We start from the raw sequence: 51,195 nt of genomic DNA, 5'->3' as shown, positions 1-51,195 counted from the left end.
CTGGGTTTTACGTAACGATGGGTTACGTCTGAATTAAAGCCTAACAGGCAATCTCACTTTCAGAGAAGTGGTGGGTCGTGAAGGATTCGAACCTTCGACCAATTGGTTAAAAGCCAACTGCTCTACCAACTGAGCTAACGACCCATCTTAAAGCTTTCAGAATAATTGAAGCCTATAAATAGTATTCAATCAATCTGCCATCAAAATAAGTTAATCTAACTCATTCAAATGACCCCAGAACGTCGCTCCGTTCTGAGGGCGCCTATAATACCTTTTTCATTTGCTCATGCAAGCGCAATTTAGCGTTTTTTTGCCGTTTGCACTAAAAACAAACTAAGAGGCTGTTTTTAGGTTAAATTAGGGTTACAACGCAGACAATTGTTGCTGTGCTAAACGTGCCGATGCACTATTTGTGTATTCTTTAAGCACTCGATTGTAAAAAGCAGTTGCGGTAGCTTTATCACCTTCTTTTTCAGCAATCATGCCTAACTTAACTAAACTATCACCACGCTTATTAGAATTAGGATATTTAGTGACCACTGCATCAAAAGCTTGCTTCGCTTCAGTAAAGGTACCTTTATTAAACAACAGTTGCCCTAACCAATAATTTGCATTTGCTGCATAAGTGGAATCAGGGTATTGCTTAATAAAATCACTAAAAGCAGGAATAGCCTCATCGTACTTACGCTCTTTAAGCACTAAATTCACCGCTTGCTCGTAACTTGCAGTTTCACCTAAGCTAGATGGGCCTGCTGAAGCGGCATTATTTTCAGCAACGGTAACCGTAGTCGCCGCGGCACTAGCTGATAAATTAGCAATTTCTTCATACAACTGACGTTGACGCTGTAACATTTGACTAATTTGATAGTCTTGCTGCTCAGTAATGCCTCGCAAATCTAACACTTCACGTTGCAAAGTATCTAAACGCTGCTGCGCTTCAAATTCCGTTTGTTGTTTTGCTTTAATGATACGCTCGAGACGAGATATACGATCGTCATTTGAACCACCAGCAAGATCTTGCACCGGCGCTGGCGCAGCAGTGGCACCAGCAGCAAAAAACATTGCAGCAAATAAAACAGCATGTTTCATCAATAAACTCCTAAACTGGCCAACAAGTGCTGGCCTTCCTATTACGAAAGTTCAACCGCGATGATTAGTAAACTAAAACACCACGACGGTTTTTAGCAAAACCACTCTCGCTTCGAGAGAAATCTAATGGCTTTTCTTCACCATAACTAACAACACTCATTTGACTTGGTTGTACACCCATACTTTGAAGGTATTTCGCAATAGCTTTAGCGCGTCTTTCACCTAAAGCAATATTGTATTCAGGTGTACCACGCTCATCAGCATGACCTTCAATTAATACACGAACATTTGGATGCTCAACTAAGTAATTGCCATGAGCTTGAATAATGGCAGCGTTTTCGCTTTGTACTTCACTGCGGTCAAAATCAAAATAAATGATATTTTGAGCGCGTAATTCTTCTTGCTCTACGCGTTGTTGCTCTTCAGGCGTTAAGATTGGTGCAACGCCTCCTGTTTCAACACCACCAGAACCGTATTCACCGCCAGTAGTTGTGGTTGAGCCACTTGTAGAACCACTTGCATCGGTTTCAGATTCTGAAGTTGTGCTACATGCACCTAATGCCATAACAGGTACAACAACTAACATAGCTTTAAACAACTTATTCAGATTCATTGGAAATCCTTATTAATATTATAAAAATGGTGACCAGGCTGGTGATTTAACTTCACCTTGACCTGCGGGTAATCTTGCTTTAAATCGTCCATCCATAGACACCGCAGCGAGCACTTGCTTGCCTTGGTGTGTAGTACCATAAATAACCATGGTGCCATTTGGTGCAATACTTGGCGACTCATCAAGGGTCGTTGATGTCAGCACTTGCATAAAACGGGTTTGCAAGTCCATTCGTGCAATATTGTATTTTCCGTTAGTACGGTTTACAAAAATCATACTGCGACCATCTGGAGTGATCGTGCCACCTAAGTTCCACTCGCCTTCAAAGGTCATACGTGAAATTTTACCTGTGCTGAGTTTCACTTGGTAAATTTGCGGTTTTCCGCCGCGCTCAGAGGTAAAAATAAGTGACTCTCCATCTGGCATCCACGATGCTTCAGTATCGATAGCATAATGATTAGTAATGCGCTTTATCGCTTTACTGGCAATATCGATTACGTAAATTTCAGGCTGACCATCCTTAGATAGTGTCACAGCAAGCTTTTTACCATCTGGTGAGAAACTCGGTGCGCCATTAATACCCTGATGAGAACTGACTTTAGTACGCTCTTGGGTATAAATATCTTGCACAAAGATTTCCGCTTTACGGTTTTCAAAGCTCACATAAGCTAAACGTCTGCCATCTGGTGACCAACTTGGTGACATTAACGGCTCTGGCGAGCGAAGTAACATTTGCTCGTTATAACCATCATAGTCGGCAATCATCAAATGGTAAGGAGATTTTTCACCTTGTTTAACGACAACATAAGCGACTCGACTTAAAAACGCCCCACGAATACCGGTTAGTTTTTCATAAACAATGTCACTAATGCGGTGACCATATTGTCTAAACTGTGCTTCACTGATAACAGTTTCACGGCTCTCAAGCAGTAGTTCACTGTTTTTCATTGGGCCTTTATCAGTTTGTAGCTGGGCTTTGACTAAATCAATCAGATCAAAACTCACCAAATATTGATTATTGCCATAAGGCTTAATTGAGCCCACTAATAACGCTTCAGATGCCGTTGAATTCCACACTTGAGAGGTAAATTCTTTCACAGTGCTGATATTTGCTTGCGGTAAACTGCGCGCATCAAGCGGACTAAATGTGCCACTGCGAGCTAAGTCACTGGTCACCACATCACTGATACGCTCAGGTGCTGGCCCTGTACCTTGCCATACAAACGGCATAACCGCGATAGGTCTTGCAGCATCAACACCTTCAGTAATAACGATATCTAATGCGGCATTCGCACTGCTACTTACAAGAACTACAAATAGTGTTAACCATTTTGCCAAAATCTTCATGTGACCCCTTTAATTAAATTCCGGTGATACGGTTAAATTAATTTCTTTCATTTTGTTATACACATCAGCTTCAGAAGAAACCGGTAACCGCCCTGCTTTATTTATCGCAGCTTTCGCTGCACGACAAACAACTTGATCGCCACTTAATGTTTGACTCGCGGTAACAAAGCCATCTGGCGCTAATCGAATTAACACGCGGCAACTTTTACCACGCATTGACTCATCAACAACCAAATTACGTTGGATAGTTGATTTAATCATCGCGGTATACTTGTTTACCTCAGATACAACCTGTTTATTACGGGTTGCAGATAAGGCAACTTGCTCAGCAGCCATTGCATCTGCCATTTCTTTTTCCTGGCGAGCACGCTCAGCCTCTTCGGCTTTACGTTTACGTTCAGCTTCTTCTTTACGTTTTCTGTCTTCTTCACGCTTTTTAGCAGCTGCAGCTTCTTCACGCTGGCGCTTTTCTTCAGCTTTTATCTCTGCAGCTATACGCTGCGCTTCTTGCTGTTTACGAAGTTCAGCGGCCTTTTCTGCTTTGGCTTTTTCTGCAGCTTCTTTTTGCTGCGCAGCCTTAGCGGCATTATTGGCTTTTATGGTTTCTTGCTCTTTTTGCTTACGTTGAATTTCAAGCTGCTTAATACGTTCTTGTTCTTTTCGCACTTCTTCTCTAGCTTTGCGCGCTTGCCTATCGATTTCAGCTTGACGTTGTTTTTCTTTTCGCTCGGCATCGCTTCGTTGTTGTTTAAGTTTTTCAGCATGGTCATTAATACGCTGCTGATCAACCACAACGGCCTGAACGATGGGTTCAGATTGAGTTTGTGGTAAATGTTTAGGTTTATCTTCAAAACTAATGCCTAAAGCAAGCACCACGATTACCCCAATATGAATGCCGGCAGAAATAACAACGGGTAAAGTTAATTCAGATTTAACAGCCACCAAACTACTCCTCAGGCGAATCAGTCATTAAGCCCACCGCAGGCACACCCGCACCTTGTAAGCTGACCATGAGTTGAATCACGTTTTCATATGCTATGCGACGATCGGCTTTTACAACTACAGGTCTTTCTGGCTCAAGCTGGATCATTGCACCCACTTGCACTGAAATTTCATCCAATGAGAGTGGATCGTTATTTGATCCGCTGCCCACATTCAGAAAGTATTCACCAAACTCATCAATTGAGGCAACGATAGGCGGTTTGCTTTCTGCCGATAATGGTTCAGCTTTACCTTGAGGTAGTTCCACCTTTACGCCTTGTGAAACAATTGGCGCTGTCACCATAAAAATAATAAGCAGCACCAACATTACGTCGATATAGGGTACAACATTAATTTCGGCAACTGGACGGCGGCGCTTGCGTTGATACATTACACCGATTCCTTCTCGCTGTAGGCTTGGCGTTGTAATATGTTAGAAAATTCTTCCATAAAGTTAACGTGGGCCATTTCAAGTTTTTCTACTTGTGTCGAGAAACGGTTATAGGCAATAACAGCTGGAATAGCAGCAAATAACCCCATAGCTGTCGCGATCAAAGCTTCAGCAATACCCGGCGCTACCATAGTTAAAGTGGCATTTTCTACTGTGCCCAATGCAATAAATGAATTCATAATGCCCCATACTGTACCGAACAGGCCGATATAAGGGCTGGTTGAACCGATTGTGGCTAATAAAGGTAAATGAGTATCAAGTTTTTCAACTTCACGGGATAAACTGACTCGCATAGCCCTTGATGTGCCGTCCATAACAGCTTCAGGAGACTTACTGTTTGCTGAACTCAAGCGAGAGTACTCTTTAAAGCCTGCGACAAATAATGCTTCAAGGCCTGTCAATGATTCACCACGAATTGACAACTCTTTGTAAAGTTTATTCAAATCCACACCAGACCAAAAAGTATCTTCAAATTTTATTGATTTAGCGCGGGCTGAATTGAGCAATTTACGGCGCTGAATGATTACCGCCCACGAGGCAATAGATAAACATAATAAGGTTAGCATCACTAACTTAACGAGAAGACTTGCCTCTAAAAAAAGACCGATAAAAGAAATTTCAGCTTGCACGATTAAACTCCTGCACAATATTGGATGGAATAGCCCTAGGTCTCATTCGAGATAAAGCAATACAAGCGACAACAATAGTGGCTTCACAATAGCTAACACCATTATCATCTAGCAATCGCTGTTTAAATATCAGCGAAGCTTTTTTTAATTCTGTCAGCTCAGATTCAACAATTAAGTTCTGCTCGAATCTTGCTGCAACTTTAAAGTCTAGCTCAGCATGTTTCACCACAAAAGCAATGTCATTAGCTAACAATTCAGTTTGCTTTATTCCCATAGCTTTTAACCACTCTGTGCGAGCACGTTCGAAAAAGTTTAAATAATTCGAATGATAAACAACACCACCAGCATCGGTGTCTTCATAATAAATAGAAATAGGCCATGTAAACATAATTAGCGATTGTGAATTTTGCGTAATAAAAGATGGCTTACTATACCGAGTACCACCACGCTTGTGAACAAAGCGACCTAGCAAAACGGGGATTATTTTAGGGTTTAAGACTTAATTTGGCATTAAAATATGGCTTTTGCAGAGATATTAGCGGCAAATGAATAAAGTTTAATGTTAGCGCCTTTTGCAGTTACATTTAGGTAACATAAAAATTGAGATTAACATCACGAATAGGCTGTAAATCTAGGCCTTTCAAGATAGTAATCTCAACATAAATTATCACTAATGAATTTTAGCGGGAATGGCTAAACCAAAACTGTGCCACAAGAAACTGTATATATCTGCAGCTTCATCAATTTTCATGGCAGTAGGTTTACCAGAGCCATGACCAGCATTGGACTCAATACGCATAATCACCGGCTTGTTTGCTTGTTGATGTTTTTGCATCATAGCTGCAAATTTAAAGCTATGCAGTGGCACAACGCGGTCATCATGATCTGCTGTCATCACCATAGTGGCAGGATAATTCCCAGGTTTGACATTATGATACGGAGAGTAAGCTAATAATGCAGGGAATTGCTCAGCCACATCCGCGCTGCCATATTCACTGACCCAGGCCCAACCTATGGTGAACTTCTGAAACCGTAGCATATCTAGCACACCGACCGCTGGCAGTACTGCGGCAAATAAATCAGGTCGCTGTGTTAATACCGCGCCCATCAATAAACCACCATTACTGCGACCATAAGCGCCTAACTTTGATTTGTTGGTGTAACCATTATCAATCAGGTATTCCGCAGCAGCATAATAGTCATCAAACACATTCTGCTTTTTATCGAACATGCCTGCTTGATGCCAACTTTCGCCATATTCTGCCCCGCCGCGGATATTGGGAACGGCATATATTCCGCCCATATCGAGCCAAGCAATATTTGCAGGGCTAAAACGTGGTGTCATCGAAATCGAAAAGCCACCATAGGCATAGAGCAGTGTTGGGTTGTTGCCATTAAGGGTTACCCCTTTTTTATAAGACACCATCATTGGAATACGGGTGCCATCTTTACTGGTATAAAACACTTGCTCAGAAACGTAGTCATCGGGATTAAACGAAACTTTAGGCTGATTATATAAACTGGTTTCACCGCTTCTAAAATCAAATTTATAAATCGTTTGCGGTTGCACATAGCTATTGAAGGCAAAATAGAAATAATCTTTACTGCGTTTTCCGTATGGTCCTAAAACACGGCCTTTACCTGGAAGCGCAACATCTTGCCTTTTGGTGCCATTTAAACCGTATATCGATACTTTACCTAATACATCATGTAGATAACTCACTACAAAATGATCATGGACAATCGCAATATCGTTAATGGGATCGCTAGACTCAGGGATAATGGTTTGCCAATGGGCTTTTTCTGGACGATTAATATTTATCTCAATGACTTTTCCATTTGGCGCATCTAAATCTGTCTTAAAATAGAAATGCTCTTCATCATTACCAAGGAAAACATATTGAGCTTCTAAATCGGTGATTAACTCAACCACTTCAGCATCAGCAGATTGCAGTGACTTATAGAAGAACCGATTGCGGCTATCAGTGCCTTGAGAGACAGTTAATAATAAGTAGTCGCCCTTTTCGGTTATTTCAGCCCCAAAGCCCCAATCTTTGTTTTGTGGGCGCTCATAAATAAGTATATCTTCAGCTTGCTGGGTACCAATTTTGTGGTAATACACTTTTTGATTAAAATTGACATCAGCAAGTGCATCGCCACCGGCTGGTGCATCATAGCGAGAATAATAAACACCTTGGTTATTGGCGTCCCACGTGGCGGTTGAAAACTTAATCCACTGCAGTTTATCGGCCAGCGCTGCGCCTGAGGCAATATCAATGAACTGCCACTGCTGCCAGTCAGATCCAGATTTTGAAACGCCGTAGGCCAGTGTTTTACCGTCATTACTGACCGAAACACCAGATAGCGCAACGGTACCGTTTTCAGAAAGTGTATTGGGGTTAAGTAATTCTTTGGTATTGCCGGCTTTATCAGTTACATACAACACAGACTGTGACTGCAACCCGTCATTTTGATAGAAAAAAGTATTTGAGCCATTTTCAAATGGCGCTGACACTTTCTCAAAATTCCATAATGCTGTAATGCGATCAACCACAGCTTGCTTGTTGTTAATGTTATTTAAATACTGGCTACCAAAATCTTGTTGTTGTTTAACCCACTGTTCAGTTTCTGGTGTATTTTGCTCTAAATGTCTGAAAGGATCGGCAACACTCACACCGTGTAGTGTTTCAACCAAATCTTGTTCGACTGTATTTGGATAAGAATATTTAGTGGTACTTGTGACTTGTTCTACCGTAGAGTCTGGTGCGTGTTGACAAGCAGTAAGTGCAGTTCCAAGGACAATGGAGAGTAGTGAACCCTGTAATAAGGGCATTTTTATTATCATTTTAAGCAACCTTCTTTTGCATTGTGGCTTCATGCCTGAAAGTAATATACCTCAAAATATAATTATTGCGAAAATCTGTATTTATTTAGGGATTACAAGACTATTTCATAGGCTTATCACAAGATAATTTCGAATAAAAATAATTAGCCAGGTACTTTAATTGAATAACTTAACAATTGATTATCATCCAATACCGCACACTTTCGACTAAATATGCACGCCAGATGATTATTCATTTACTAATAGCGCTATTACTTCATAAATGGGTGCTTAAACGCTAAAGCTCAACCTAAAGTCACATTAGTTTTTTTAATGCGAAGTCGAAATTTTTCTAGTTTGTCAGCTTAGAGCAAAGTCTCTAATATACGCCTTGTTTTCAGGACATAGCTTATTAAGTTGACATAGCTTACTGAGTTATAGAAAACCAAGAACTTCTAGTTGATGTATCCCAATACCTCAACTTATCCCTGGTTCTTATGCTTGACTTCCTTCCTTGAATTTGTGAATACAAATTGTTTGCCCGCTTACTTTAAGCGGGTATTTTTTTGCCTATTTTTCGAGAATAATACAGAAATAGTAGAGACAAAAAAGGCCTAATCACCCGACTAAGCCAATTAGAAAATTTATCATCTGTAGGTTAAATCGTTTTAGAAATTTTAATCACTACTCGACGGTTACGATCTCTTTCTTCAGAGAGTTGATTCGATGCAACATGGCGTCTTTCACCGTGACCGGTTTTATGGATTCTGCTTTGCTCAATGCCACTGGCAACTAATAAATCAGCCACAGAATCGGCCCGTCTATCCGATACCCTTTGGTTAACCGAACGCCCACCATAACTATCGGTATAAGCGTCAACAAACACTAGCTCAACATCAGAGTCATAAGATAAGTATTCCTGCACTCGGTTTAATTGAAGCTTAGAGAAACGGGTTAATGCGGTGCCGCCTGCTTCATAGTTAAGTACAGTAAATGCGATATCGTCGAAACTATAAGGTAATAGCGTAGCCAAACAAGAACGGAATTGACGATATTCACCACCAAAATTAGCTGCTGATAACCCTACCGCGACTTTATCAGTGCGGTTATACCAATCAGCATAATAAAAAGTCGGCTGCATGCCTTTACTTAATTCAGTCAGCATCGACCAAGCTGCTTTACGTGGCACTTCACCGTTAAACTGCTTATGGTAAGTTAAGGTGGTGATCTCTTTTGCATTAACGCCTGGGCGCCATTGGGGCGCTTTACTTATCAGTTGCGCCTCGGTGATTTGATCGGGTTTATTCCACATATCAAGACTAAAGTTCAAATTTAAGTCTTTACCAGCACGACTAGTGAAAATAGCTTTGCCGTATGCAGGGATGTCATGTTCAAGCCGACACTCTATCGGGCTATTTTCGCTTAGGCGCCACATAGAGTCATCAAGAGACGCAACATATTGTTGTAAATCAGCTTGTGCTGAAGATACAAAACAAAAACTGCTTACTAAAAGTAATTTACGCCACATAAAAACATCCCGATTGCTGATCACATATTTTTTATCGGCAGTATTTAATTTTCCTTTAGCAGAATTATTCGCCGATCAAACATGACACCGAGGCGCACTTTTAGCATAATAGCCGCCAGAATGAAGAATGAGGTTTTTAATGAGCGATATCTGCGACGCAAACAAATTCAAACACCGCTTTAGAGGTTACTTCCCTGTAGTTATCGATGTCGAGACTGCGGGATTTAATGCTGCAACTGATGCGTTGCTAGAAATAGCTGTCACCACCCTTAAAATGAATGATGATGGCGTAATCGAATTGGATAAAACCATTCACTTTCATATCGAGCCTTTTGAAGGTGCCAATCTTGAACCAGAAGCCTTAGCATTTAATGGGATTGATCCAACCAATCCATTACGTGGTGCTATTGACGAAAAACAAGCATTTCTAGAAATATTCAAGATGGTTAAAAAAGCGCAAAAAGCTGCTGACTGTCATCGCTGTATTATCGTTGCCCATAATGCAGCATTTGATATTGGCTTTGTAAATAAAGCCATTGAGCGAAATGATTTAAAACGGTCGCCATTCCACCCTTTTGCGACCTTTGACACCGCAACTCTTGCAGGTCTTGCTATTGGTCATACGGTATTAGCCAAAGCCTGTAAAATGGCCGGCATTGATTTTGATAATAAAGAAGCGCATTCCGCCTTATATGATACTGAACGTACTGCTGAACTTTTTTGCTATATCGTCAATCGATGGAAAGCGTTAGGTGGCTGGCCTATGCCAGTTGCAGAAGACACTGAAGATTCTTCTGCAGAGCTTGATACCAGTGCTGTGACTGCGATAACACCTACAGCTCAGTAGTCATGCATGTTAGCTGTTTGCAAAAATATAACAGCTTTAAAAAAGAGAAACTGTGGACTAATTAAGTCCCAATAACAAAAAAGCTGCCATTGGCAGCTTTTTTAGATCTAACTAGCTAATAACTTAAAGCTGGTCAGAATTATCTTTTAAGTAAGAAGCAACACCTTCAGTGGTTGCAGTCATACCCTTGTCGCCTTTTTCCCAACCAGCAGGACAAACTTCACCGTGCTCTTCGTGGAATTGTAATGCATCGATCATACGTAGCATTTCATCAACGTTACGACCTAGTGGCAGATCGTTAACAACTTGATGGCGGACTTGACCTTCTTTGTCGATTAAGAAAGACGCACGGAAAGCAACACCAGCTTCTGGATGCTCAACATCGTAAGCTTTACAGATTTCGTGTTTAACGTCAGCAACTAACGTGTAGTTAACTTCACCAATACCGCCTTTATCTACTGAAGTATTTCTCCAAGCGTTGTGTGAGAACTGAGAGTCAATTGAAACACCAATAACTTCAACACCGCGTTTAGTGAATTCTTCAATACGGTGATCAAATGCGATCAACTCAGAAGGACACACGAAAGTGAAATCAAGTGGGTAAAAGAAAACAACAGCTTGCTTACCTTTAATAGCAGTCGCTAGGTTGAAGCTATCAACGATTTCACCAGTACCAAGAACCGCAGCGGCAGTAAAATCTGGGGCCGGACGGCCTACTAATACGCTCATTTTATATCTCCATCTATGGATTGAAAAAATTTAAAACAATGCCTGTTAATCTGGATGGCATTATACCCGAACTGCAGCAATATGCGAGATAGCTCGCATAAATGCATACCTAAATAGATATATTGTTCTCATATTTGAGCTATACCTTACCCGTTATTGATAAAAGAGATAAGCCCTTTATGCTGAAAAGTATTTCAGCTGCTGATAAATGCTCCATATTAAAAAGATTCTGTGACATGAAGAATAAAAATAACATCCTCACAAGCCTTGTTACAAGAATCACAAACCCCAATCACAAGCAGGCAAAACATTTAAACTCGTTAGAGATAAACTGGACATGTATACCTATACAGATAAGAATAAGCTCAGAATAATTATCTAAAACACAACTCAATAAGAATTAATTAATATGAATGCCGTCGTAATTGCTGTCACCTTAATGCTCGCATTAAGTCTTATGCGTGTGAATGTTGTCATCGCGCTCACCATTAGTGCCCTCGCGGCTGGCCTATTTGGTGGATTAGATATACATCAAACCATCACCGCTTTTAATAATGGTCTCGGTGGCGGAGCGCAAATTGCGTTAAGTTATGCACTTTTAGGTGCCTTTGCTGCTGCGCTATCACACTCAGGTTTAACCACGCTCATTTCCCACAACATCATTAAAAAAGTGGGAAAAGAACCAAACAGCACCAATACCTTAGTGGTTCGTTGGTTGATCTTAGCGTCAATATTAATCATGGCCATTAGCTCGCAAAATATTTTACCTATTCATATCGCCTTTATTCCCATTTTAATTCCGCCACTATTACATGTATTAAGTAAGCTCAACATTGATCGCCGCTTAGTGGCTTGTATCATCACTTTTGGCTTAGTAACCACCTACATGATTTTACCCATTGGTTTTGGTGGTATTTTCTTAAATGACATCTTGTTAGCTAATTTAAACAATAACGGCCTTGGCGCTGTTAAAGAGCAAATTCCAATGGCAATGATGCTACCCGCTCTTGGAATGATCACTGGCTTATTAATAGCGGTATTTATCACTTACCGTAAACCACGCCAGTATGAAATTAAAGATGTCGAGTCCACTGAAAAAACAGTGAGTATCAACAAAAAAACTATCGTGATTTCTTTGTTCGCCATTTTTGCAACCTTAGTGGTGCAGCTACAAACTGATTCAATGATTTTTGGCGCCTTGACGGGCTTTCTCATTTTCCGCTTCTCAGGCATTATCAAAGCGGATGTGAGGCAAGATATGTTTAACCAAGGCGTGCTAATGATGGCCAATATCGGCTTCATCATGATTGCAGCTGCAGGTTTTGCTGCTGTGGTAAAATCAACAGGTGAAGTCAGCACCCTAGTGACTTCATTAGGCGACATCATTGGCGATAATAAAGCGCTTGCCGCACTATTGATGCTTGTTGTCGGCTTATTAATTACCATGGGGATTGGCTCTTCTTTCTCTACCATCCCAATTATTGCTACGATTTATGTTCCATTAGCAATGACATTTGGCTTTTCAGTGGCGGCTACAATCGCCTTGGTGGGCACAGCCGCTGCATTAGGTGATGCGGGCTCTCCTGCATCGGACTCAACCTTAGGCCCAACAGCAGGCTTGAATGCTGATGGCCAGCACGATCATATTCGTGACAGTGTTATCCCAACCTTTATTCATTACAACATTCCGTTAATCGCATTTGGTTGGATTGCTGCGATGGTTTTGTAGTTAATAAAATAAGCAATAAAAAGGGAGCCAATTGGCTCCCTTTTTATTGCTTAACAATGTTAGTAACAGAGGTTAGTTACTTAGTACCAAATATCTTATCACCAGCATCACCTAAACCAGGTAAAATATAACCTTGCTCATTTAGGCAGTCATCAATAGCGGCAGTGTATAATTCAATATCAGGATGGGCAGCTTCTAGTGCTTTAATACCTTCAGGGGCCGCCACAAGCACTAATGCTTTAATAGACACACAGCCACGGCTTTTTAGTAAATCGATAGTCGCAATCATTGAGCCACCAGTAGCAAGCATTGGATCAACCACAATGGCAACACGCTCATCAACATTACTGACTAACTTGTCAAAATATGGCACTGGCTCAAGTGTTTCTTCATCACGGTAAATACCCACAACTGAAATTTTAGCGCTAGGCATATGCTCTAAGACACCATCCATCATGCCAAGACCAGCACGCAGAATAGGTACCACTGTCACCTTTTTACCTTTTATTTGCTCAATTTCAACAGGGCCGTTCCAGCCAGGGATGGTTACTTTTTCAGTTTCAAAATCAGAAGTGGCTTCATAAGTTAATAAACTACCGACTTCAGTAGCAAGCTCACGAAATCTTTTAGTACTAATATCAGCTTCACGCATTAAACCCACTTTATGGCGGATTAGCGGGTGTTTAACTTCAACGACTTTCATTTTTGCACTCCTATTGATGAGATATTTTTCGCAAATTCTTCAAATCTTAGTTTATTTATCCTCATTAGAAAACATAAAGTTTCATATTTGCAAACAATCTCACGCTAAAACAATAAAACTATTACAGAAAACTGTTTTCATGGGCGCATAAATCCAAATGATGGCTTTCGACGACGATCACAAGCTGTTAGAATATCGCCGCATAAAATCCCATAAAACGATGTACCCTAGAGGATCCTCCGTGACTACTCCTACACCACTTAGTTACAAAGACGCTGGCGTTGATATCGATGCTGGTAATGCATTAGTAGATAACATTAAAACTGCAGTAAAACGCACTCATCGTCCTGAAGTTATGGGCAATTTAGGTGGTTTTGGCGCGCTATGCGAGCTACCAACTAAATATAAACACCCTGTATTAGTTTCTGGTACTGACGGTGTTGGTACAAAACTGCGTTTAGCCATTGATTACAAAAAGCATGACACTGTCGGTGTTGATTTAGTTGCTATGTGTGTTAATGACCTAATCGTATCTGGTGCAGAGCCTTTATTCTTCCTTGATTACTACGCAACAGGCAAGCTTGATGTCGAAACAGCAACTTCAGTTGTTAATGGCATTGCAGAAGGCTGTTTTCAGTCTGGTTGTGCCTTAATTGGCGGCGAAACCGCTGAGATGCCAGGCATGTACGAAGGTGAAGATTACGACTTAGCAGGCTTTTGTGTAGGTGTTGCTGAAAAAGAAAACCTTATCGATGGTACTAAAGTAAAATCTGGCGATGCGTTAATTGCACTAGGTTCTACTGGTCCTCATTCAAATGGTTATTCTTTAATTCGTAAAGTACTTGAAGTAAGCAAAGCGGATCCTAAGCAAGATTTAGCCGGTAAGCCGCTAATCGATCATCTGTTAGAACCAACAAGAATTTATGTTAAGCCGCTTTTAAAGCTGCTTGAACAAACAGAAGTGCATGCCATGGCTCATATCACTGGCGGTGGCTTCTGGGAAAATATTCCTCGTGTACTGCCAAACGATTGCAAAGCAGTTGTCAAAGGTGATTCTTGGCAGTGGCCTGTGGTTTTCGATTGGTTAATGGAAAACGGCAACATTGAACAATTTGAAATGTACCGCACCTTTAACTGCGGTGTAGGCATGATAATCGCCTTACCAGCAGAGCAAGTTGATGCCGCATTAACCTTGCTACAAGCTGAAGGTGAAAACGCTTGGTTAATCGGTGAAATTGCTACTCGCCAAGGTGACGAAGAGCAAGTGGAGATTAACTAGATGACTGATTGCTGTCGTGTTCTAGTACTCATCTCTGGTAATGGTAGTAATTTACAAGCCATTATTGATGGTTGCGATGACAATGTCAGTGCTGAGGTAGTCGGCGTAATTAGTAACAAGCCTGATGCCTATGGATTAATCCGTGCGCATCAGAGTGAAATTGATACTAGCTGCGTTATTGCACGCAAAGATGAAACTCGAGTCCAATATGATCAACGCCTGAAGCAAGCCATCGAGAAATATCAACCTGACTTAATTGTACTTGCTGGCTTTATGCGGATTTTATCTGATGAATTTGTTAGCCAATATCTGGGAAAGATAATCAACATCCATCCTTCTTTATTGCCTAAATACACTGGATTAAATACCCATCAAAGAGCCATAGATGCCAAAGATGCTGAACATGGCGCCAGTGTGCACTTTGTTATTCCGCAGCTTGACGCTGGGCCTGTGATTTTGCAGGCTAAAGTACCGGTTTATGAAGAAGATGATGTTGATACGCTTGCAGCACGTGTACATGAACAAGAGCATGCTATTTACCCACTGGTCGTTAAGTGGTTCAGCTTACAGCGTTTAAAAATGGTGGATAACATCGCCTATTTAGATGATAAAGCGATTGGCGTGCATGGTTACGCACCAGACTAAATCACGTTAACTTGTTGTCAGCTTCAAATAAAAAATCTCGCATTCGCGAGATTTTTTTGTTTGAACACAGCTTATGCCCCCTTCAAGTTCAAAACTAGCGAACAGGTAACGTCATGCCTGCAAACATTTCATCAATCAATTGCTGATCACGTAACGCAACCGCTTTTTCTACCACATCACGGGTGAGATGCGGGGCGAAGTTATACATAAAGTCATACATGTAACTTCTTAAAAAGCTGCCACGTCTAAAGCCTATTTTAGTGGTGCTGTGGGCAAATAAATGACTTGCGTCAATGGCAACCAAGTCTTTATCAATAATTGGGTCAATGGCCATAGAAGCAATAACACCCACACCTAGGCCTAATCTGACATAGGTTTTTAGCACGTCAGCGCTCGTGGCACTAAATACCACTCTGGGCTCAAGTTCGGCTTTATTAAATGATTTTTCTATTTCTGAGGCTTTATCAAAGCCAAACACATAAGTCACTAACGGAAATTCAGCTAAATCTTCAATGGTTAATGTTTTACGATTGGCCAACGGATGATCTTTGGTCACCACCACAGAACGGTTCCAATGGTAACAAGGCAACATAATTAAGTCTGAATACAGATGCATAGCTTCAGTTGCAATGGCAAAGTCGGCATCACCGCGAGCAGCTTGTTCACTAATTTGCGATGGCGTACCTTGGTGCATATGTAAGTTAACTTTCGGATAGCGCTTAATAAAAGGCTTAATCACTTGCGGTAAAGCGTAACGGGCCTGAGTATCTGTAGTTGCGATATTCAGCTCGCCTTGGTTAGGCTGGGTATATTCTTCTGATACTTTTTTAATGCTTTCAACTTTACCCAAAATGTCATTAGAAATATCAATGACCATTTGGCCTGCTGGGGTCACATGTGTAAGATGTTTACCACTGCGACCAAAGATTTGGATCCCTAACTCATCTTCTAGCATCCGTACTTGTTTGCTGATCCCCGGCTGAGAAGTATAAAGGTCTTCAGCGGTAGCCGAGACATTTAAATTATGTTTTACCACTTCGGCAATATATCTTAGTTGCTGTAATTTCATGTTACGACCTTCACCCTTGCCAATCACATATTATTTTAACCTTATAGCTAAATGTTATAGAACATCTAAAATATTAATGCAAACAGTAATAACAACATTGAGAGTTTTGCATGTTATTGCTCTGTAATGCTAATCTTGACCACTGTGTCACTATTTCCACAATTTTTCGTCACAATGTAAGACTTTTTTACGACACACACTTTTTCATAAGCTAGAATACCAGCTTAGATATTTATAAAAGTGGCAGTTAAGCCACTGTCCAATTTTATTATTGAATGGAAACCACATGACCTTTACTTTGGTACTGATCCTTATAGGTGCACTTTTTCTCCTCATCATTGGTATCAGTCTGATACAACAACAAAAAGAGCGTGCTGAAGCCGAACGCCGAATGGAATTAAAACGTCAGCGAGCCATCATAGATGAAACTGAGTCAGTACTTTCCAGCACCGGCTTAGCTTCTTTTCCTAGCAGTATTATTTTGGTGTTATATAAACGCATCAATGAAGCCCTACAGGTGTCGGTTTCCTATTTAGTAAATCAGCCTCAGCAGGCGGATTACCAACGCAGACAAATTGATATTCAAGCGCAAATAACCAATTTAAATAACAATGCAATGCAAGCCTTAGCCATAGAAAACTTTCGTTTACCTGACAATGACAAGCAAATTCTAGAATTAGTACAAATGCTTAAAAAATTAAAAGCCATTGTTCGGGCAGAAAATAATAAAGGTAAAATAGAGCCGCAGGTGTTTGCTGAAGCAGAAAGTCGTATCGACAGTTACCAGTTACGCATCAATGTTGAATCCATGCTTTCAAGAGCAAGAGCGTCTAATTCGCTAAAACAATTTGGCTCTTCTAAGCAAATGGTGTCGAAGGCGCTAGCCACACTGCAAGCGATTAAAGCGAAAACCCCGGATGACCCATTTATTTCCCGCAAAGTTGACGAAGCAAAGGAGTTACTCAGTGAGATTAACTCACAGCAAAAACAAGTGATCCCAGATGCAGTAAAACCGAATAAAAATGAAGGTGATGATATTGATATGTTGTTTCAACCTAAAAAGAAGTGGTAACGGGTTAACTTATTTAATTTACAGATTTTAAAGCCTCTTCGGAGGTTTTTTTATTGAGTGAAATATAATCGCCCCCTAATAATCAAAACAGCAATGCTAATTATCCTATAGCTGTTTATTTAGATGATTAAAAAACATGAAAATTGAGCAATAAAAATGGGACCCTATGGTCCCATTTTTTTCAATCGCTAATTTGTTAGAGAAAGAAGATTAATCTTCCTTTTTCTTTACTGTTTTTTTCGCTGCTGGCTTTTTGGCCGCCGCTTTCTTAGCTGGCTTTTTCTTAGTTGATTCGCTCACCCATTTGCCACCAATGAATTTTGATGACCAACCAGTGGCTTTTCCGTCAACTTCAGTAGCAACATATTGCTCTTTGGTTTTACGACTAAATTTAACTGCGGCTTTATTACCATCATCATCGGTAACTGGCGCATCGGCAAGGTACTGATATTTTGGCCAAAGTTGCTCACGATAATGAACCAGTTCTTCAACCAAAGGCGCTCGTGTTTCACGAGATTTAGGGAACGTACTTGCTGCAAGGAAAATACCTGCCGCGCCGTCACGCAATACAAAATGTGCATCAGACTTAGTACATTTCAAATCAGGTAAGAAGATAGGATCTTCTTTAGGTGGCGCCGCTTCGCCGCTTTTTAGTAACTTGCGGGTATTTTTACATTCGGTGTTGGTACAACCAAAGTATTTACCAAAGCGGCCATTTTTAAGTTCCATATCATTGCCGCACTTATCGCATTCAATGATTGGTCCTTCATAACCTTTAATCTTAAATTGACCAGCTTCGATTTCGTAACCTTCACAGGTTGGGTTATTACCACAAACATGTAATTTACGTTCTTCATCGATGAGATAACTGTCCATTGCGGTGCCACATTTACCACAACGATGTTTAGCACGCAGTGCATCAGTTTCAGCATCTTCATTGTCGCTGACAGCTTCTTCACCTGGTGTTAAGTTCATGGTGGTTTTACAGCGCTCTTTTGGCGGTAAAGCATAACCAGAACAGCCTAAGAACACACCGGTGGTGCCGGTACGAATACCCATTGGGCGACCACAGGTTGGACACTTAATGTCTTCAGCCAGCACCATCTCATTAAGACGCATGCCGCCTTCTTCCGGATCTAACTCTGCATGTTTAAGTTGCTTAGTTAAATCGCCATAGAAACCATCAAGGACTTTTTTCCACTCAAGTTTACCTTGAGCGACATCATCAAGGGTTTGCTCCATGCTAGCTGTAAAGTCAAAGTTCATAATGTCACTGAAGCTTTCAACTAAACGGTCACTAACAATTTCACCCATCTTTTCAGCGAAGAATCGACGGTTTTCTACTTTTACATAACCGCGGTCTTGAATAGTTGAAATAATCGTTGCATAGGTTGATGGACGACCGATACCGCGCTTTTCAAGCTCTTTAACTAATGACGCTTCACTAAAACGTGCAGGCGGCTTAGTAAAATGTTGTTTAGGTAACAATTCATTTAGATCTAACACATCGCCTTTATTAACCACTGGCAAAGTCTTGTCTTCTTCGTTCTTCTTACCCATTGGCGGTTGCACTTTAGTCCAACCGTCAAAGCGCAGTGTACGACCACTGGCTTTAAGTTCGTAATCACCTGCAGTCACAGTCAAACGAGTCGCATCATATTTAGCTGGATTCATTTGACATGCAACGAATTGGCGCCAAATAAGCTCATAAAGGCGCTGAGCGTCTCTTTCCATGTCAGTCATTGTAGCTGATAGGATTTTAACGTTAGACGGTCTGATAGCCTCATGCGCCTCTTGAGCGCCCTCTTTACTACCATATCGAATTGGGTTTTCTGGTAAATAGTCGTTGCCGTACTCAGAAGCGATCATTTCCCGTACACCATCTACCGCTTCTTGACTTAAATTAGTCGAGTCGGTACGCATATAGGTAATATGCCCTGCTTCATAAAGACGCTGCGCCATCATCATGGTCTTTTTAACACCAAAACCAAGACGAGTACTCGCTGCTTGTTGTAATGTTGAGGTGATATAAGGCGCTGATGGTTTACTTGATGTCGCTTTATCATCACGACCGGTAACCACAAACTTTGAATCTTTTAACGCATCTAACGCTACTTGAGCTTGAGTTTCATTAATTGGACTAAAGGCCGCCGACTGATATTTTGCCACTTGCATTTTTAGCTTTTGAGCTTGCGAAGTTGCTAAATCAGCATGCACATCCCAAAATTCTTCAGGGACAAATGCCTTAATCTCACCTTCACGCTCAACTACCAGTCTAACGGCTACCGATTGAACACGGCCTGCAGATAAACCGCGAGCTACTTTTTTCCAAAGTAATGGCGACACCATGAAACCCACAACTCGGTCTAAAAAGCGACGCGCTTGTTGTGCGTTAACCATGTTGGTATCAAGTACAGATGGTTTGCTAAATGCATCTTGAATGGCTGTTTTGGTAATTTCGTTGAACACAACGCGCTGATAACGAGATTCGTCACCACCAATAATTTCCTGCAAATGCCATGCAATTGCCTCACCCTCTCTATCCAAATCGGTTGCGAGATAGATGTGGTCAGCAGTTTCAGCTAATGCTTGCAGCTCTTTAACGACTTTTTCTTTACCTGGTAGGATTTGATACTTAGCCGCCCAGCCTTTTTCTGGGTTAATCCCCATACGGGCAACTAAAGCACGTTTATCCCGCGCAAGTTTGTATTTAGCTTTTTCTTCAGGCGCCATTTTTCTAACTTCAGCCGGCGTTTTAGTCGCTACCGTGCTGTCTGGCGATGATGATGTAGGCAAATCACGGATGTGACCTACACTCGATTTAACGATGAATTCTTTACCAAGGTACTTATTAATAGTCTTGGCTTTGGCCGGCGATTCGACAATAACTAGTGATTTACCCATAGTTTAATTTGCGCCAAAAAGTCTCTAACAGATATAAATTGGTTCCATATATAGAGTGTTGAGACGAATGTTTCAAGTAAATACCTCTAATATGTGTCCAGCGAGCCATTTTTTAATCAATTATAAAAAAGGAGAAAAAATAATATTGCGTTAATAAAAAGTAATATTTCATTATTTAGGGTCTAGCAAGTAAAACTTGTGCATGTTTAGTCACTTTTTCAATATTTGCGACCCGAGTCACCGCTTGTTAACCCTTATATCATCAGTATACTGACGGTAATTTCACAAAATTAAATCGTAAAAAACCTATTTAAATAACAATAAGAATGACTATTAAGGAAAATAAATGAAGCACTTTGAAGCGAACTTCGATGGTCTAGTCGGGCCAACGCACAACTATGCAGGGCTCTCTTTTGGTAACGTTGCTTCATACAGTAACGCGGCCCAAGCATCAAACCCTAAGGCTGCCGCTAAGCAAGGGCTTCAAAAAGCAAAGTCACTCGCAGATCTTGGCATGATTCAAGGTGTATTAGCCCCTCAAGAGCGTCCAGACCTTTATTCGCTACGCCGTATGGGTTTTGCTGGCTCTGACGCTGAAGTGTTAACACAAGCCGCCAAGCAAGCTCCTGCATTACTCAATGCCTGCTGTAGTGCTTCATCTATGTGGACCGCTAATGCTGCAACTGTGTCACCCAGTGCTGACAGTCGAGATGGCAAGGTTCATTTTACGCCAGCAAATTTGGTAGATAAGTTACACCGTAGTATAGAACCGATAACTACGGCGAATATTTTAAAGGCCACATTTAAAGACGAACGTTTTTTTAAACATCATCAACATTTACCAGAACATGCAAGCTTTGGCGATGAAGGCGCAGCTAATCACACCCGTTTGTGTGGTGATTATGGTCATGCTGGGGTTGAGTTATTTGTCTACGGTCAAGAAGCGACTAACCCAAATGCAGTTAAACCGACTAAATATCCAGCAAGGCAAACATTAGAGGCATCGCAAGCGGTAGCGCGGTTACATCAAATCGATGACGAAAGCTGCGTTTTCATACAGCAAAACCCTGATGTGATTGACCAGGGGGTTTTCCATAATGATGTTATTTCTGTCGGTAACCAAAATGTGTTGTTCTATCATGAACAAGCATTTTTAAATACTGATGCAAAATTCGAAGAAATTCGCCATAAGATGAATACAGAAGTGCACTTTATCAAAGTTGCCACCTCGCAAGTGTCCATCAATGACGCCGTTAAAAGCTATTTGTTTAACACGCAAATTATCACCTTGCCAAACGGTGAAATGGCGATAATCGCCCCAACAAATTGCCAAGAAAACCCGGCAGTCCGTGCTTATTTAAATGAGCTTGTGACTTTAGGAACGCCGATAAAACACGTTAAATATTTTGATGTAAAACAAAGTATGCAAAATGGCGGCGGCCCTGCTTGTTTGCGTTTACGTGTTGCCATGAGTGAATTAGAAATCTCCGCAGTCAATCAAAACACCTTGATGAATGACGCTTTATTTAGCCGCTTAAATCTATGGGTAGACAAGCATTACCGTGACAGCTTAGTTGTGGCTGATTTAGCCGATCCGCAGTTAATTATAGAATCGCGCACTGCATTGGATGAGTTAACTCAGATATTAAAGCTTGGCAGTGTTTATCAATTTCAGAAATAAATCATAAACTTAAAATAACCCAAAGCGCCTAACTAGGCGCTTTTTTATTGAAGTGACATCCACTTTCAAAGATAAAAAAACCGCTCTATGAGCGGTTTTTGTTAAAGTTTATACTAATCAATTAACCATTATCTTTAACGTTAACTGTATACGTTGCAGGGTCACCATATAAGGTTTGCACCGTGATAGTTAAGTTACCATTGGTTTTCTGGTTAGCGCTACTCTCACGGCCCACAGTAAAGGCAAATAGCAATGGTCTCATTGAGGTGTTATTGCCAATCGTGTAAGAACTGGTAGCAGATGATAATTCACCGTTTTCAGTTGTTGCCGTAATCGTGGTTCCACTTGCCAATGTATTATTATTTAAATCAGACAAGAATAGATATACAGTTTTAGTCGATAAACCTATATCGTTTGGCGGTACATTACCATCAAGTACTGTTCTAATATCAATTTCTGCAACATCAGTAATATTGCCAGCATCATCAATATCGACAAAACGCCCGTATGGAGTTGAACCCGACATAACAACTGTCATATTTCTAAACACGTTTAACTGTGCTTTAAAATTACCACTACCAGTATCGGTACATGCTGCCTCTGAACCTGCCGCGCATAATAAGCCAGTATAAAAACCATCAGCAACGTCAAATGAACTGTTGGTATTATAATCAATAAATTCCTCATTAATCGCACCTGCTGGAGTATTGCCAGCTGAGTTTTGATCGCGATAGAAGCCATCATTGTTATGGTCAATAAATGCCTCAGTTAAATCAGTAAATGGCTCACCTGCATCAAATAATCCATTACCATTTAAATCAACAAAACTTTCTTCACCAATTGCATAAGCCAGGATAGTTGAACGCCCAGGTCTTGGCTCTGCAATAACCGAGTTACTGCCATCAGCAAAACCTGCCACAGTTGTACCTGTACAAGGTGGCGTTGTAATACCATTGAACCCACCATTTGGACAAATAACCGTGGTACCTGAAAATGGTCTTGGGTCTTGGCTGCGCCAATCTAAACTACAGCCACCATTTGGCTTATCAGTACCATCTTGCAAGCCTGTTTCACAAGTCGCATCAATTGCACCGCCTTCCGTTCTGAAATTAATCACTGTGCCAGCAGGAACAAGGTTATTGAAATGATCAGCTGCTAGAATGTTTACCGTAGATTTCTCGTTATCATGCTCCCAACCTTCAACATTTAATACAGTTGCAGATAGTGAGAAACTATTATTATCGGCAAGACCTGTTGAAATGACTAATTGATCTGAAATATTTGAAACTATCGCATTATGACCTGACTCGGTACTGCCATCCCATAAAGCAAATACTTTAACTGCTGTTGGTACATCTCCAGAATGCACAGTAACCTGAACATCACCATTAGCATCAGTATAAGCGACTGCATATTTATTAGGTGACGTTATATCACTAGGATACTCAGCATCACCTGCTTTAGGCATATTGCTACATACATCATAGTCTTGAGCTAAAGGAGAAGGGCTTAATGTCATGCCACCTAATTCAGTACTCAGCTCAAAACAAACACGCTCTGACGCTGCCGCTTGTCCTATTTCATTAATAACCCTAAATGACACTACAGAGGTTTCACTTCTAGAACCAACTTGTGAAATACCACCAGTGCCACGTAAAGCAAGTTGCGTCGGTGTCGCTGACACATATTCAATTGCGCCGACAGTAATAGTGTCAATACTTATAGCTGTAGAAGCTGTAACAGCACTACCACCAGTGATAGCAGAAACGGTAATTGTGTCATCACCTTCACACCCCGTTGACCGATAAGTAGCATAACCCTTACCACCATTAGTCACCACAGGAGTATCAATAACAGCTTTACCTGCTGCAACGCATTCTGAAGTGAACTCTAATGAAAATGGTTGACCTGTAGATAACGATCCATCGGGATTGAAGACCGTAACAGTAACGATAGTCGAACCACCAGCAGGAATAACATCTGAGCCAGCCGCAGTCTCAATTTCGAGGCTAATATCAACACGGCCTATTTCAAATGCTTTTGTGGCTGTCACATCTTGTACTTTAAGTGACACTTCACCTGCGCCCACATCACCATTTGAATATAAATCTAGTATAGCTTTACCATCACTGTTAGTAATAGCAGTGCCAGAATTAGGACTGATTGCACCAATTGTTGTACCAGCTGTTACTAAAACTTGCTCTAAAACCTGGGTGCTGCCCGAGCGGGTGATTGTAGCGCCTAGGATACCTGGTCTGTCGTTAGTTATATTGTCAGTAACAGTACAAACTTCAAAATTCTTAAGGTTTTTATCCCATGTAGTCGCATCATTACAATCATATAATTCGAACGCTATTGCAGGGCTAGCTTCTACTGGGTCAATATCATCACCAGCAGTCACAAAACCAACAACAGCAGAGGTATCACCGTAAGTTGCGGTCACTTCACCAGCACCTTCAATGGTGCCAGCTGTTAATGTGATAAATGCTTCACCTGTTGAAGAGTCCGTTAAAGCTGTGCCGTTAGTGGGTAGAAAACTACCTAAAGTACTGCTGAATGTAATCACTTTACCCGTTAAAGGTAAGCCATCTTTATCAACTAGGTTTACAACTACTTTACCTGGATTAGACTGGGAAACATTAGTTGTGATAGCCCCTGATTGAGCGTCCTGCAAACTAATCCTTAACTCATTAGCTTCACCATCTCCACCTGGAGCATCACCAGCTACATTTACATTGAAGTCTTCTGAGATAGAATCACTGTCTAAATTAAATTGAGCAGTAACAGTTCCAGCTCCTGCAGAGTTACCAGTATTAAGAGCAATAATAGCTTCACCATTGTTATCAGTTAGCGCGGTACCAGTCGTAGGGTTTAATACTCCTTCCCCCTCTAAAGTAAAGGTAATTGTTTCAAAAGCCGCCGGTAAGTTATCTTTAAGTAAAGTCGCAACGACTACGCCAGGTTTTGACTGAGAAATATCTCTATTTTCATTACCAAGAGTATCGTTAACAACAATTTCTAGAGTGTAAGAGTCAATAGGCTTAATTTCTACTTCATCGCCTAATGTTGTAAACCCAATAACTGTTTCATTTTCTTCAACTATTATTAATATCTCAGAAGAACCAGCAATTGCCCCTGCAGATATAGCAATGCTTGCTACACCAGAAGAATCAGTTAAAGCTGTACCTGATGTGGGAGTAAATACGCCATAATCAGAGGTGAATGAAACCACCTTGCTCTCTAATCCATTACCATCGGAGTCCGTGTAAGTGACCTTTACAACACCTGAAACAGCAGCACTAATTTGACTGATAGTAGCTCCAGAGTCATCTACAAGTACTGCGGTAACTAAATTTCCGCCAGCTTCAGCGCCATCACCAACCATAGTGACATTTAAAGTTGCACTTTCACCCGTTGAAGTTGTAGCTGTAACAGTCGCGCCCGTTGCTATTTGGGCAGTATTTAATTGAATCGTAGCAACACCATCAGAATTAGTCGTCACTTCACCAGTTAAAGGTGTAAAAGTTCCGTAAGTATCATTATTTAAACTAAATGTGACCAGTGTTTCTATAGCATTTCCTTCTGAATCCTTAACTGTTGCAGTTAAAGTCGCAGGTTCTGCTTTGGAAATGGTATTGGCCGTAGACGTTAGATTTACATCAATTGTGACAGGATCAGGATCCGTTCCTCCGCTACCATCATCGGAAATGCTTCCACCACCACTACAAGCAAATAGAAATATTGAACTTAAAAGCGCTAAAAATAGTCTTTGTGCTGACCTCATTGTCAGTCTCCCTGTTACATTAAACTCGTACTTATGAATTATAATAGTTACTTAGTAAGCGATATCAAACAAAAATATTGCAACTTTCTCTTTACTCTACTGTTTTTTTCCACATTTATCCTCAAAAACTTTAACTTTTACCCCGTTTCATAAGATTTCGTTTCCTGATAGGCTTAAAAATGTAAAAAATATACTTATAAAAATGATGGGAAGGATGTAGTTTTGATTAATAAAAGTAAGCTTGGTTTAACAAGCAAAATACTAATAGGTATGGCAGCGGGTATTATTCTTGGATTAATTCTAAGAAATGTGTTCCCCGATAGTTTATTCGTAAAAGATTATATTACTGAAGGTATCTTGCACGTTGTTGGAACCATCTTCATTTCAAGTTTAAAAATGTTAGTGGTTCCGCTAGTGTTCGTATCACTGGTTTGTGGTACCTGTTCATTGAGTGACCCGTCCAAATTAGGCCGACTTGGTGGTAAAACCATTGCGTTTTACATGTTCACCACCGCGATTGCTTTAACGGTCGCAATTTCAATGGCCATTCTCGTTCACCCTGGTAACGCATCACTGGCAACCTCTGCGATGGAGTTCAGCGCTAAAGATGCCCCTAGCCTTGCTGAAGTCGTGATTAATATCGTACCAACAAACCCAATTGAAGCCATGAGCCAAGGCAACATGCTGCAAATCATTATTTTTGCAGTCATCTTTGGTTTTGCAATTTCACACATTGGCGAGCGCGGCGCACGTGTATCGGCATTATTTAATGATTTAAATGAAGTCATCATGCGCGTGGTTACTTTAATCATGCAACTTGCGCCTTATGGTGTATTTGCGCTGATGGCAAAACTAAGCTTAACCCTAGGTTTAGAAACATTCGGTAGCGTAGTTCAATACTTCTTCTTAGTAATTTTTGTATTACTTCTGCAAGCACTGGTTGTTTACCCTACGTTACTCAAGGCATTCTCAGGTTTAAGCCCATTAATGTTCTTACGTAAAATCCGTGATGTGCAATTATTTGCTTTCAGTACTGCAAGTTCAAATGCAACCTTACCTGTTACCATCGAGACGTGTGAACACCGTTTAGGTGCTGATAATAAAGTCGCTTCATTCACCTTACCCCTAGGCGCTACCATCAATATGGATGGCACCGCTATTATGCAAGGTGTGGCAACGGTATTTATTGCCCAAGTATTTGGTATTGAACTGAGCCTAATGGATTATGTAACAGTGGTTGTTACTGCGACATTGGCATCCATTGGTACTGCTGGCGTTCCTGGCGTTGGCTTAATCATGCTCGCCATGGTGCTCAACCAAGTCGGCCTTCCTGTAGAAGGTATTGCATTGATTATCGGTGTTGATCGTCTACTTGATATGATCCGTACCGCGGTTAACGTAACGGGTGACTCAGTCGCAACTATCGTCATTGCCAAATCTGAAGGTGAGTTCAATGAAGCTGTATTCAATGATTCACAAGCGGGTAAAGTAAGTGCGAGCTTTGAAGATCAAGTTAAAAACGTCAAAGCGTAAAATACATTAGCATTAAATATTTAGGCGCCATATTATGGCGCCTTTTTTATTTGTGTTATAACCTAACTAATCAGATGCTTAACTCATGAGATTAAAATGGATTTTACCCTGCTTTCAACCCTTGCCGTTATTCACTCTTTAGCATTAATTAGCCCAGGGCCTGATTTCGCTATTATTGTAAAAACAGCCACACAACAAACTCGCAGCACTGCAATCATGTGCGCGGTAGGAATAAGTGCCGCGATATTGGTGCACAGTTTGCTATCACTTTTAGGGATAAGCATCATGATCCAGCAATCTGCAATGGCTTACATAGTGGTGCAAATTATTGGGGTGAGTTACTTGGCATGGATGGGTTATGGCGCTTTAGCGGCCTCATATCGGGCATATACACAAACTCAAGCATCATCTGATGAAACTGAAATCAATGGCCGTCTCCCTCACCAAGGCACTATGTCTGCTTTAAAAGGCTTTCAAATTGGCCTTTATACTAATTTGCTTAACCCTAAAGCGTTAATATTCTTTATCACCATTTTTACCGTACTGGTGACACCACAGGTCACTATAGAAACGAAATTTGCGTCAGCTAGCTTATTATTTGGCTTATCTATCATTTGGTTTTGCTTTCTCGCCATCATATTAACCAACCCCAACATTCAACACAAAATGGCTAAAGGCAATAATATAATTAATATCATTACCGGTATTATTTTCCTTGGCGTCGCTATTACCATTGCAATGTCATTAATATCCACGCACCTGTTGAACTAGAGGTTAACAATTCAAAATAAAATGCCTCTGTGTCAGCTACAGTTAAGTATTAGGCTGATAATATCTAACGATTAACAATGTAAGAGTATTTCCTATGAGAATTTTGGTAATCGAAGACGATCCGATTTTATCGCACCATCTAAATGTGCAGTTATCTGAATTAGGCAATCAAGTCCAAGTGGCTTTGACGGCTAAAGAAGGCTTTTATCAAGCAACTAACTACCCTATTGATATTGCCATCGTTGACCTTGGCCTGCCCGATAAAGATGGCATGACATTGATTTCTGAAATTCGAAATGCAGGCGTCAAAGCTCCTATTCTCATCTTAACCGCGAGAGTTAACTGGCAAGATAAAGTAGAAGGCCTTAATGCCGGTGCAGATGACTACCTGGTAAAACCATTTCAAAAAGAAGAGTTAGTCGCTCGCCTCGACGCTCTTGTGCGCCGTAGTGCAGGCTTTGTTAAATCGACCATCAGCTCAGGTGCTCTGCAGCTTGATTTAGCCGCTAAACAAGTCTCATTAAATGATGAGCCAATGGAAGTCACCGCCTTTGAATATTTAATTTTGGAATATTTAATGCGTCATTGCCATGAAGTCGTTGCCAAGCAACGCTTACTTGATGTGATTTATGGTGATAAAGAAGGTGACCCTAATACTATCGAGGTAATGGTAAGCCGTATCAGAAAAAAATTGACTAAAGGCGCTATTGAAAACCCCATCGCAACAATACGCGGTCAAGGATATAAATTTAACTTACCATGCAGCTAAGATTTAAACCCAAAAAGCGTCTGCTCACGAGGATGTTAATCACATCCTTAGCGATTATTGCACTTGTTGGTTTTGCCCTAGCTTGGTCATTGACCATTTTACACGCCCAAAATAGCTACAATGTCGAAACTTCGCAACTAATCGCTGAAATGCCTCAAATTGCAGCCGAATTAAGAGAGCACGACTTAATTCCGAAAAATAACAATTGGCTGCAAGAAAATAATAGGCAGAAACGCTATATTATGGCCAGTTGTGGGGATAATTATCGCCAAATTTGGACCTCTACACTGGCAAAAGAAAACGGCATCAATGACATTTGTAGCCGATTTAAAACCATTGCCGATACATCCCCGCCCTATTATCTGACCACGGCAAATAATAAGTCTTATTTTGCCTATCAATTACCAGTTGAATTGAATCAACAGCAATACAACATGATAGTGCTCAAAGATGCAAAAACCGTTGAAAGAGACTTCAAACGCTTTAAACGGTTAACTTATCTGCGACTGGCCGTTGTACTAGGTTTAGCCTTCATACTACTGATCAGTGCAGCCTATTGGGGCATGCACCCAATGATAACCCTTAAACAAGAACTACAAGCAATCACTAAGGGAAAAAAACAAACACTATCAAGTGATTACCCACAAGAATTAAAAGGCGTTACTCAAGCGTTAAATCAATTATTAGTCCAATCTAGCGAACAGCAAACTCGCTATCAAAATGCCATGAATGATTTAGCCCACAGTCTAAAAACCCGCTTAGCTGCGGTTCACGCCATTACTGACGACCAGCAGTTAAGTAAGGCTGATGCGAGCGAAAAAATCATGCAGCAAGTAGGACAAATGGATCAACTCGTAAAATATCAACTCAAAAGAGCCTTAGTGGGCCGACAAGGACTAATACAGGAGCAAACGCCCGTGTTACCCATGGTTGAGCAGTTATCACAAATGTTATTCAAGATTTATCATGAAAAGTCAGTGCAGTTTAGTAGTGATATTAATTCTGATATTAGCTTTCCAGTCAATAAAGGTGATTTGATGGAACTGTGCGGTAATTTAATGGAAAATGCCTTTAGATTGTGTATCAGTCAGGTCAAGGTTACAGCCTTTATTGATGACGATGGCAGCACTGTGTTAATCGTAGAGGATGATGGCCCTGGCGTTGAAGATGCACTCAAAACGCGCATCATTCAGCGTGGTGTGCGCGCTGACACCCAATCCCCCGGTCAAGGCATTGGACTTGCAGTGTGTCATGAAATTGTCAGCAGTTATCACGGCACCTTATCAATTACAGAAAGTCAGTTACAAGGGGCAAAATTCACTATTAAGATCCCCAATCAATGAGCATCACTTCGCTTGCGCGGTATAAAGTTGCTCAGCGCGATTGAACATTATCCATGAGGTGGCAATATATTTATCATCACTGATAGGGATATTGCCCCTATGGGTGTGGGTAAAGCCTGCGGGGGCAATCACCATAGTACCTTTTGTAGGCTTAATGGCTTTATTTTGATAATAAAACTCAGTTTCACCGCCTTGCTCAACATCATTAAGGTAATACATATAAAGTAATACCCTATGCAAGGCTTCATGGGAACCAGACTGCGGAAAGTGTTCTGAATGCCAATGAGGGTAACCACCTAAACTTTGCTGATATTTTTGCACATTAACCGTACCACTGCGGTATAAATATTGCGTTATCGCTTTGGCTTTATTCGCCCCTAGGTCAGAAAAGTTATCAGGATTTAGCGTAACAGCTTCACCTTTATCATTGGCGATGGTGACAGATACCGCACCCATGAGTGCCATAGGGTACTGGCTGAAATAGTTTGCCGCATGGGTTAATGTTAACTGTAATAACTCATTTTTAAGCTGGGTTAAGTTATTGTGCAAGTCTAAGGTTAAATCTAAACTGCGTTTTTTATTCCTATCGACACCCTGTCCTGTCTTTCCTTCAGTCACTCCAGAGTGATTATCAAAAGCATTTCGTAACCTGTCGCACAAATCATCACTAATAGCATTGGGTATAACGTCAATAAAATCCATAATCTATAGGCACTTTTTAATATTGTAATGATATTATGCTGCCACGGAATGTTTTGCACTGCAAAGTGCATCCACATAACCGCTATAAATAAAACAATAAATCAGGTGATACTCTTTTAATCTATGAACAAAAACATAAAAATTTCAATTAATCAGCTTCAGGTAGGTCATTTCATTCGACTACCTATTTCATGGAAAGATCACCCATTTTTATTTAGTAATTTCAAACTAAAATCCCAGTCACAAATTGAATTACTTAAAAGCCTCAATATTAACGATATTTATTATGACGCCGAGCGCAGTGATTTAGGGTTAATTGACTTAAAACCCTCAGCGAATAAAAACGCTAGTACAGTGGTTGATCCTGAGGAGCTAAAACAGATTAAAGCTAAAATGGAATCTTACAAACAGATTCAAATCGATGCCCAAAAAAAGTTACGCCGCAATTTGAAAAAAACCGAACAGCAATTTGAGCGTTCTATCGCCATGATGCGCTCAAGCGTATCAAAGCTTGGCAGTCGCCCTTTAAATTCGGTCAGTGATGCAAAAGAAATGATCACAGACATGACCAATATGCTATTGAGTTCTGATGATTTGGTGCTGCATTTAATGACTGATGCAAAGCCCAATGATGTCATTTTCCATCATTCACTCAATGTGTCGACAATGTGTATGATGCTGGCTAAAAACTTAAACTGGCCTCGTGATGAAATTGAACTTATAGGCCTTGGTGCGTTATTTCATGATCTGGGGAAACTAAAAATCCCCAGTAATATTTTGAGCAAACAATTGCCGCTAACGACGCCGGAAAAGAACTTATTAAAACAGCATTCTTTGATGAGCCTCAACTTTTTAAAATTAGCTGACAGCTTTCCTGAACAGGCTAAACCCATGATTACTAATCATCATGAGTACCTTGACGGCTCTGGCTACCCCAAAGGCCTAAAAGGCGATCAGTTAGACAAATACTCGCAACTAATAAGTGTTATTAATGAGTACGATAACTTGTGTAACGGTACTAAGTTATCAAAACCTAAAACCCCTTATGCTTCTTTAGGGCTACTTTACAAAAATTATAAAAGTAAACTTAACCCTGAGTACGTTGGTAAGCTCATCAAAACTATCGGTGTTTATCCACCGGGCAGCCTCATCGAGCTTTCAAGTGGTCAGTTTGGCATGGTAATGTCAGTAAATTTAAACAAGATATTATTTCCGCAAATTATGCTCTACGACCCTATCGTACCAAAAGAGCAAGCACCAATTATTGATTTAGAAAAAGAAGACATCAGCATTGTGCGCTGTTTGCCAGCTTCTGCATTACCCGAAAAAATCTTCAAGTACCTAAGCCCAAGAGAAAACATAAGTTATGCCATTGGCAATGCATAATCGAATAGCTGAGTTTGCGTTTTAACATCAGCATCGACCCAACAAAAAAAAGCCATTAACGGTTGCGTTAATGGCTTTAAAGTCATCAGCTTTATAAAAGCGCTATAGCCAGCCTTTACGTTTAAAGAAGAAATACGTACCTGCGGCGCTCGCGAGCATCATTCCTATGGCCATGGGATAACCAAAACGCCAATCTAGTTCAGGCATATTGGTAAAGTTCATTCCATAACTACTGGCAATAACCGTTGGCGGTAAAAACACTACTGCTGCAACCGAAAATATCTTAATAATTTTAGTCTGTTGTATACCACTAAAGCCCATCGCCGCATCCAGCAAAAAGTTTAACTTATCAAAAATAAATTGGCTGTGGGGCATCAATGACTCAATATCAGATAGCATTTCACGCAAATCTTTAATATTTTCTTCAGATAAATGTTCGCGATAATAACGTTGGATATAACGTAAAGACCGCTGAGTATCGAGCAAACTTAAGCGAATTTTACCATTTGAATCTTCTTGTAAGGTAATGAGTTTAAACACATCATCTAATTCTTGGTCTTCGAACACTTGCTCGCCGACACTTTCAAGCACTGAATATACATCTTCAATTAAATCAGACAGGTAATCGACTTTAAGGGTGAAAAGTTCCAGCATTAACCCCTGAGGAGAGCTGACATCTAAGCGACCTAAGCGTAAGTAGTTACGCAGCAAGCGAATTAAACCGATATCCTCTTCACGTATCGTCAGCAAAAAATCCTTACGTAAATTGAAAGAAACGTTAATGCCTCTAACGTCTGATCCTACACGTTGGGGGAATAATGAATTGATGTGTAAGCCATCTTTACTTTGGAAAAAACGAGCTGATGCTTCAATCTCATTGATGTCTTCTTCTTCGGGTACTTCTTCTACCGAAAACCGACTTAGCCATTCCCTTTCATCATCATTGGGTTTAAACATATCTAACCACAATGTTCGATCGGGAATACTGTCTCGAACATTTAATTCGTGAACAGTTAACTTGCGATTTTCATAAACATAGGCAGTAATCATGTATCCCCCAATGTGGTCGATTTCTCGTCCACTGACAATAGGTTAAGTTTGCTGGCTAGTGTACTAAAAAGAACACACATTGCCATGATAAAAATGTAAAAATAGCCAAATCCCCTAAATAATGTGCTGAAATCGTTAAATCTTTAAATTAAGTGCAAAAAAAAGTGCCCATTTGGACACTTTAATTGTAAATCGTTGCTTTATTCACCTTTTAGGCGACGGTCTAATTGATCTTTTAAATTTGCAGGCACGCCTTTAATCAAAATCGTGTCCGAAATAGGATCATAGATAACTCGCTCACCTAAATGGCCGCCATCAAAACTTAATGTTACCCCGCCACCGGTACCTGAAAACTTCTTCAAGGTACGTAAACTGGCCTTATCTGCTGGAAACTCTTCATCAAGTTCATAAGATCCACCGCAGGCAAAGTCATAAAACGAATCCATACCAGAGTCGGCAAGTTCATCCGCTAAATCTTTGACTTCAATATCAGCGCCTTCATCAGCTCTTTCTGAACAATACTCGAATACCTTGTCGCGGCACTGTTGACGTTCATCTTTGGTTAATTCGCTGCTAGCTACGAAATCTTCAACTGCATGCATAAGGGTTTTATTTTGCGCTTTCGTATTTACCCCTTCAACACAGCCCATAAAATCAAGGAAGAAGTCTGCCACTTTTCGGCCCGCGCGGCCTCTGACAAATGAAATATATTTACGTGAAGCTTTGTCTGCTTGCCATTCGGTTAAATCAATTCTGGCGGCAAGTTGGACATTAGTTAAATCAAGATGATTATTTTGCGACAACTCCATATCATCAAGTACCGTCATTGAAGGCTTGGCATTAAGCAAGGCGACAAACAAATAATCGCTAGTCATGTTGGTATAGCAAGACATTAATAAAAAACCGCCTTGGCTAAAATCATATTTAGCGAGTTCTTCTTGTAAAAGCTTACTGGCAGCACTGCTAAACTCAACAAAGCCTAATTCACCACTGCGGTATTCACTTAATGCATCAGAAAAAGCGGGGTTTGCTTCGCCATCTTCGCCGTGGGTTCCAAAAAAGCCAAAACCTTTACCCGCTTTACCGGTATAGGTTTGGTGTAATTCTTCTAACATCGCTTCTACGGCGCTGCTATTTAATAGTGGCTGAGGTCTTAAACGACAACTTAGTTGCCCCTGACTATCTTGAGAAATTTCATGGATAATTGCTTGTTCGATATTAATGCTCATAAGCCCTAACTGATCTTTGTGATGGAAGCGAAATAGCGGTAGATATCATAACAGACCGTGTTCAAAAATCTAAAAATAAAACCGTCAAATTACGTCAAATGCATCTCCTGAGATCCAAGGGTTAAACTGATGTTCTGTCCGCTTTAGAAAACACCAGCTATAAACCCCATAATCACTAACACCCAGCAACAGAAACTTGCAGCGTATCAGCTTTAAATCCGATATAATCACGTGCTAATTCATTACTTTTTGAACGATTTCGAATATGGCTATCCAATCTAAATACACCAACACCCAAGTTGAAGCATTAATTTCTGAGCTATTAGCAGTGCTGAATAAGCATCAAGCGCCTACAGATTTAAGCTTGATGGTGCTAGGTAACTGCGTTTCTCACTTATTGGAAAACAAGGTACCCAGTGAATCTCGTCAAGCAGTAGCAGAGCAATTCGCTAAAGCCTTGGCTCAATCTGTAAAAACCAGTTAAGTATCATTAAAAGGCATTTAAATTAATCAATTATCCTGTTATTTTTGATTAATACGAATTAGGAAAACGATACCGCATGGTTGAGCGCAAAAAACAAATGACCCGTGACAAAGTGTCACGTCTTGTTAACTGGGGCCACTGGTTTGCCTTCTTTAATGGCTTGTTAGCCATTATTGTGGGAACGCGATACCTCAGTAGTGTGGGTTACCCTGAAACCCTCATAGGTTGGGGTTACTTAGCCATTAGCAGTATTGGTCATTTTAGCTTTTTGGCTTTTATTGTTTACGTCGTTTTTCTTTTTCCTGCCACATTATTACTACCTTATTCAAAAATCCTACGGGGTTATGCTGCCTTAATCGCAACCCTCGGCTTATGTATTTTACTTTATGACACCGTAATATTTGATGATTATGGTATTCACTTAAGTCCATTCGCTTTTGACTTAGCCTGGTCAGATCTCAATGCCCTATTAGGTAACACCTCTTATATTGCTACTCCTATCGGCATTATTTTAATTGAGCTCACAGCCGCGAATTTTCTGTGGAAACGAATTGAAAAAATAGAGAAAAAGCAGTTAGGTAATAAAGTCATAGCCTTTATCGGTATTTGTTTTGTCAGTAGTCATGTTATCCATATTTGGGCAGATGCTAATGATGTCATTCAAATTACCCGTTTTGATGACACCATGCCATTGTCTTATCCGGCAACGGCACGTTCATTTATGGAAAGTCATGGTATTGAAGGCACCACTGCGCCAGATAAGACCTATCAAACAAAATCAAAACAACTGAATTACCCAATAGCTGCGCTGCAATGCAAAGCGCAAAAACAACAAAATATCCTAATCGTCTCGGTTGACGGTTTAAGAGCTGATATGATGAACTCGGCAACAATGCCGTTTTTCAGCCAGTATCAGCTGCAAAATAAGCAATTCACTGAACACTTTAGTGGTGGCAACCAATTTAATACCGGTATGTTTGCCTTACTTTATGGCTTACAAGGGAGCTATAGTGATAAAAAAGCGTTCGAGCATACTGCGCCAGTATTAACCCAAGTATTGTCAGAACAAGGCTATCATCAAGCGGTATTTATGCCCCAAGACAATGCCGACGAATTAGCCAACCATGCCATTTTTGACGGTATGGATATGCACCTAAGCCATAGCGATATTGGCAGCGCGCAAACCGACATCAAAAATACTGAGCTATTTATTCAATGGCAAGCTCAGCAAGCCTCACCGTGGTTTTCATTGGTAAACTTATCTGCCACTAAGCACTATGACACCCCAATTGGCTTTTTAGGCATTGAAACTGTTAAGCCCCATCTAAGCTTAAAACCTGCTGAAAAAGTGCTATATAACCAATACAGGCAGTCGCTATTCTTTATCGATCAGCAAATACAACAACTGCTTACTAACCTTGATGATCAAACCTTAGTCATTGTCACCGGTACCCATGGGCAAATTTTCAGTAGTAATCCTCGTGAAGTTAATCAGGATCTTTCACCTGCTAATGTCAAAGTGCCCTTTGTCATGCATTGGCCTAAAACAACCTCTGATACCGTAAATTATCGTACTAGCCACTATGGCGTAGTACCGACAATCATGGGGCAAGCACTGCATTGTAATAACCCGATCACCGATTACAGCTCTGGATACAACCTATTACAACCCAGTGAGAAGAGCTGGGTCTATATCGGTGATAGCAGCACCTTTGCAATATACCAACAAGATGAGATTACGGTTCTAGGCAGACATGGAAAATATCGAATTTATGATATCGACTACAAAAAACGTCTTAAGCGAAAACTCAGTGCTCCTGAGCTAATTCAGGTCATGCGCGAAGGTCGAAGGCTTTACAATAAATAACCATTGAACCGTGGTTGATGCTATTTAACTCAATCTCGGTTTAATCGTCAGAAAATATTGCCTATTTTCCAAGCAAAAGATAACTAAAGATGTAAAAGCCACAAAGCAAATGCCTGTTTATTAATCATTTAAATTCAATTTTGCATTTTATTGTTGCGGCGCAAATACCTTCTAGGTAATCTAGCTAAAGAATGACGTTCGGGATATGGCCTAGTCCGGTAAGGCGCTTGTCTGGGGGACAAGAGATCACAGGTTCAAATCCTGTTATCCCGACCAATTCTTCTGCTTTAGCGTTACCCCTTCTTTAAGTTTCTCGTTTGCCTAAATAACACATAAAATCAATACTCATTATTAAGCTCAGAGGCTTAAATTACCTTAATAACTTCATCTGTGCTTGCCATACAATGACAATATCACCACATAATCCCAAGCCTAGATTTAATCCTTAAATCTCACTTTCAGCGCTTTCGGCAAGCTTTGTCACCTAAAGAACTATTCTCTATTGAATATGTGATAGAGATTAGAAATTTGCATTAGCAAATCGGTTATATTGCGTCATCTTTCAACACCCTTGCTTAAGAAGTTCATTAAGCAATTGTCAGCTTTTCGGAGAATCCCTATGCGGTGGCGCGTACTATTAATCACCTTAGCGTACATGTTACTTGGCGCACACTTTTTGCGTTACGCTCAAATGCCATTAGCAATAATTTGTGCAGTGATGCCATTACTTTTGGCTTTTAAAAACAACTTTTTAAACCGAATAATCCAAATCGGCTTGGTATTAGGCACTATCGGGGTATGGGGCGTAAGCACTGTTCAATATATTGATCTACGAATAGCCATGGAGCAACCTTGGCTGCGCCTTGCTGCGATTATGACTGGGGTAATGTTATTTAGTCTATTTGCCAGTTACTCGGTCAATGGCTTAGTAAAACAAGCTAGAAGCAAACAAAGCTTATTTAGATAAATGATTTTCAATAAATGCTAGCCATAAAAATACCGACACTTTGCCGGTATTTTTATGTCATCAGCTAAATCTTCAAGCTTATAGCCTTTAAGCTTAAGCGTTCAAAATTCAACTACTCAAAAACCTTAAATATTCAGGTTTGGCTTTTAGCATTCGTATTAATTTTCGGTTTCAATTTTGATTTCGGCATTAACCAGTGACTAATTTGGCGTCTTCTTAGCCATAACAAGCACGCTATCACAGCAATATAAATACTCGGCTCAATAATCTCAGATTTGACCGACCAGTAAAAATGAAACGGCGCCAATATCGCTAACACATAAATCCAATTATGTAATGATTGCCAGCGCCTGCCCATATTGCGCCTTAATGCTTTAAAAGAGGTCACCGCAAGTAATAATGCAATAATAAAACCGCTAAATCCGACTAAAATGTAAGGCCGTTTAATGACTTCTTCAACTAAAAAGCCCCACGCAAACAGCAAATCTAAACTGATAAAGGCGCTAATATGTAGACAAGCATAGGCAAATACATATAAACCCACTAGCCGCCTTGTTTGCAATAACAAGCCTTGTTTAGTCAGCTTAGCCAGTGGTGAGATCATTAAGGTCACCACCAAAGCATTTATCGCGCCCATACCGGTAAAATGAATAATATATTGCACCGGATCGCCACCAGCATTATCGGTCAATACCAGCATAATTAAATAAACAACCGGTAAGATAAAACTAAGGTGTAAAAGCCCTTTTAACCACAATAAACCACCCGGGGTTAAGCGCATTAATAATACTTCCTCAAATCGAGATTGTTATATAAACCAGCCACAGACTCACCATAACCATTAAACATTTGTGTTGGAATTCGTTTGGCTGAAAACAAGCCTCCTTCACCAATACTGCGCTCAGAGGCCTGAGACCAACGAGGATGATCAACCTGCGGATTCACATTGGCATAAAAACCATATTCGCTTGGCGCTAATTGATTCCAACTGGTAGGTGGCTGTTTATCGGTAACGCGAATTTTAACGATGGACTTAATACTCTTAAAGCCATACTTCCAAGGTAAAACTAACCTCACTGGCGCACCATTTTGCGGCGGCAAGGTTTTACCATATAAGCCTACGGCAAGAAATGGCAATTCATTCATGGCTTCAGCAATGGTTACCCCTTCTACATAAGGGTAATGTATCCCGCCGCCCATTAAACGATTTCGCTGCCCTGGCATTTGGTCAGGGTCAAACAAGGTCTCAAAGGCCACATGAGTTGCCTTATTAGATACCCCTGCCATTTTCAATAACTCAGCCAGTGAAAACCCTACCCAAGGCACCACCATTGACCACGCCTCTACACATCTTAAGCGGTAAATACGTTCTTCAAGGGCGAATTTACTGGTTAAGTCGTTCAAATCTAAGGTTAACGGTTTATCCACTAAGCCTTCTATTTTAAGCTCCCAGGGATTAACTTGAAATGATTGCGCATTTTCAAACGGGTCTTGTTTATTAGTGCCAAATTCATAGAAATTATTGTGACGGGTAATTTTATCTTCTGGGGTTAATTTATCATTGATTTGAAAGCGGCTAGGCTTTGTATAATCAATACCTTGCACCGCAAACGCAGGTTTATCGTCGCTGCCAAATAAATCGAACAAACCCGCCTGCACTTGCCCCGGCAAGCTAGCCCCGAGCGAGCCTAGCCCCAAGGCTTTAACGATATTGCGTCGATCCCGAAACACCGTTTCTGGAGTGACTTGATTTTCTTTTAATGCCCATGATGGTGGGTTGGCAATGCCTTTGAAAAAACCTTTCTTTGACACCATAGGTCACCTCATTCAATTATTATCATTTGATATAAATAGTAGACAGTCTAATACGCGTTAAAATTTCAAAAAGTTTACTATTTTGATGTTTTGAGTTTAATAATTAAGCGCTTAAGTATTAATTAGTCCTTTTGAGCCTTGCAGTGTACTGCCCTGCATGAGAATCTTAAGCATCATTTTTTGCAGGTTTTTTGCATGACATTTCCTACAAGTTTAACTATCCCCGAAATTATCGTTTTAGCCGCCGTCGCTTTTTTATCTCTTCTAATTGGCGCACTACTTAATCAGCGATTAACCCGTCAGCGCTGGGAGCAACACAGACAACGCATTGCTGAAGAAATGAGCCAATTAACTGCTGAATTTGAAATTAAACAGCAATCACTTACAGAGCAAATTGATGACAAACAAGATGCGCTAATGCTCACTCAAAATAAGCTCGAGTCATTGATTGGTCAATTAGCTAAAATGGAAGCCTTTGCCGAAAGAGTGCCATTACTAGAACAACAGTTAAACGATGGCCAGCGTAAATTCATGGAAACCCAGCTAGCACTGTCTAAATCTAATGCGATTCAACAAAGCATTCAAGCGCAGGCTAATATCGAAAAAACCGCTTTAAATGACAAAATCGCCTTACTAGAATCAGCCGAAGAAAGACTAAAACTGCAATTTGAAAATCTGGCGAATCGTATTTTCGAGGAGAAGTCAGAAAACTTTAAAAAGCAAAATGTCAGCCAAATGGATGGCGTGCTTGGGCCATTAAAACAGCAGCTAGAAGGCTTTAGACAACAAGTTAGAGAATCCTATAGCCAGGAGCAAACTGAACGCAGCGCCCTTAAACATCAACTTGATGCACTCAAAGAACTTAATTTGCGAATGAGTCAAGATGCAGTCAATCTTACTAAGGCGCTCAAAGGCGATAACAAGCAGCAAGGTAATTGGGGTGAAGTCATCCTTGAGCGGGTCCTACAAGAAAGTGGTCTACGTGAAGGCCATGAATACCATACTCAGCAAGATTTAAAAGACGATCAAGGTAAGCGCTTTAAACCTGATGTCATCGTTCACCTTCCTGAACAAAAAGATGTGGTGATTGATGCCAAAATGTCATTAATTGCCTACGAGCGCTTCTTTAATAGTGAAGACGAGCTAGTACAGCAACAAGCGATAAAAGAGCTGGCTTTATCTATTCGTCAACACATTAAAGGCCTAAGCCATAAGGACTATCACAAGCTACACGGCCTAAAAAGTCTCGACTATGTATTAATGTTTATTCCAATAGAACCTGCATTTTTACTGGCTCTGGAGTCAGATCCTAGCTTAGTGAACTTCGCCCTCGATCATAATATTATGTTAGTCAGTCCAACCAACTTATTAGTAGCACTGCGCACCATTAACAATATTTGGCGCTATGAGTACCAAAACCAAAATGCCCAAAGTATCGCAGCCCAAGCAGGTAAAATTTACGATAAATTATGCAGCTATGTTGACGACATGGATAAACTTGGCCGCGCTTTAGACACTGCCGATAAAGCCTACCAGCAAGCAATGAATAAACTGTCCCAAGGTAAAGGTAATTTAATAAGGCAAGCCCATGTTATGCAAAAGTTGGGCGTTGAAACCAGTAAAAACCTTGATCCTCAATTAATAAATAAAGCCTTAGATGACTCTAAAGAGTCATAAGCGGTTTTAATTCAGTTTTTATGAGCAATTTTTATGAGCAATTATAGCTAATTGCACTATTCTTTGGCTTGAGGTGGCAACACCTTAAGCAAAAATAGACACTTGGCTAATATTGATAATGCAGCTTAATAGATACTATTTATTAATTAGATTCAAACAGTTTGGTTCGCAAAAGATGTCGTACTGAGGCGGAGATTCTCATTATTATGCGCAACATATTGGTTAGTTTTGTATTTTTTCAAGGGTTATTGTGGCTGTCAGCTAGCGTTAATCTCGCCCATGCTGAAGAATCAAGTTTAAGCCCCCAGCAACAATTGTATCTTGATGCCCGCAAAGCGCTAGATAAACAACAGCTCAACCAATACCAAAAGCTACGTAAGCAGTTGGGTGATTACCCATTAACTGTCTACCTTGATTACCATGAGCAAGTAGCCGACATTATAAAAATGAGTGGAACTCAGGCCCATAAAGCCATCGAGCAGTTTAATACCACTCCGCTTTATAACGGCTTACGTTATCGCTATTTGAAAAATGCTGGCGAGAAAAAGCAGTGGCAAAACTTTTTAGCCATCTCACCTAACGCCCCTAATGATGTCACCTTGCAGTGTTACTATTACCGCGCTCAATTATCTCAAGGCAATAACAACATCGCTTATGACGGCGCTGAAAAACTGTGGCTTTATGGTCGCTCACGCCCCAAGGCTTGTGATGTGTTATTTAGTCAATGGACCAAGGCCGGTAAAAGAACCCAAGCATTAATTTGGTCAAGAATGTTACTTAGTTTTAATGAAAACCAATATGGCTTAACCCAATACCTATCCAGAAAAATCACCAAAAATAAAGCTGAGGCCGATTTACTAATTTCAGTTTATCGCGATCCCAACAGCCTACGTAATACCAAAAAGTTTTCTTCTAAAACGCCCATTGTGGCGGATATTGTTAATGTTGGGCTCAGAAAACTTGCCAGAAAAGACTTAAAACAAGCGGTAAAATTATATAAGAAATATGATAAAGCTAACCGTTTTAATGCCATCAAAGGCCAACAACTTAATCGTTATATTGTCCGCCGAGCATTAATCAGAAAAGAAGCTGATTTACTGGAACACATTGATGCAAGCTTACCGATTTTAGACTCTGATGACTTATTTCAAATTCGTTTGCGCTGGGCAATCGCAGCGCAAGATACAAAAGCAATCAAACACTATCTAACCTTACTCAGTGATGATGTCATTGATGACTCTCGCTGGCAGTATTGGAGCGCACGCATAAATAAAACCACAGATAAAACCCAAGCAGACAAGATAACGAAGCAACTTAGCCAAGCACGTAATTTTTATGGTTTTTACGCCGCCCAATCCATAAAGGCCCCGCTGGCGTTAAATAATGACAAGTTACAGTCATCGCCACTGCTTGCCAAAAAACTTCATGATGACCCAGGGCTTGCCAGAATTATCGAATTGATTGCCATCGATAAAACCCGCGATGCTCGCAGTGAATGGGTTCATTTGCTGCGCCGCCATGATACCGCGATGAAGGCTGAATATGGCCTACTCGCCCTTAAAAATGGCTGGTTTGATTATAGCGTCGAAGCCAGCATACAAGCCAGACAATGGAATAGTTTGCAATTGCGCTTTCCTAACGCCGCCCAAAACGAATTTGAACAAGCCAGTAAAAAATATCAGGTTGAGATAGATGAAATACGCGCAATCGCCCGCCGCGAAAGTGCGTTTTACCCTTATGCCACCTCGGGTGTGGGTGCGCGCGGATTAATGCAACTCATGCCCGCAACAGCAAAAGAAACCGCCCGAAAAAATAAGCTCAAATTTAACAATAAAAATGACCTATATAAGGTAAATTATAATGTTCAACTTGGTAGCGCTTATTACGGCCAATTGCTCAAACAGTTTGATCAAAATCGCGTGCTCGCCACAGCAGCCTATAATGCCGGCCCCCACAGGGTCACCCGTTGGTTAAAAGAGTCTGACGGAAAACTGGATGTCATGAGCTTTATCGAAACCATTCCCTTTAAGGAAACCCGGGAATATGTGCAAGCCGTACTGAGCTATAGAATGATCTATCAGCAACAAGAGGGTCGCGATGCCCCTATGTTCAGCGAAGCCGAACGCAAGTTTGCTTACTGATAGATTTGACGGCGGCAATGTGTTTATTGGTCACTTTGTCATTAACCAATAGCCATTAGCCTTAGCTTAATAGCTTAGCCACTTTAACGCCGCTTAAGACTTACTAAGGCTGTCGTGAGTAGTGTTCGAAACCGATAACTCACTGCCACGATAGTTAAACTCATCACAGAGTTTAGCTATCATTTTTTATCTCTGAATATCTTCCTTTATTATCTTTGGCAGGTTAACGTAAGCCATTCGATGTATTTGTTAGCAAAATAGCTTAATTAGGCCCTTTTTGTTAACTAACGGAGTGTTTAGTGTCAGCAACAAAACTACAATCGCTGTTAAGCCAATTAGAAACGGTATTATTAGGTAAGCCTGAGCAAATCAAACTGGCGCTAGCCTGCATTCTAGCTAAAGGTCATTTACTGATTGAAGATTTACCTGGCATGGGTAAAACCAGTCTTTCTCAGGCCTTAGCCACCTCACTGGGCATGAGCTATCAACGTATTCAATTTACCAGTGACATGTTACCCGCTGATATTCTAGGGGTATCCATTTACCAGCAACAAAATCAAGTGTTTGAATTTCACCCAGGACCGATTTTTAATCAAATGTTATTAGCCGATGAAATCAACCGCGCCAGCCCTAAAACCCAAAGTGCCTTACTTGAAGCCATGGCAGAAAGACAAATCACCATTGATGGTGAAACACACACATTGCCACAGCCTTTTTTTGTTATCGCTACCCAAAACCCCATTGAGCAATCAGGGACGTTCCCGCTGCCTGAATCGCAACTTGACCGCTTTATGATGCGCATTTCTATTGGCTACCCAGATGAACATGCTGAGTTAGCCATGCTAAAAGGACTACATCAGCGCAGCGATGCCCCGCCGCTCACACAATGCTTAAGCCCAACCGAGCTAATGAGCTTGCAACAACAAGTACAAAAAGTCAGTGCCTCTGATGCTGTGCTTAAGTATTTGATCAATCTTGCCCAATACTCTCGTCAGCAAATCGATGGCAATGGGCTATCGCCTCGGGCCAGTATTGCACTGCTAGACGCAGCTAAAGCCTGGGCGCTATTAAATCATCGTAATTATGTGGTACCAGAAGATATTCAGGCCGTATTTCATTGCGTAGCAGAGCACCGCATAAGAACCAATAGCCAACTGCAGGGGCAAGCGCTGTCAGATCAAATTCTCGCACGCGTTAACCCAATAAGCTAAGCAGAAATTAATTGCAGATGAATAATTCCAAGGCAGCAAAAAAATGGTATTCACGCTTGATCCCCGCCGCGATTAAGCAGCGCTGGTCAAAGTGGCTAGATAAGCGAATACCGGCGAACAAACAAATTACCTTAAGCCATAAAAGTATTTTTATTTTACCCAGTGGCTTTGGCGTCGCTTGGTTTGTGCTGATAGTGGTGCTGTATTTATTTGGCACCAACTATCAAAACAATTTGGTGATCGGCTTAAGTTTATTGCTGGCCAGTGTGTTCCATAGTTGCATTATTTACAGCTATAAAAATCTTGCAGGTTTAACCTTAACAGCATTAACCCCGCCTGAGACTTATGCCAACCAAAACTTGGCCTTTCCGATTGTATTATCCAGTAAAATCAACAAAGACAACAGCCAAACCAGCCACCAACAAATTTGCTTGAATCTACCTAATGAGCGCCATAGCCGCATTACCGATGTCGCTGAAGGCGTCGATACCAGCGTCAGCTGTACCGCGCAATCCAGAGGCCTAGTTAACCCCGGTAGAATTCGCGTCTCATCCAGTTTCCCACTGGGGTTATTTAACACTTGGTCCTATGTGGATTTAAATATCCAGCATATTATTTATGCCGCGCCGCTGGCCACCCATGTATCTTTAACCAGTTTAGATAATGACAATCAAACCGAATTTGAACACGGTAAATTACAACCAGGGGTTGATGACTATAAAGGCCTTAAAACCTTCGTTGAAGGTGAGTCACTTAAACAAGTGGCGTGGAAGCAATGGGCACAAGGGCGCGGAATGCTAACAAAAGAATTTGCCCAACCTGAAGGCAAACCGGTGTGGCTAAGTTTAGACGACACCCTCGGTGATAGTCTTGAACAAAAACTCAGTAAGCTGGCGTGGCAAGTCAACGCCTTATCTCAATCGCAGCAAGTTTTTGGCTTGGCATTAAACCAGCAAATTATCGAACAAGACAGTGGCGAGTCACACAGAAAACAATGTCAGCAAATGATTGCGCTTTATGGTTCAGTAGCTAAGCCAGCAATTACAACAGAACCAAGAGTTACACCTGAGTCAACAATTACACCTGAGTCAACGTCAGCATTTACTGATAAACACCCAGTGGGGAACAGAAAATGACCCAAGGCTCAGAGGCGTTAAAACATCAGTTAAATGATCCATTTAATGAGAACATTGGTCGTAATACCCTCTTTTGGTTATTAATTACCAATGTATTGGTGCTATCACCGTTATACCAGCATGCCACCTTATGGAGCATCGGCATTTGCGCCATTTGCTTTGTGTGGCGTGTGGGAATTTACCTTGGCAAGGTAGCGGCGCCTCCTAAAGTATTAGTCACAGGGCTAGCCATTGGCGCCGCTGTCACCTTGGCTTTAGTGTCACAGGAAATTGGTTTACTTAACGCATTAGTCAATTTGCTCCTGCTAGGCTATGCCCTTAAATACATCGAAATGCGCCAAGTGCGCGATGTTAAAGTCGTGGTTTTGGTGGGCTTTTTCTTAATCGGTTTTGCGCTATTAGATCGTCAATCCATACTCGACACCCTGCAACTGAGCTTTGTCGTCATCATTAATACCTGTGTGTTAATCAGCATTTATCAGCATTCAAGTCGCAAGGTAAACTTTCGCTTCGGGGTGAAATTATTTGCCCAAAGCCTACCCTTAGCCATACTGCTTTTTGTGGTGTTTCCAAGGCTGCCACCATTGTGGTTAGCCCCCAGCATGAAAAATGCTACTACCGGCCTGTCAGATGAAATTGCATTAGGGGATATTAGTAAGTTAACCCGCTCGCCGAATTTGGCATTTAGAGTCGGTTTTGAAAATGAACTCAATAACACCGATAAGCAGCAACTCATTAGCAATGAGCAACTGTATTGGCGCACACTGGTCATGGAAAACTACGATGGTCAGCGCTGGAGTCAGTCGCCTTATCGTAAAAATGAACAACGTAGCGCCTATGGCAATAAACCTAAGCGCGCTAAGCCCAATGCTGCAGGTCTTGCGGCGCCATTAAATTATCAAGTGATCACCGAGCCGACCTATCAAAAATGGTTGTTTGGTTTAGATCAGGCTTTTAGTCAATCTGAGCACATTGTCGAGTTATCCGACTTTAGGCTATTCTCACTGCGCAACATTGATCAACGCTTAAGTTACCAAGTGAGCTCTTATCCAAGTAGCGCTCTTGATGCCAAACTCGCGCCAGACATCAGCAAGATAAATTTGGCCATTCCTAATAATAGCAATCCACAAACTCGCCAGTTGGCAGCCCAATTTGCTAAGGATTACCCACAGCCAGCAGCCCGCATCAATGCCATGATGGGTTACTTTGCTGAGCAGGCTTTTTACTACACCTTAAGCCCGCCAAAGCTTGGCCAACAGCAAGTAGATGACTTTTTATTTACTAACCAAGCAGGCTTTTGCTCCCACTACGCTTCAGCGCTAGTATTTCTCGCCCGTTCAAGTGGCATACCTGCCAGAATGGTCACCGGTTACCAAGGCGGCGAATATAACCCCAAAGCCGGTTATTACAGCATCTATCAATACATGGCCCATGCATGGACTGAAGTTTGGCTTGAAGGCCAAGGCTGGGTAAGGTTTGACCCCACCGCCATGATTGCCCCAGAGCGGGTACTAGATGGCTTTGATGCCACGTTTACAGGCCAAGACAGTTACTTACAAGACAGCCTATTTACCAGTTTACAGGTCAAAAATATTCCGTGGTTAAACAATATTCGCCTGCAACTGGCGAGCATCGATTTTTACTGGAGTGTGTGGGTACTGGGTTTTGATGAGCAACGCCAGCAACAAGTATTAGCCAAACTCCTTGGCAATGTCAGCAGCAGTAAAGTGGCTATTATGATGATCATCTGCTTTATCATCATTGCCCTTATCATTGCCTATTTTGCTGGCGTGTTTAAACTGCAGCCCAAACAAGATCCTTGCATCAAACGCTATAACCTTATTTGCGCAAAGCTTGCGAATAAAGGATTTCAACGTGATGCGATGCCACCACAAGCTTATGCCCAGTTTATTCAGCAAGCATTTAGTGAGCAGCAACCACAACTGGTGGCTAATTTTGACAAAATGACTGAACACTTTATAGCCTTGCAATATCAACCTTTGAGCGCTAAACAAGTTGTTTTGCACCAAAGGTTGTTTAAACGCTACTTTAGTAAGCTGAAAAGGAATTTAATGAATTAATGTGGTAATCAAAGGCCATTTGATTATTTTTAACATAGTATATAACAAGACTAGCACTTACTATCGGCCTGTAAACGTACTTAAAATCGAGCCTGACTGCTGTCAGGCTCATGCTATGTCTCTGTTCTCGCTATATCTCTATTCTCACTAATTATAAGTAAACTAAAGCACGTATTTAGCAGAAAACATCACCCGATTAAGTTCGCCTTCAATACCGTTTTCTTTACTGTTTTTAGCGTACATATATTCAACACCCACAGTTAATGGTTTCACTGGTGAATAAAGTAAATTCACATAGCCAGAATATGAGTCTTTATTAACATTTTCGCCCATCAAGCTGACATCATTATCCGCGCTAAACGCTGACGCTGTCACACTGGTACGCCATTGGTCATTCCACCAATGGCGATAAGCAATAAAACCACCATAAGAGGTAATCGCCTCAATATCGCCATCGGCATCGATAACTCCCGCATTGACATAATTGAGCGCCATATATCGGCCAAGACCTTCACCATAAGTCGCAGTAAATTTAATATCATCTGCACCTACGGGTAAAATACCGCTAAAACTAACGCCGTAACCCAAAGCCGTTGCATCAAATTGAGTATCGCTAATGCGAGTTTCAATATTGAGGTGCCTTGCAATACCAGCAACAGACAATTTAGCACCAGCCTCTGTTTTGAAGTTATAGCGTGCAACAACATCAGGTACCATGCCACTACCGCTCAGAATTCGGCTAGGGCTTTGGTAACCATTTAAGGTGGTTTCAGGGTTTTCTACAGATAATTGAAAGCCGCCATTGGTATAGCGTATTTGAGTTTGGCGTACAAATGGGGTGCCTTCTGCAGCGCCAACAAAATCGAGGTTCTCAGGTAAAGCGGCTGGATTTTGAAAAGTGGTCCATGATTGACCAACAGTCCAATTATCAAAACTCACAAATGCATGACGAATACGTGGCGAATAACTGTTGGACACTCGTTCGTTACCGTCAGCATGAGTCATAAAATCCAGTTCGATAAAGCCGGTTAACTTATGGTCATCAATATCAGTAATCGTTTTAAAGTTAAATCGTGTTTCTCTCGCCTGAAAATCGACCACCTGATTTCCGTTACCCTCTACGCCATATATTGTCCCAGGCACATAAAACTGCCTAGAAATAGACCCTGAATCTGGTGCACCATGGCTATAATCACTGAACATGGTGTCGACTTTAATGTAACCACCAAATTGTACATCGGTATTTTCAATAACTGCCGCGTTTGCACCAGTCACAGAAAGCGCACTCCCAATCAATACGCCAATTAAATTCAATCCTATTTTGGTATGATTAAATTGACTATTTGCCGAGTTTTTATTGTTTCGAAATAAACGTTTTTTCATCACATCACCATTATTTTTATTGTTAAAAAAACCTTCTCTAATAATTAAGCTTTAAAGAAGGTGCCTCACAGAGAAACTATGTGTAATCAATGATGTGATCATAGAACTGGAATGAATTCCAAAACGAGGATTGCAATAGGGTTTGGAAAAAACAACCAAGCTGTAACCAATAAGTTAAATCTTGGTTCCATAATTGTATTTAAAGTGACAACGGTAGCATTTTGACATTAATGCCAGAATGTGGACTAACGCTTATTAAATAAAGAAGTAAATCTACTGGGGATTGGCTGATAACTTTCAGGCTTTTAGTGAACATTTTATTACGCTGTTATACCAACCTTTGCCGATGAAACACCTTATGTTTCACCAACGATTGGTTAAGCGGTATTTTAGGAAGGTTAAGATTAATTAGTTGGGTTGATTTGTTTTTTAATTGCATCTTATAGAGCTTAAGAGCTGAATAATATATAGCCATCCATTATTTTGAAGTTATAACATAAAGCTAGAGTGGGTGAGCTAATTAATGAACTACAACCTTCTTTGAAAAATTATTTTCAAAGAAGGTTGAATACCGAGGCCTAACCCCGCACGCGCTTTGAAATTTGCGAGCTGGACAACGATTTGGGGATAAGGACTGTTTAATCACGATAGGCCATGATTACGGTTTTTGTTAATTGTAATTACATAGTAAGTGGCAAAAGGTCGAATGAACTGCCAGACAAGCAGTAACGATGCTAACGGAAAAAACAAGCTATAAATGTTGAAGTCCGCATGGCCCTTGGCAGCATCTATCATCCATTGGGAAAACGCTGACGTGGCAAAAAAACTATAACCAATCACAAATAACATTATAAACTGCGCTTTACCTTCAATAAATAATGCCAATACTCTGCCGAATGTGGGCAGTTTTCCGCCTTGAGAAGCTTCATGCATTGGCATTTGTTTAAGTTTAGACCGAGCAATGACAAAAATGATTAAAGCGAACAAAGGTATTAATACAAAGAGGGCCCACTGCAAGATATAAAGGTCAGCAATTTCACGCTTAGCAACTGCTCTATAGTTCATTTCTGCATCAGAAAAAGGACCTGATTTTAATAATTCCCAATAAAATTCTAAGTTTTCCATGTGAATATAAGGCATTCTGAATTGCTCGAACCACATAAATAACGTAAATAGTCCAAGGTATAAAGCCAGTAATGAATTAACAGCTAGAGTCTCAGTTGATTTTCTTTGTGCGATTGAAGGCGTTATTGAAGTGTTAGTTTGAGCTGTAATACATGCACGAAAAAACATACTAATATTGTGAATATGATACTGCTTAAAAGGCATATTAATCTCTATTTTTAATTTGAAAAATTTATCTTCAAAGCATTATATGATAATTCTATATCAATGAAATAATTATGGTTTACCTTACTGTTACCTCCTATTATCAACTAGATATTCGTTAAGTTATATGGTTTTATGTGTCGATGACGTAATAGCTTTTTGTGCGGATTTTGACATTTGTTTTGAAAGTTGTTGGGTTTTCTTTACTTATTCTTACTTTGATCACCCACACTAAAAAACCTAATTCATTTTGGGCCAATACAGGGTTTGACAAAAATATAAAGCCACCCATTACTCTAAATTTATAACATAACGCCTTTCATTTTGAGTTGCCAACACCAACATTCATTTACTGATGGCCAAAGGACTGAATATTTCATCATTAATCACCAAAATTAACTCATAAACTAAATTCAA

Annotated in this window: 40 protein-coding genes and 2 tRNA genes; 20 read left to right on the top strand and 22 right to left on the bottom strand. The window is 40.7% G+C overall.

Annotation, left to right across the window (positions count from 1 at the left end; translation table 11 throughout):
* Nucleotides 1-68: 68 nt before the first annotated feature.
* The 10 genes from BCU94_RS08485 to BCU94_RS08440 all read right to left on the bottom strand — a co-directional run bounded on the left by BCU94_RS08485 (nt 69) and on the right by BCU94_RS08440 (nt 9,462).
* Nucleotides 69-144 (bottom strand) — tRNA-Lys (locus BCU94_RS08485).
* A gap of 219 nt (nt 145-363) precedes the next feature.
* Entirely contained in the window at nt 364-1,089 is a 726-nt protein-coding gene (ybgF, locus tag BCU94_RS08480) for a tol-pal system protein YbgF (protein ID WP_102436491.1), read from the bottom strand.
* A 64-nt stretch (nt 1,090-1,153) separates the two neighbouring features.
* On the bottom strand, nt 1,154-1,702 hold the full coding sequence (gene pal, locus BCU94_RS08475; protein WP_102436493.1) for a peptidoglycan-associated lipoprotein Pal: 549 nt from the start codon (nt 1,700-1,702) through the stop codon (nt 1,154-1,156).
* Between the two features lie 18 nt (nt 1,703-1,720).
* Nucleotides 1,721-3,049, bottom strand: a complete 1,329-nt coding sequence (gene tolB, locus BCU94_RS08470; RefSeq protein ID WP_102476132.1) for a Tol-Pal system beta propeller repeat protein TolB — start codon at nt 3,047-3,049, stop codon at nt 1,721-1,723.
* A 9-nt stretch (nt 3,050-3,058) separates the two neighbouring features.
* Complete coding sequence (tolA, locus tag BCU94_RS08465) at nt 3,059-3,991, bottom strand: cell envelope integrity protein TolA (RefSeq protein ID WP_102476134.1); 933 nt, start codon at nt 3,989-3,991, stop codon at nt 3,059-3,061.
* 4 nt (nt 3,992-3,995) lie between these two features.
* A complete protein-coding gene (gene tolR / locus BCU94_RS08460) occupies nt 3,996-4,430 on the bottom strand; it encodes a protein TolR (protein WP_102436497.1) in 435 nt (144 codons plus the stop codon).
* Nucleotides 4,421-5,110 (bottom strand): protein TolQ, encoded by a 690-nt coding sequence (gene tolQ, locus BCU94_RS08455; protein ID WP_076536823.1) that lies wholly within the window; start codon nt 5,108-5,110, stop codon nt 4,421-4,423. Before tolQ ends, tolR begins: the two co-directional genes overlap by 10 nt.
* On the bottom strand, nt 5,100-5,501 hold the full coding sequence (gene ybgC / locus BCU94_RS08450; RefSeq protein WP_102440503.1) for a tol-pal system-associated acyl-CoA thioesterase: 402 nt from the start codon (nt 5,499-5,501) through the stop codon (nt 5,100-5,102). Before ybgC ends, tolQ begins: the two co-directional genes overlap by 11 nt.
* Nucleotides 5,502-5,780: 279 nt before the next feature.
* Entirely contained in the window at nt 5,781-7,955 is a 2,175-nt protein-coding gene (locus tag BCU94_RS08445; protein WP_102476131.1) for a prolyl oligopeptidase family serine peptidase, read from the bottom strand.
* 637 nt (nt 7,956-8,592) lie between these two features.
* Nucleotides 8,593-9,462, bottom strand: a complete 870-nt coding sequence (locus BCU94_RS08440) for an OmpA family protein (protein ID WP_102440501.1) — start codon at nt 9,460-9,462, stop codon at nt 8,593-8,595.
* Nucleotides 9,463-9,601: 139 nt separating this feature from the next.
* Here BCU94_RS08440 and rnt point away from each other — a divergent pair, with 139 nt between their 5' ends.
* Nucleotides 9,602-10,309 (top strand): ribonuclease T, encoded by a 708-nt coding sequence (gene rnt / locus BCU94_RS08435; RefSeq protein ID WP_102440500.1) that lies wholly within the window; start codon nt 9,602-9,604, stop codon nt 10,307-10,309.
* A 123-nt stretch (nt 10,310-10,432) separates the two neighbouring features.
* Here the strand turns inward: rnt and BCU94_RS08430 are convergent, their stop codons facing one another.
* On the bottom strand, nt 10,433-11,038 hold the full coding sequence (locus BCU94_RS08430) for a peroxiredoxin C (protein WP_102440499.1): 606 nt from the start codon (nt 11,036-11,038) through the stop codon (nt 10,433-10,435).
* Between the two features lie 409 nt (nt 11,039-11,447).
* Between BCU94_RS08430 and BCU94_RS08425 the strand changes: the two genes are divergently transcribed.
* Nucleotides 11,448-12,767: a Na+/H+ antiporter NhaC family protein gene (locus BCU94_RS08425; protein WP_102476130.1), complete on the top strand. Its 1,320-nt coding sequence runs from the start codon at nt 11,448-11,450 to the stop codon at nt 12,765-12,767.
* A gap of 76 nt (nt 12,768-12,843) precedes the next feature.
* Here BCU94_RS08425 and upp read toward each other — a convergent pair whose 3' ends face one another.
* On the bottom strand, nt 12,844-13,470 hold the full coding sequence (gene upp, locus BCU94_RS08420) for a uracil phosphoribosyltransferase (protein ID WP_076536836.1): 627 nt from the start codon (nt 13,468-13,470) through the stop codon (nt 12,844-12,846).
* A 241-nt stretch (nt 13,471-13,711) separates the two neighbouring features.
* Between upp and purM the strand changes: the two genes are divergently transcribed.
* A complete protein-coding gene (gene purM, locus BCU94_RS08415) occupies nt 13,712-14,749 on the top strand; it encodes a phosphoribosylformylglycinamidine cyclo-ligase (RefSeq protein ID WP_102440497.1) in 1,038 nt (345 codons plus the stop codon).
* Complete coding sequence (purN, locus tag BCU94_RS08410; protein WP_102476129.1) at nt 14,750-15,394, top strand: phosphoribosylglycinamide formyltransferase; 645 nt, start codon at nt 14,750-14,752, stop codon at nt 15,392-15,394.
* A 94-nt stretch (nt 15,395-15,488) separates the two neighbouring features.
* On the opposite strand, the gene cysB is transcribed toward purN, so the two are convergent.
* Nucleotides 15,489-16,463, bottom strand: a complete 975-nt coding sequence (gene cysB / locus BCU94_RS08405; protein WP_102440502.1) for an HTH-type transcriptional regulator CysB — start codon at nt 16,461-16,463, stop codon at nt 15,489-15,491.
* Nucleotides 16,464-16,749: 286 nt separating this feature from the next.
* Between cysB and BCU94_RS08400 the strand changes: the two genes are divergently transcribed.
* A complete protein-coding gene (locus BCU94_RS08400; RefSeq protein ID WP_102476128.1) occupies nt 16,750-17,535 on the top strand; it encodes a hypothetical protein in 786 nt (261 codons plus the stop codon).
* A 210-nt stretch (nt 17,536-17,745) separates the two neighbouring features.
* On the opposite strand, the gene topA is transcribed toward BCU94_RS08400, so the two are convergent.
* On the bottom strand, nt 17,746-20,439 hold the full coding sequence (gene topA, locus BCU94_RS08395) for a type I DNA topoisomerase (protein WP_102476127.1): 2,694 nt from the start codon (nt 20,437-20,439) through the stop codon (nt 17,746-17,748).
* Nucleotides 20,440-20,785: 346 nt separating this feature from the next.
* Between topA and astB the strand changes: the two genes are divergently transcribed.
* Nucleotides 20,786-22,120: an N-succinylarginine dihydrolase gene (gene astB, locus BCU94_RS08390; RefSeq protein WP_102476126.1), complete on the top strand. Its 1,335-nt coding sequence runs from the start codon at nt 20,786-20,788 to the stop codon at nt 22,118-22,120.
* A gap of 121 nt (nt 22,121-22,241) precedes the next feature.
* Here the strand turns inward: astB and BCU94_RS08385 are convergent, their stop codons facing one another.
* Nucleotides 22,242-25,904: an invasin gene (locus tag BCU94_RS08385; protein WP_102476125.1), complete on the bottom strand. Its 3,663-nt coding sequence runs from the start codon at nt 25,902-25,904 to the stop codon at nt 22,242-22,244.
* Between the two features lie 222 nt (nt 25,905-26,126).
* Here BCU94_RS08385 and BCU94_RS08380 point away from each other — a divergent pair, with 222 nt between their 5' ends.
* The 4 genes from BCU94_RS08380 to BCU94_RS08365 all read left to right on the top strand — a co-directional run bounded on the left by BCU94_RS08380 (nt 26,127) and on the right by BCU94_RS08365 (nt 30,320).
* Nucleotides 26,127-27,437 carry a dicarboxylate/amino acid:cation symporter gene (locus tag BCU94_RS08380; protein WP_102439770.1) on the top strand — a complete coding sequence of 437 codons (1,311 nt, stop codon included), beginning with the start codon at nt 26,127-26,129 and terminating at the stop codon, nt 27,435-27,437.
* A gap of 96 nt (nt 27,438-27,533) precedes the next feature.
* The gene (locus BCU94_RS08375) at nt 27,534-28,208 is read left to right on the top strand and encodes a LysE family transporter (protein WP_102439769.1); all 675 of its coding nucleotides are present in this window, start codon (nt 27,534-27,536) and stop codon (nt 28,206-28,208) included.
* 94 nt (nt 28,209-28,302) lie between these two features.
* Entirely contained in the window at nt 28,303-28,977 is a 675-nt protein-coding gene (locus tag BCU94_RS08370; protein ID WP_102439768.1) for a response regulator, read from the top strand.
* A complete protein-coding gene (locus tag BCU94_RS08365; RefSeq protein WP_102476124.1) occupies nt 28,968-30,320 on the top strand; it encodes an ATP-binding protein in 1,353 nt (450 codons plus the stop codon). The genes BCU94_RS08370 and BCU94_RS08365 overlap by 10 nt, the downstream gene beginning before the upstream one ends.
* A gap of 3 nt (nt 30,321-30,323) precedes the next feature.
* Here the strand turns inward: BCU94_RS08365 and BCU94_RS08360 are convergent, their stop codons facing one another.
* Complete coding sequence (locus tag BCU94_RS08360; protein WP_102439766.1) at nt 30,324-31,022, bottom strand: 2OG-Fe(II) oxygenase; 699 nt, start codon at nt 31,020-31,022, stop codon at nt 30,324-30,326.
* A gap of 123 nt (nt 31,023-31,145) precedes the next feature.
* Between BCU94_RS08360 and BCU94_RS08355 the strand changes: the two genes are divergently transcribed.
* Nucleotides 31,146-32,408, top strand: coding sequence for a DUF3391 domain-containing protein (locus BCU94_RS08355; RefSeq protein ID WP_102439765.1), 1,263 nt, complete (start codon nt 31,146-31,148; stop codon nt 32,406-32,408).
* Between the two features lie 102 nt (nt 32,409-32,510).
* Here BCU94_RS08355 and corA read toward each other — a convergent pair whose 3' ends face one another.
* Nucleotides 32,511-33,458 (bottom strand): magnesium/cobalt transporter CorA, encoded by a 948-nt coding sequence (gene corA, locus BCU94_RS08350; RefSeq protein WP_102439764.1) that lies wholly within the window; start codon nt 33,456-33,458, stop codon nt 32,511-32,513.
* A 200-nt stretch (nt 33,459-33,658) separates the two neighbouring features.
* A complete protein-coding gene (gene yejK / locus BCU94_RS08345) occupies nt 33,659-34,687 on the bottom strand; it encodes a nucleoid-associated protein YejK (RefSeq protein WP_102439763.1) in 1,029 nt (342 codons plus the stop codon).
* A gap of 265 nt (nt 34,688-34,952) precedes the next feature.
* On the opposite strand from yejK, the gene BCU94_RS08340 reads away from it, so the two are divergent.
* The 4 genes from BCU94_RS08340 to BCU94_RS08325 all read left to right on the top strand — a co-directional run bounded on the left by BCU94_RS08340 (nt 34,953) and on the right by BCU94_RS08325 (nt 38,005).
* Nucleotides 34,953-35,171 (top strand): YejL family protein, encoded by a 219-nt coding sequence (locus BCU94_RS08340; protein WP_076536859.1) that lies wholly within the window; start codon nt 34,953-34,955, stop codon nt 35,169-35,171.
* A gap of 76 nt (nt 35,172-35,247) precedes the next feature.
* Nucleotides 35,248-37,038: a DUF3413 domain-containing protein gene (locus BCU94_RS08335; RefSeq protein ID WP_102476123.1), complete on the top strand. Its 1,791-nt coding sequence runs from the start codon at nt 35,248-35,250 to the stop codon at nt 37,036-37,038.
* Nucleotides 37,039-37,237: 199 nt separating this feature from the next.
* Nucleotides 37,238-37,314, top strand: a tRNA-Pro gene (locus BCU94_RS08330).
* A 343-nt stretch (nt 37,315-37,657) separates the two neighbouring features.
* Nucleotides 37,658-38,005 (top strand): hypothetical protein, encoded by a 348-nt coding sequence (locus tag BCU94_RS08325; protein ID WP_102439761.1) that lies wholly within the window; start codon nt 37,658-37,660, stop codon nt 38,003-38,005.
* A gap of 133 nt (nt 38,006-38,138) precedes the next feature.
* Here the strand turns inward: BCU94_RS08325 and msrQ are convergent, their stop codons facing one another.
* Both msrQ and msrP read right to left on the bottom strand, forming a co-directional pair.
* The gene (gene msrQ, locus BCU94_RS08320) at nt 38,139-38,786 is read right to left on the bottom strand and encodes a protein-methionine-sulfoxide reductase heme-binding subunit MsrQ (RefSeq protein WP_102476122.1); all 648 of its coding nucleotides are present in this window, start codon (nt 38,784-38,786) and stop codon (nt 38,139-38,141) included.
* Nucleotides 38,786-39,820 carry a protein-methionine-sulfoxide reductase catalytic subunit MsrP gene (gene msrP / locus BCU94_RS08315; protein ID WP_102476121.1) on the bottom strand — a complete coding sequence of 345 codons (1,035 nt, stop codon included), beginning with the start codon at nt 39,818-39,820 and terminating at the stop codon, nt 38,786-38,788. Before msrP ends, msrQ begins: the two co-directional genes overlap by 1 nt.
* Nucleotides 39,821-40,015: 195 nt before the next feature.
* Here msrP and rmuC point away from each other — a divergent pair, with 195 nt between their 5' ends.
* From rmuC to BCU94_RS08290, 5 genes are all read left to right on the top strand, one after another.
* The gene (rmuC, locus tag BCU94_RS08310) at nt 40,016-41,497 is read left to right on the top strand and encodes a DNA recombination protein RmuC (protein ID WP_102439758.1); all 1,482 of its coding nucleotides are present in this window, start codon (nt 40,016-40,018) and stop codon (nt 41,495-41,497) included.
* A gap of 206 nt (nt 41,498-41,703) precedes the next feature.
* Nucleotides 41,704-43,638, top strand: a complete 1,935-nt coding sequence (locus tag BCU94_RS08305; protein WP_102439757.1) for a transglycosylase SLT domain-containing protein — start codon at nt 41,704-41,706, stop codon at nt 43,636-43,638.
* Nucleotides 43,639-43,937: 299 nt separating this feature from the next.
* Nucleotides 43,938-44,849 (top strand): MoxR family ATPase, encoded by a 912-nt coding sequence (locus BCU94_RS08300; protein ID WP_102439756.1) that lies wholly within the window; start codon nt 43,938-43,940, stop codon nt 44,847-44,849.
* 17 nt (nt 44,850-44,866) lie between these two features.
* Nucleotides 44,867-45,985: a DUF58 domain-containing protein gene (locus tag BCU94_RS08295; protein ID WP_102476120.1), complete on the top strand. Its 1,119-nt coding sequence runs from the start codon at nt 44,867-44,869 to the stop codon at nt 45,983-45,985.
* Nucleotides 45,982-48,066 carry a DUF3488 and transglutaminase-like domain-containing protein gene (locus BCU94_RS08290; protein WP_102476119.1) on the top strand — a complete coding sequence of 695 codons (2,085 nt, stop codon included), beginning with the start codon at nt 45,982-45,984 and terminating at the stop codon, nt 48,064-48,066. The genes BCU94_RS08295 and BCU94_RS08290 overlap by 4 nt, the downstream gene beginning before the upstream one ends.
* A 162-nt stretch (nt 48,067-48,228) precedes the next feature.
* Here BCU94_RS08290 and BCU94_RS08285 read toward each other — a convergent pair whose 3' ends face one another.
* Both BCU94_RS08285 and BCU94_RS08280 read right to left on the bottom strand, forming a co-directional pair.
* Entirely contained in the window at nt 48,229-49,449 is a 1,221-nt protein-coding gene (locus tag BCU94_RS08285) for a DcaP family trimeric outer membrane transporter (RefSeq protein ID WP_241904979.1), read from the bottom strand.
* A gap of 642 nt (nt 49,450-50,091) precedes the next feature.
* Entirely contained in the window at nt 50,092-50,778 is a 687-nt protein-coding gene (locus BCU94_RS08280) for a hypothetical protein (RefSeq protein ID WP_102476118.1), read from the bottom strand.
* Nucleotides 50,779-51,195 lie beyond the last annotated feature (417 nt).

The sequence above is a fragment of the Shewanella sp. 10N.286.52.C2 genome (assembly GCF_002874545.1).
Taxonomy (GTDB): Bacteria; Pseudomonadota; Gammaproteobacteria; order Enterobacterales; family Shewanellaceae; genus Shewanella.
This window is presented reverse-complemented; position numbering and strand designations above follow the sequence as displayed.

Bases quoted from the DNA above. Each gene is read 5' to 3' on its own strand.
- ybgF (WP_102436491.1), bottom strand. From the start codon at position 1,089: ATGAAACATGCTGTTTTATTTGCTGCAATGTTTTTTGCTGCTGGTGCC.
- pal (WP_102436493.1), bottom strand. From the start codon at position 1,702: ATGAATCTGAATAAGTTGTTTAAAGCTATGTTAGTTGTTGTACCTGTT.
- tolB (WP_102476132.1), bottom strand. From the start codon at position 3,049: ATGAAGATTTTGGCAAAATGGTTAACACTATTTGTAGTTCTTGTAAGT.
- BCU94_RS08445 (WP_102476131.1), bottom strand. From the start codon at position 7,955: ATGATAATAAAAATGCCCTTATTACAGGGTTCACTACTCTCCATTGTC.
- BCU94_RS08440 (WP_102440501.1), bottom strand. From the start codon at position 9,462: ATGTGGCGTAAATTACTTTTAGTAAGCAGTTTTTGTTTTGTATCTTCA.
- rnt (WP_102440500.1), top strand. From the start codon at position 9,602: ATGAGCGATATCTGCGACGCAAACAAATTCAAACACCGCTTTAGAGGT.
- BCU94_RS08430 (WP_102440499.1), bottom strand. From the start codon at position 11,038: ATGAGCGTATTAGTAGGCCGTCCGGCCCCAGATTTTACTGCCGCTGCG.
- BCU94_RS08425 (WP_102476130.1), top strand. From the start codon at position 11,448: ATGAATGCCGTCGTAATTGCTGTCACCTTAATGCTCGCATTAAGTCTT.
- upp (WP_076536836.1), bottom strand. From the start codon at position 13,470: ATGAAAGTCGTTGAAGTTAAACACCCGCTAATCCGCCATAAAGTGGGT.
- purN (WP_102476129.1), top strand. From the start codon at position 14,750: ATGACTGATTGCTGTCGTGTTCTAGTACTCATCTCTGGTAATGGTAGT.
- cysB (WP_102440502.1), bottom strand. From the start codon at position 16,463: ATGAAATTACAGCAACTAAGATATATTGCCGAAGTGGTAAAACATAAT.
- BCU94_RS08400 (WP_102476128.1), top strand. From the start codon at position 16,750: ATGACCTTTACTTTGGTACTGATCCTTATAGGTGCACTTTTTCTCCTC.
- topA (WP_102476127.1), bottom strand. From the start codon at position 20,439: ATGGGTAAATCACTAGTTATTGTCGAATCGCCGGCCAAAGCCAAGACT.
- astB (WP_102476126.1), top strand. From the start codon at position 20,786: ATGAAGCACTTTGAAGCGAACTTCGATGGTCTAGTCGGGCCAACGCAC.
- BCU94_RS08385 (WP_102476125.1), bottom strand. From the start codon at position 25,904: ATGAGGTCAGCACAAAGACTATTTTTAGCGCTTTTAAGTTCAATATTT.
- BCU94_RS08375 (WP_102439769.1), top strand. From the start codon at position 27,534: ATGGATTTTACCCTGCTTTCAACCCTTGCCGTTATTCACTCTTTAGCA.
- BCU94_RS08370 (WP_102439768.1), top strand. From the start codon at position 28,303: ATGAGAATTTTGGTAATCGAAGACGATCCGATTTTATCGCACCATCTA.
- BCU94_RS08365 (WP_102476124.1), top strand. From the start codon at position 28,968: ATGCAGCTAAGATTTAAACCCAAAAAGCGTCTGCTCACGAGGATGTTA.
- BCU94_RS08360 (WP_102439766.1), bottom strand. From the start codon at position 31,022: ATGGATTTTATTGACGTTATACCCAATGCTATTAGTGATGATTTGTGC.
- BCU94_RS08355 (WP_102439765.1), top strand. From the start codon at position 31,146: ATGAACAAAAACATAAAAATTTCAATTAATCAGCTTCAGGTAGGTCAT.
- corA (WP_102439764.1), bottom strand. From the start codon at position 33,458: ATGATTACTGCCTATGTTTATGAAAATCGCAAGTTAACTGTTCACGAA.
- yejK (WP_102439763.1), bottom strand. From the start codon at position 34,687: ATGAGCATTAATATCGAACAAGCAATTATCCATGAAATTTCTCAAGAT.
- BCU94_RS08340 (WP_076536859.1), top strand. From the start codon at position 34,953: ATGGCTATCCAATCTAAATACACCAACACCCAAGTTGAAGCATTAATT.
- BCU94_RS08335 (WP_102476123.1), top strand. From the start codon at position 35,248: ATGGTTGAGCGCAAAAAACAAATGACCCGTGACAAAGTGTCACGTCTT.
- BCU94_RS08325 (WP_102439761.1), top strand. From the start codon at position 37,658: ATGCGGTGGCGCGTACTATTAATCACCTTAGCGTACATGTTACTTGGC.
- msrQ (WP_102476122.1), bottom strand. From the start codon at position 38,786: ATGCGCTTAACCCCGGGTGGTTTATTGTGGTTAAAAGGGCTTTTACAC.
- msrP (WP_102476121.1), bottom strand. From the start codon at position 39,820: ATGGTGTCAAAGAAAGGTTTTTTCAAAGGCATTGCCAACCCACCATCA.
- rmuC (WP_102439758.1), top strand. From the start codon at position 40,016: ATGACATTTCCTACAAGTTTAACTATCCCCGAAATTATCGTTTTAGCC.
- BCU94_RS08305 (WP_102439757.1), top strand. From the start codon at position 41,704: ATGCGCAACATATTGGTTAGTTTTGTATTTTTTCAAGGGTTATTGTGG.
- BCU94_RS08295 (WP_102476120.1), top strand. From the start codon at position 44,867: ATGAATAATTCCAAGGCAGCAAAAAAATGGTATTCACGCTTGATCCCC.
- BCU94_RS08290 (WP_102476119.1), top strand. From the start codon at position 45,982: ATGACCCAAGGCTCAGAGGCGTTAAAACATCAGTTAAATGATCCATTT.
- BCU94_RS08285 (WP_241904979.1), bottom strand. From the start codon at position 49,449: ATGAAAAAACGTTTATTTCGAAACAATAAAAACTCGGCAAATAGTCAA.
- BCU94_RS08280 (WP_102476118.1), bottom strand. From the start codon at position 50,778: ATGCCTTTTAAGCAGTATCATATTCACAATATTAGTATGTTTTTTCGT.